The following is a 55607-nucleotide window of genomic DNA, read 5'->3' on the forward strand; positions in this document are numbered from 1 at the left end:
CGCGAGGGCGGCCGCACCGTCGGCGCCGGCGTCGTCGCCTCCATCACCGAGTAAGCGTCCAGGCGCTTCCACGAGCGGACAGGTGACGGGGCGGGCCTCGTGCCCGCCCCATCCCGTCGCGAGGTAGACATCACATGAACGGCCAGAACATCCGTATTCGCCTCAAGGCGTTCGATCATCGCATCCTGGATTCGTCGACCCGCGAGATCGTCTCGACGGCGAAGCGGACCGGGGCCCAGGTCCGCGGGCCGATCCCGCTGCCGACCCGGATCGAGCGCTTCACCGTCAACCGCTCGCCCCACATCGACAAGAAGTCGCGCGAGCAGTTCGAGATGCGCACCCACAAGCGCGTGCTCGACATCGTCGATCCGACGCCCCAGACCGTGGACGCGCTGATGAAGCTCGACCTCGCCGCTGGCGTCGACGTGGAGATCAAGCTCTGAGGACCCGCGGGTTCTTGGAGCTTCACTAGGCCGCGCGGGGGAGAACCATGCGCTCAGGAGTCATCGCACAGAAGGTCGGCATGACCCGCGTCTTCACGGACGCCGGCGAGCATGTTCCGGTCACGGTGCTCAAGGTCGATCAGTGCCAGGTGGTCGCCCACCGCACGATCGAGAAGAACGGCTACGTCGCGCTCCAGGTGGGCGTCGGCAAGGCCAAGGTCAAGAACGTCACGAAGGCCCAGCGCGGCCATTTCGCCGTCGCGAAGGTCGAGCCGAAGCGCAAGCTGGCTGAGTTCCGCGTGAGCGAGGACGCGATCATCCCGGTCGGCGCCGAGATCACCGCGGACCACTTCCTGGCCGGTCAGTTCGTCGACGTGACGGGCACGACCACCGGTAAGGGTTTCGCCGGCGGCATGAAGCGCTGGAACTTCGGCGGTCTGCGCGCCACCCACGGCGTGTCGATCTCGCACCGCTCGATCGGTTCGACCGGCGGCCGTCAGGATCCGGGCAAGACCTTCAAGAACAAGAAGATGCCGGGCCATCTCGGTGTCGAGCGGGTGACGACCCAGAACCTGCGCGTCGTGCGCACCGATGTCGAGCGCGGCCTGATCCTGGTCGAAGGCTCGGTCCCGGGCGTCGACGGCGGCTGGATCTTCGTCCGTGACGCCGTGAAGCGCAAGCTGCCGGCCGATGCCCCGATGCCGGGCAAGTTCCGCGAGCAGGCTGCTGCTCCGGCTGAGGGCCAGGTCGAGGCTCCCGCGGCTCCGGCCACCGAGGAGAACGCGTGATGAAGTTCGAGATCACCACGCTCGACGGTGCCGAGGCCGGCTCGGTCGAGCTCGACGAGGCCATCTTCGGCCTCGAGCCGCGCGCCGACCTGCTGCAGCGCTGCGTCCGCTGGCAGCTCGCCAAGCGCCAGGCCGGAACTCACCAGACCAAGCAGCGCGGCGAGATCGCCCGCACGACCAAGAAGCTGTACAAGCAGAAGGGCACCGGTAACGCCCGTCACGGCGCGGCCTCCGCTCCGCAGTTCCGTGGCGGCGCCCGTGCCCACGGCCCGGTCACCCGCTCGCACGCCCACGACCTGCCCAAGAAGGTCCGGGCGCTCGCGCTCCGCCACGCCCTCTCGGCCAAGGCCAAGAGCGCAGCCCTGATCGTCATGGACGACGCCCGCCTCGAGGAGGGCAAGACCAAGGCGCTCAAGGAGCGGTTCGGCAAGCTGTCGCTCTCGAACGCCCTGATCATCGGCGGCGCCGAACTCGACCAGAACTTCGCCCGTGCGGCCCGCAACCTGCCGCAGATCGACGTCCTGCCGGTGCAGGGCATCAACGTCTACGACATCCTGCGCCGCGAGAAGCTCGTGCTGACGCGCGCCGCCGTCGATGCGCTGGAGGCGCGATTCAAATGAGCGCTGATCCGCGCCACTACGACGTGATCGTCTCCCCGGTCATCACCGAGAAGGCGACGAACCTCTCGGAACTCAACAAGGTTGTGTTCCGGGTGGCCCCGAAGGCGACCAAGCCGCAGATCAAGGAAGCGGTCGAGAAGCTGTTCGAGGTCAAGGTGAAGAGCGTCAACACGCTCGTCACCAAGGGCAAGACCAAGATGTTCCGCGGTCAGCGCGGCCAGCGTTCGGACGTGAAGAAGGCGATCGTCACCCTCGAAGAGGGCCAGACCATCGACGTCACGACCGGGCTCTGAGGGGAACGGCGTAAGGGAACAAGCCAATGGCTTTGAAGACATTCAAGCCGGTCACGCCGAGCCTTCGCCAGCTCGTGATCGTGGACCGTTCGGAGCTCTACAAGGGCAAGCCGGTCAAGTCGCTGACGGTGGGCAAGTCGTCCACCGGCGGCCGCAACAATCTCGGCCGCATCACCGTCCGCTTCCGCGGCGGTGGCCACAAGCGGACGCTGCGCAACGTCGACTTCAAACGGCGTGAGCACGCCGGCAAGGTCGGCACCGTGGAGCGGATCGAGTATGATCCGAACCGCACGGCGTTCATCGCGCTGGTGACCTACGAGGGTGGCGCGCAGAGCTACATCCTGGCGCCGCAGCGCGTGAAGGCCGGCGACAAGGTGGTGTCGGGCGAGTCGGTCGACATCAAGCCCGGCAACGCCATGCCGCTCGGCAACATGCCGGTCGGCACGATCGTGCACAACGTCGAGCTGAAGATCGGCAAGGGCGGGGCGATCGCCCGGTCCGCGGGCAACTACGCCCAGATCGTCGGCCGCGACCAGGGCTACGTCACGCTGCGCCTGAACTCGGGCGAGCAGCGCCTGGTGCACGGCCAGTGCTACGCCACGGTGGGCGCGGTCTCGAACCCCGACCACATGAACATCTCGCTCGGCAAGGCGGGCCGCAACCGCTGGCTCGGCAAGCGTCCGCACAACCGCGGCGTCGCCATGAACCCGATCGACCACCCGCACGGCGGCGGCGAGGGTCGCACCTCGGGCGGTCGTCATCCGGTCACCCCGTGGGGTATCCCCACCAAGGGCAAGAAGACCCGCTCGAACAAGCGCACCGACACGTTCATCGTGTCGAGCCGCCACAACCGCAAGAAGTAAGGGCTTCGTCCCATGGCACGTTCAATCTGGAAGGGGCCGTTCGTCGACGGCTACCTCCTCAAGAAGGCGGACGCCGCGCGCGGCGCGAGCCGCAACGAGGTGATCAAGATCTGGAGCCGTCGCTCCACGATCCTTCCGCATTTCGTTGGTCTGACCTTCGGGGTCTACAACGGGCAGAAGCACATTCCGGTCTACGTCTCCGAGGAGATGGTCGGGCACAAGTTCGGCGAGTTCTCGCCGACCCGCACCTTCCACGGTCACGCGGCCGACAAGAAGGCGAAGAGGCGCTAAGATGGGCAAGGCAGCTGCACCCCGCGCGCTCCCCGAGAACGAGGCCAAGGCCGTGGCGCGCATGCTGCGCGTCAGCCCGCAGAAGCTGAACCTCGTGGCTCAGCTCATCCGCGGCAAGAAGGTCTCGACCGCGCTCGCCGACCTCCAGTTCTCGCGCAAGCGCATCGCCGTCGACGTGCGCAAGTGCCTCGAGAGCGCGATCGCCAACGCCGAGAACAACCACGACCTCGACGTCGACGATCTCGTCGTGAAGGAGGCCTATGTCGGCAAGGCGCTGGTTCTCAAGCGCTTCCACGCCCGCGCCCGCGGCCGTGGCGCCCGCATCCTGAAGCCGTTCGCGAACCTCACCATCGTGGTGCGGGAAGTCCCGGCCGAAGCCGCCTGAGGAGGAATCGATGGGCCAGAAAGTCAACCCGATCGGTCTCCGGCTCGGCATCAACCGGACCTGGGACTCGCGCTGGTACGCCAACAAGGGCGAGTACGCTCGCCTGATGCACGAAGACGTCGCGATCCGCAAAGCGCTGCTCAAGCAGCTCAAGCAGGCCGCCGTCTCCAAGATCGTCATCGAGCGTCCGCACAAGAAGTGCCGCGTCACCATCCACTCGGGCCGCCCGGGTGTGGTGATCGGCAAGAAGGGTGCGGACATCGAGAAGCTGCGCAAGCTGGTCAACTCGATGACCAAGGCCGACGTGACGATCAACATCGTCGAGGTGCGCAAGCCCGAGATCGACGCCACCCTGGTGGCCGACTCGATCGCGCAGCAGCTCGAGCGTCGCGTCGCCTTCCGTCGCGCCATGAAGCGGGCCGTGCAGTCGGCGATGCGTCTCGGCGCCGAGGGCATCCGCATCAACTGCTCCGGCCGCCTCGGCGGCGCCGAGATCGCCCGGCTCGAGTGGTACCGCGAGGGCCGCGTGCCCCTGCACACCCTGCGCGCCGACGTCGATTACGGCACGGCCACGGCGTTCACCACCTACGGCACCTGTGGCATCAAGGTGTGGGTGTTCAAGGGCGAGATCCTCGAGCACGACCCGATGGCGCAGGACAAGCGCGCGCACGAGGAGGGCGGCCGTTCCGGCGGGCGTCGTGACCGCGAGCGCGGCGAGCGCGGCGGACGGGACGCGGCGGCCTGAGGGCCGCCCGTCTCCCGCCCTTCAGTTTTGAGAGGCTGCCATGCTGCAACCCAAGAAGACGAAGTTCCGCAAGCAGTTCAAGGGCCGCATCCACGGCTTCGCGAAGGGCGGAACCGACCTGAACTTCGGCTCCTACGGCCTCAAGGCCATGGAGCCGGAGCGGGTCACCGCGCGTCAGATCGAGGCGGCGCGCCGCGCGATCACCCGCGAGATGAAGCGTCAGGGCCGGGTCTGGATCCGGATCTTCCCCGACGTCCCCGTGACCGCGAAGCCGACCGAGGTCCGCATGGGCTCCGGCAAGGGTGCGCCCGAGTACTGGGCGGCCCGCGTGCATCCGGGCCGCATCATGTTCGAGATCGACGGCGTGGCCGAGGACATCGCCCGCGAGGCGCTGCGCCTGGGTGCCGCCAAGCTGCCGGTCCGCACGCGCTTCATCCAGCGCATCGCCGACTGAGGAGAATATTCGAGATGAAGTCGAGCCAGAGGCTGTCTGACCTGCGCGCGCTGTCGCCGGATCAGCTCGGCGAAGAGCTCCTGAACCTGAAGAAGGAGCAGTTCAACCTGCGCTTCCAGCGGGCCACGGGTCAGCTCGAGAACGTCGCCCGGGTGCGCGAAGTGCGCCGCGACATCGCCCGCGTCCGCACCCTGCAGCGCCAGAAGACGCTGCAGGCGGCGCAGGGCTAAGGGAGTCTAGGACCATGCCGAAGCGCGTGCTGCAGGGCGTCGTCGTCAGCGACAAGCAGGACAAGACCATCGTCGTGAAGGTGGAGCGTCGCTTCACCCATCCGGTGATGAAGAAGACCATCCGCCGGTCGAAGAACTACCACGCTCACGACGAGAACAACGTGGCCAAGGTCGGCCAGCAGGTGTTCATCGAGGAGTCGCGGCCCTATTCCAAGCTCAAGACCTGGAAGCTGGTCGAGGGCGAGGCCGTCGCGACTGCAGAGGCGTAAGACGGGGGCGCTTTCCCGGCGCCCCCGGTCGCCTCTCCAAACATGGCGCCATCCGGCGCCCGTTTGGCCTTGTCAACGGGGCCGATCCGGTGTAGACGGCCGGCCTCCACCGAAACATGAAGGGCGTGTGACGCGCTCCTCATCGCGTTCGTTGACCGCGCCAGCGCGAGCAATCGCGCTGCTGCGCGGTCTTTTAATGGACGGGGACGCGAGATCCCCATCAGGCTGCCGTCCGCCGGGCAATCCTGCCCTGCGGAGACCTGCCTGAAACAAGGAAAGGGCGTTAGGCCGTGATCCAGATGCAGACGAATCTGGACGTCGCCGACAATTCCGGCGCACGTCGCGTGATGTGCATCAAGGTGCTCGGCGGTTCCAAGCGCAAGTATGCCGGTGTCGGCGACATCATCGTGGTGTCGGTGAAGGAGGCGATTCCGCGGGGCCGCGTGAAGAAGGGCGACGTCATGAAGGCGGTCGTCGTGCGCACTGCCAAGGACGTCCGTCGGGCCGACGGTTCGGTGATCCGCTTCGACCGCAACGCGGCCGTGCTGATCAACAACCAGAAGGAGCCGATCGGCACCCGTATCTTCGGGCCCGTGCCGCGCGAGCTGCGTGCTCGCAATCACATGAAGATCATCTCGCTGGCGCCGGAGGTGCTGTGATGGCTGCGAAGGTGAAGAAGGGCGACAAGGTCGTCGTCCTGACCGGCCGCGACAAGGGTCGCACCGGCGAGGTCATCCAGGTGATGCCGAAGGAAGATCGGGCCCTGGTGCGGGGGATCAACCTGGTGAAGCGCCACACGCGCCAGACCCAGACCTCCGAGGGCGGGATCATCTCCAAGGAGGCGGCGATCCACCTGTCGAACCTGGCGGTCGCCGACCCCAAAGACGGCAAGCCCACCCGGGTCGGTTTTCGCATTCTGGAAGACGGGCGCAAGGTTCGCTTCGCGAAGCGCTCGGGAGATCTGATCGATGGCTGAGGCGCTGAAGGACGGCTACACGCCGCGGCTGAAGAAGCACTACGAGGAAGTGGTGCGTCCGAAGCTGATCGAGGAGTTCGGCTATACCAACCCGATGCAGGTGCCGGCGATCGAGAAGATCGTCGTCAACATGGGCGTCGGCGAGTCGACCCAGGACTCGAAGAAGGCCACCGTGGCGGCCGAGGACCTCGGCCTGATCGTCGGTCAGAAGCCGGTGATCACCCGGGCCCGCAAGGCGATCGCGACCTTCAAGGTCCGCGAGAACATGCCGATCGGTTGCAAGGTCACGCTGCGCAAGCAGCGCATGTATGAGTTCATGGACCGCCTGATCACCATCGCGCTGCCGCGCGTGCGTGACTTCCGCGGCCTGAATCCGAAATCGTTCGACGGCCGCGGCAACTACGCCCTCGGGATCAAGGAGCACCTGGTGTTCCCCGAGATCAACTACGACAAGGCCCAGAACACCTGGGGCATGGACATCGTCGTGGCGACCACCGCCAAGACCGATGCCGAGGCCCGGGCGCTCCTGAAGCACTTCAACTTCCCGTTCCGGCAGTGAGGGCTGACCGCCCCCATACGCGGACACCGGAGAGCTTAAGACATGGCTAAGACGAGCAAGATCGAGAAGAACAAGCAGCGGCGGGAGCTGGTGAAGCGCTACGCGCCGAAGCGCGAGGCGCTGCTGGCCACCGCCAACGACGAGTCGCTGTCGATGGAGGAGCGCTTCGAGGCGCGCCTCAAGCTGGCGGAGCTGCCCCGCAACTCCAGCCCGACCCGCATCCGCAACCGCTGCGAGATGACCGGCCGTCCCCGGGCTTACTACCGCAAGCTCGGCATCTCCCGCGTCGCGCTCCGCGACCTGGGATCCCGGGGCATGATCCCGGGCCTGGTCAAGTCCAGCTGGTAAGGGGAGGGCGCCACAGATGATCAACGATCCCGTGGGCGATATGCTCACCCGCATCCGCAACGGCCAGATGCGTCGTCGCAACGTCGTGCAGACCCCCGGCTCCAAGCTGCGGGCCCGCGTCCTCGACGTGCTGAAGTCCGAGGGCTACATCCGCGACTACGCCACGACTGATTACGGCAACGGGCGCACCGAGTTCGCGATCGAGCTCAAGTACTTCGACGGCCAGCCGGTGATCCGCTCGATCGAGCGCGTCTCCAAGCCCGGCCGCCGGGTCTACTCGTCGGTCGATACCCTGCCGCGCGTCGCCGACGGCCTGGGCATCACCATCGTCTCCACCCCTCAGGGCGTCATGGCCGACCACGAGGCGCGCGAGCGCAACGTCGGCGGCGAGGTGCTCTGCAAGGTCTTCTGACCTTCGGACCCTGACAGCCGAAAAGGAGAGACGAGCATGTCCCGCGTAGGCAAGAAGCCTGTGACCGTCCCGGCCGGCGTGACCGCCACCGTCGACGGCCAGAACGTCAAGATCAAGGGCCAGAAGGGCGAGCTGCAGTTCCGCGTGCCCGACCAGGTGTCGGTGTCGCACGAGAACGGCGCGATCTCGGTCCAGCCCCGGTCGCAGACCAAGGAGGCCCGCGCGATGTGGGGCCTCTCCCGCGCCCAGGTGTCGAACCTGGTCGAGGGCGTGACCAAGGGCTACGAGAAGAAGCTGGAGATCAACGGCGTCGGTTACCGCGCCGCGGTCGCCGGCAAGGTGCTGAAGCTGTCGCTCGGCTACAGCCACGACGTCGAGTACCCGATCCCGGAGGGGATCACGATCGCCACCCCGCGGCCGGTCGAGATCATCGTCACCGGCATCGACAAGCAGCGCGTCGGCCAGGTCGCGGCGGAGATCCGCGATTATCGCGGCCCCGAGCCCTACAAGGGCAAGGGTGTGAAGTACGCCGGCGAGTTCATCTTCCGCAAGGAAGGCAAGAAGAAGTAAGGACGGCCGATGTCTCGCAAAATCGAACTGCTCGATCGGCGCCGCGCGCGCGTCCGGCGGGCGATCCGCAAGGCGGCCAACGGCCGTCCGCGGCTCTCGGTGTTCCGCTCCTCCAAGCAGATCTACGTCCAGGTCATCGACGATGCGACCGGCCACACCCTGGCCGCCGCCTCGAGCCTCGACAAGGACCTGCGCGCCCGCCTCAAGACCGGCGCCGACAAGGCCGCCGCGACCGAAGTCGGCAAGCTGGTGGCGGAGCGCGCCAAGGCTGCCGGCGTGAGCCAGGTCATCTTCGACCGCTCGGGCTACCTCTATCACGGCCGGGTCAAGGCCCTGGCCGACGCGGCCCGCGAGGGCGGCCTGGACTTCTGATCCCGCGAGAGGGGAGGGCGCGTCTCGCGCCCCTCCGCTCCCTGGATCGGCACGATGTCCCATGAGGCGAGGGGGCCTTGAGAGGCTCCCTCTCTCATTACGGCGGATGACACAGCAGCGAGCGGGACCGTCGCCCGCGTCAGTCGATGGACAACACACATGGCACGTGAGCGTGAGGGTCGTCGCCGCGACGACCGCGAGGAGCGCGACAGCGAGTTCGTGGACAAGCTCGTCCACATCAACCGCGTCGCCAAGGTGGTAAAGGGCGGCCGTCGCTTCGGCTTCGCGGCCCTCGTCGTTGTCGGCGACCAGAAAGGTCGCGTCGGTTTCGGACACGGCAAGGCCCGTGAGGTTCCCGAGGCCATCCGCAAGGCCACCGAGGCGGCCAAGCGCGGTCTCGTCCGCGTGGCGCTTCGCGAGGGCCGCACCCTGCACCACGACGTGCAGGGCCGTCACGGCGCCGGCAAGGTCATCCTGCGCGCTGCTCCGGCCGGTACCGGCATCATCGCGGGCGGCCCGATGCGCGCCGTCTTCGAGACGCTCGGCATGCAGGACGTGGTGGCGAAGTCGCTCGGCTCGTCGAACCCCTACAACCTCGTGCGCGCCACCTTCGACGCGCTCAAGAACGAGGATTCGCCCCGCTCGGTCGCGGCGCGCCGCGGTCTCAAGGTCTCGGCCCTCCAGGCCCGCCGTCGCGACGCCGACTCGGCCGCCTCGGCCGATTCCGCCGACGCGGCGTAAGGAGGCTCGGGATGACTGAGAAGACCGTCCGCGTGCAGCAGATCGGCTCGCCGATCCGCCGCGAGGCCAGCCAGCGCCAGACGCTGATCGGCCTGAAGCTGAACAAGATGCACCGCATCGCCGTCCTGCCCGACACCCCCTCGGTGCGCGGCATGATCGCGAAGGTGCATCACCTCGTGCGCGTTCTCGACGACGCGGCGTGAGGAGGGCACGATGAAGCTCAACGAAATCCGTGACAACGAAGGCGCGACCAAGAAGCGGATGCGCGTCGGCCGGGGTATCGGCTCCGGCAAGGGCAAGACCGCCGGCCGCGGTGTGAAGGGCCAGAAGGCGCGCTCCGGCGTTGCCATCAAGGGCTTCGAGGGCGGCCAGATGCCGCTCCACCGTCGCCTGCCCAAGCGCGGCTTCAACAACCCGGGCGCGACCGACCTCAACGAGGTCAATATCGGTCGCATCCAGCAGGCGGTCGATGCCGGCAAGCTCGATGCCTCGGCTCCGGTGACCCTCGAGGCGCTGATCGCCGCCGGCGTGGTCTCCAAGGCCCGCGACGGCGTGAAGATCCTCGGCGTCGGCGAGCTGACCGCCAAGCTGACCTTCCAGGTCTCCCGGGCGTCGAAGTCGGCGGTCGAGGCGATCGAGAAGGCCGGCGGCTCGGTGACCCAGTCGCTCGCCACCGCCGACGACGCGGTTGCGTCGGCCTGAGGCACACTTTAAGTCACCGATCATCGGCGGCGGCCCGTGCGACCAGCGCGAGGCCGCCGCTCGTGTTTTGGGGGATGCTCGCGCATCCCTGACCGCGCGCGCCGCGGACCCCGACCCTGAGGACACGTAACCCATGGCCTCTGCAGCCGAGCAGCTCGCCGCCAACCTCAACTTCGGCGCCATCGCCAAGGCCGAAGAGCTCAAGAAGCGGATCTGGTTCACCCTGGGCGCCCTGATCGTCTACCGGCTCGGGACCTACATCCCGCTGCCCGGCATCGATCCCGATGCGCTCCGCCAGAGCTTCGCCAACGCGCAAGGCGGCGTGCTCGGCCTGTTCAACATGTTCTCCGGCGGTGCCGTCGAGCGCATGGCGATCTTCGCGCTCAACATCATGCCGTACATCTCGGCATCGATCATCGTGCAGCTGCTCACCTCGGTTGTGCCGTCTCTCGAGGCGCTGAAGAAGGAGGGCGAGTCCGGCCGCAAGGTGCTCAACCAGTACACCCGCTACCTCACGGTGGTGCTGGCGATCTTCCAGGCCTGGGGCATCGCGGTCGGCCTGCAGAGCTCCGGCGGCATCGTGCAGGATCCCGGACCCTTCTTCCTGATCTCGACCGTGATCACGCTCACCGGCGGCACGCTGTTCCTGATGTGGATCGGCGAGCAGATCACCTCGCGCGGCATCGGCAACGGCTCCTCGCTCATCATCTTCGCGGGCATCGTCGCGCACCTGCCCTCGGCGATCGCCGGCACCCTCGAACTCGGGCGGCAGGGCGCGCTCTCGACCGTGGTGATCCTCGGCGTGGTGGTGATGGCCGCGGCCGTCGTCTACTTCATCGTGTTCATGGAGCGCGCGCAGCGCCGGCTCCTGATCAACTACCCCAAGCGCCAGGTCGGCAACCGGATGTACGAGGGCCAGACCTCGTTCCTGCCGCTCAAGCTCAACACCTCCGGCGTCATCCCGCCGATCTTCGCCTCGTCGCTGCTGCTGCTGCCGGCTACCGCCGCGAGCTTCCAGACCGACCCGAACGGCACCGGCATCATCGCCACCATGGCGACCTATCTCGGCCACGGCCGGCCGCTCTACATGCTGCTCTACGCGGCGCTGATCATCTTCTTCGCCTTCTTCTACACCGCGGTGGTGTTCAACCCGCAGGAGACGGCGGACAACCTGAAGAAGCATGGCGGCTTCATCCCGGGCATCCGTCCGGGCGAGCGCACCGCCGAGTTCATCGACAAGGTGCTGTCGCGCATCACCGTGATCGGCGCCGCGTACCTGACGGTGATCTGCCTGATCCCTGAGATCCTGGTCTCCTACGCCTCGCTGCCGTTCTACTTCGGCGGCACCTCGCTCCTGATCGTGGTCTCGGTGACCATGGACACGGTGGCGCAGGTCCACGGCCACCTGCTGGCGCACCAGTACGAGGGCCTTGTGAAGAAGGCGAAGCTGCGCGGCGCGCGCCGGCGCTGACGCTCTCGCGACGGCAAGCCGACCGGGCCGGTACAACCGGCCCGGCTCGGCACCCTTGCGCCGGGGCGGGGCCTTGGCGCATGGTCGGATTCCGCCCGGACAGGGCCTCGGGCTAGAACAAGCAGACAGGCCGTGCCCCGGGACGAAGGATCCCGTGCGGGAGCGGTGGAGGGGAGAGATAGGTTATGCGGATCATTCTGCTCGGCCCGCCCGGAGCCGGGAAAGGCACCCAATCGGCGCGGATCGTCGAGCGGTACGGAATCCCGCAGCTCTCGACCGGCGACATGCTGCGCGCCGCGGTGGCGGCCGGCACCCCGGTCGGCCTCAAGGCCAAGGCCCTGATGGAGAGCGGCGCGCTCGTCTCCGACGACATCGTGATCGGCATCGTCGCCGACCGGATCGAGGAGGCCGATGCCCGCAGCGGCTTCATCCTCGATGGCTTTCCCCGCACGGTGGCGCAGGCCGTCGCGCTCGAAAAGATGCTGGCCGAGAAGGGCCTGCGCCTCGACGGGGTGATCGAGTTCAAGGTCGACGAGGACGCGCTGGTCGGGCGCATCGCCAAGCGCGCCGCCGAGACCGAGGCCCGCGGCGAGCCGGTGCGCAAGGACGACACGCCGGAGGTGTTCAAGACCCGGCTCGAAGCCTACCGCACCCAGACCGCGCCGCTCTCGGCGCATTACGCCGGCACCGGCCTCTTGCGCCAGGTCGACGGCATGGCGCCGATCGACGAGGTGACGAAGCAGCTCGAAAAGCTGCTCGCCCCGTTTCAGACCGTGTCGGCGTGACGCGGCAGTCCGGTTGACAACAGTTCGCGCCCGCGCTAGTGGGCGCTCCTTCGTTCAGACCCGGACGGCCCGGCGTGCCTCTCTGGAAGGCCGCTCCGGGCCGATTTGCCGTCGGGACGACGCGCAGGGGCCGGGCTCCACCGGACGCGCGTGAGACCAGAAGAACAGCCGCCTGGGCAGACGTCCCGGGCGCGATGGAGAGCAGGAACACCATGGCCCGTATCGCCGGCGTCAACATCCCGACCAACAAGCGCGTCGTCATCGCGCTCCAGTACATCCACGGCATCGGTGCCAAGAAGGCCGAGGAGATCACCGAGAAGGTCGGTATCCCGGCCGAGCGCCGCGTGAACCAGCTCACCGACGCCGAGGTGCTGCAGATCCGCGAGACGATCGACCGCGACTACGTCGTCGAGGGCGACCTGCGCCGCGAAGTTGCGATGAACATCAAGCGCCTGATGGATCTCGGCTGCTACCGCGGCCTGCGTCACCGCCGCAACCTGCCGGTGCGCGGCCAGCGCACCCACACCAACGCCCGCACCCGCAAGGGCAAGGCGAAGCCGATCGCCGGCAAGAAGAAGTAAGCCGCGATCCGTTGAAAGATCGGCGGGGCCGGCGTTCCGGTCTCGCCCGACACCGGCGGCGCGCGAGCGCCGTCACCGCTACTCGTGAGAGACGTCCCGAGCGCCTGGCACCACGGGCGCGCCTGAAGGATCGAAAGACAGTATGGCCAAGGAAGCAACCCGCGTCCGTCGTCGCGAACGCAAGAACATCGTGTCGGGCGTCGCCCACGTGAACGCCTCGTTCAACAACACGATGATCACCATCACGGACGCCCAGGGCAACACGATCTCGTGGTCGTCCGCCGGCGCCATGGGCTTCAAGGGCTCCCGCAAGTCGACCCCCTACGCCGCCCAGGTCGCGGCCGAGGATGCCGGTCGCAAGGCCGCCGAGCACGGCATGCGCACCCTCGAGGTCGAGGTCTCGGGCCCCGGCTCGGGCCGCGAATCGGCCCTGCGCGCGCTCCAGGCGGCGGGCTTCACGGTGACGTCGATCCGCGACGTGACGCCGATCCCGCATAACGGCTGCCGCCCGCGCAAGCGCCGCCGCGTCTGATCATCCACTAGTCCCGGGAGGCTTCGCCAGAGGCCTCCCGGCCGACGGCCCGCGAAGAGGATTGCGTGTCGACACCCTTCACCGCCGACATCGTCCGGCCCGGCGTCCTCCCCTGGACGCTGGGCGATCGCGTTGTGGTCGCCCTCAACGACGGTCATCTCGACGTCGCGATCGGGCTGGTGCAGGGCATCCCCGGCGACGAGGCCGGCCGGCTCCAGGCGGAGGGTTTCCGCTCAGCCGAAGTGCCTCGGATCTCCGTCAACGCCTTCCTGGTCCTCGGCGGAGCCGCCCCGGTCCTGGTCGATGCCGGGATGGGCGCGGGCGGTCCTGCGAGCCTCGGGCACCTGCCAGATGCACTTCGCGCCTGCGGCGTGGCGCCGGAGGCGATCGGCACCGTGCTGGTGACCCACCTGCATTCCGACCATATCGGCGGGCTGATGGGACCGGACGGCGCCGCTCTGTATCCGAAGGCCGAGGTGGTGATCCCGGAGGCGGAGGCCGCCTACTGGCTCGCCGACGGGGCCGAGGCGCGGGCGCCGGAGGGAGCGAAGGCGGGTTTCCGACGGGCGCACGCACTCGTCGCGGCCTACGGCGAGCGGATCCGCCGGGCCGGCGAGGGCGAGGTTCTGCCCGGGATCGAGGCGATCCTGGCGCCCGGCCACACCCCCGGTCACACCGCCTACCGGGTCCAGTCGGGCGACCGCTCGCTGCTGATCTGGGGCGACGTGGTGCACCTGCCGGCGATCCAGTTCGCTCGTCCGGAGGCGTTCCTGTCCTTCGACGTGGACGGCGCGATGGCCGCCGCCACGCGCAAGCGCATCCTCGATCAGGCGGCTGCGGATCGCAGCCTGGTCGCCGGGATGCATCTCGAGTTTCCGGCCCTCGGTTCGGTCCGGCGCGACGGCGCCGGCTTCGCCTGGGTCCCGGAGCAGTGGAGCGCGGCGTCCTGACCGCCCCTGCTTCGAACGCGTGAGAGATCAGGACGGCGGTGTCTCCCGGGCGCGGGGGAGACCGCGAGGGGAGGGCCTTTCGGGCCGCCCCGGTGTAAGTTGGCGAGAGGTGCGAACGTGGTCATTCAGAAGAACTGGCAAGAGCTGATCAAGCCGAACAAGCTCGAGGTCACCCCCGGGCACGATCCGAAGCGGATCGCCACCGTGGTGGCCGAGCCGCTGGAGCGCGGCTTCGGCACCACCCTCGGCAACGCCCTGCGCCGGGTTCTCCTCTCGTCGCTCCAGGGCGCGGCCGTCACCTCGGTCCATATCGACGGCGTGCTGCACGAGTTCTCCTCGATCCCGGGCGTGCGCGAGGACGTCACCGACATCGTCCTCAACATCAAGACGATCGCGATCCGCTCGTCGAGTGACACCCCGAAGCGCATGACCCTGCGCAAGACCGGCCCGGGCCTGGTCACCGCCGGCGACATCGCCACCATCGGCGACGTGCAGATCCTCAACCCCGACCTGGTGCTCTGCACCCTGGACGACGGCGCCGAGATCCGCATGGAGTTCACCGTCTCGGCGGGCAAGGGCTACGTCCCGGCCGAGCGCAACCGGCCCGAGGACGCGCCGATCGGCCTGATCCCGGTCGACGCGCTGTTCTCGCCGGTCACCAAGGTGTCCTACCGCATCGAGAACACCCGCGAGGGCCAGGATCTCGACAAGGACAAGCTGACCATGACGGTCGAGACCAACGGCGCGGTCTCGCCCGAGGATGCGCTGGCCTATGCCGCCCGCATCATCCAGGACCAGCTCCAGATCTTCGTGAACTTCGAGGAGCCCCGCAAGGAGGAGGCCGCGCCGCTGGCGCCGCAGCTGCCCTTCAACCCGGCCCTGCTCAAGAAGGTCGACGAGCTCGAGCTGTCGGTCCGCTCGGCCAACTGCCTCAAGAACGACAACATCGTCTATATCGGCGACCTCATCCAGAAGACCGAAGCCGAGATGCTGCGCACGCCGAACTTCGGTCGCAAGTCGCTCAACGAGATCAAGGAAGTGCTGGCCGCGATGGGCCTGCATCTCGGCATGGACGTGCCCGGTTGGCCGCCGGAGAACATCGAGGACCTGGCCAAGCGCTTCGAGGAGCACTACTAGGCCGCAAGCGGCGGCGCGGGATTCGTCCTTGCGCCGCCACTCCGGATGCGCCCTCGACGGACGGCGCATCCGGAGTGGCGGGACTCCGCACTCGCACCACAAAGGACGGCCGACCCGTGGCACGGCGGCCGAGAACCAATAGGAGAGAGCCATGCGTCACGGTTTCCGGGGTCGCCGTTTCAACCGCACCGTCGAGCATCGCAAGGCGATGTTCTCGAACATGTCCGCCGCGCTGATCAAGCACGAGCAGATCATCACCACCTTGCCGAAGGCCAAGGACCTGCGTCCCGTGGTCGAGAAGCTGATCACCCTCGGCAAGCGCGGCGACCTGCATGCCCGCCGTCAGGCGATCGCGGCTCTGCGCGGCGACGAGGTGATGGTCAAGAAGCTGTTCGACGTGCTCGGCCCCCGCTACCAGGGCCGCCCGGGCGGCTATTGCCGCATCATGAAGGCGGGCTTCCGCTACGGCGACAACGCCCCAATGGCGGTGATCGAGTTCGTCGACCGCGACGTCGACGCCCGCGGCAAGGATTCCGGCCCGGTCCAGGTCTCCGACGAGACCGCCTCGGCGTAACGCCGCGGTCGATCCGCAAGGTGTCCTAACAATGCCCTTGAAGGCGGCCCGCGAGGGCCGCCTTTTTCGTTGCGCGGGAACCGCGCCGCAGGATGAGCGATCTCCCGACGGCACCTGCCGTTCAAGGGAGACGTGATCCATGACCAAGCTGAGCATCCCGGCCCTCGCCGCCATCCTCCTCGCCGGCACCGGCACGGCTGCGCTCGCCGACAAGGTCGGGGCCGACTGGATGCCGATCGGGCAGGTGATCCAGAAGGTCGAGGCCGCCGGCTACACCCAGATTTCCGAGATCGAGGCCGATGACGGTCACTGGGAAGGGGAGGGGATGAAGGACGGCAAGCCGATGAAGTTCAAGGCCGATCCGCGCACCGGTGCCATCGTGTCCGAGAAGCCCGGCAAGTAGGAAGCCCTGAAGCAAGTAGGAAACCCTTAAAAAAATCGCGCTCCGGCCGGGGGCCTTCGTCGTCGGCCGCTGGATTCCGGGGCGCGGGAGGCGCAAAGGTGGCGCGCCTTCCGTACCACCAGCGATCTTCCCATGACTGCCATTCCTGCGCTCGCCGACCTCCAGGCCCGCTACGCCGCGCTGCAGGGGCGTGGCCTCAAGCTCGACATGACCCGGGGCAAGCCCTCGCCCGAGCAGCTCGACCTGTCGGAAGGCTTGGTGACCCTGCCGGGCAACCGCGACCACCGCACCGAGACCGGCGAGGATGCCCGCAACTATGGCGGCGTGCAGGGCCTCGCCGAGGTGCGGGCCTTGTTCGCCGCCGTGCTCGGCGCCCCGCCGGAGCGGATCGTCGTCGGCAACAATTCGAGCCTCGCGCTGATGCACGACTGCATCGCCTATGCCCTTCTCAAGGGCGTGCCCGGGTCCGCGCGGCCCTGGTCGAAGGAGGAGGAGATCCGCTTCCTCTGCCCGGTGCCGGGCTACGATCGTCACTTCGCCCTGTGCGAGACCTACGGCATCGGCATGGTCCCGGTGCCGATGACTGCCGAGGGCCCGGACATGGACGTGGTGGAGCGGGAAGCCCGAGATCCCAGGGTGAGGGGGATGTGGGCGGTGCCACAATATTCCAACCCCGGCGGGGAGACCTACAGCGACGCCACCGTCTCGCGCCTCGCCCGGATGGAGACCGGCGCGCCGGACTTCCGGCTGTTCTGGGACAACGCCTACGCGCTGCACCACCTGACCGAGCGGCGGCCGGTCCTGCGGAACATCCTCGAGGCCTGCGCCGAGGCCGGAAACCCCGACCGGGCGATCGTCTTCGCCTCGACCTCCAAGGTGACGCTTGCGGGTGCGGGCCTCGCGATGCTGGCCTCCTCCGAGGCGAATGTCCGCTGGTACCTCGCCAATGCGGGCAAGCGCAGCATCGGGCCGGACAAGCTCAACCAGCTGCGCCACATCCGCTTCCTGCGCGACCAGACCGGGATCGACGCCCTGATGGACGGCCACCGCCGGCTGCTGGCGCCGAAGTTCCGGGCCGTCACCGAGACCCTGGCCCGCCATCTCGGCGGCACCGGCGTCGCGCGCTGGAGCGAGCCGGAGGGCGGCTACTTCGTCCTGCTCGAAGTGCCGGAGGGCTGCGCCACCCGCGTGGTCACGCTCGCCGCCGCCTGCGGCCTGGCGCTGACGCCTGCCGGTGCCACCCACCCCTACGGCCGCGACCCGCAGGACCGGTTGCTGCGCCTCGCCCCGTCCTATCCGAAGCTCGCCGAGGTCGAGGCCGCGGCGGAGGTGGTGGCGACCTGCGTGCTGCTGGCGGCGGAGGAGAGCCGGGAGGCCGGGGGGAGCGGGCGCGTGGCGGCGTGAGCATGCCTTGGGGATGCCGGTGGCATCCCTGACGCTCTTGTTGATGGTGTTTCTTGTCACATTCGAACCAAGGGGCGATCCCGGGGCCGTGCAACGGATTCCGGAATCACCATCGCCGCCGACGCGTCAGGCCGACCCGGGGCACGATTCGGTCGCTCCGGGCGGCGTGGCACGCAGCTTACAGCAGCCCGGCGCCAGCTCGGTCCGCCCCGGCCCCGGATAGGCCGCCGGATCGCCGGTGACGGCGACGCTCGTCGTCGGCAGTTTTCCTGGTTGCTTCAGGTCCCCCTGACGGACGCCCGGTAGTCGCGCGGTGTCATGCCGTAGGCCTGCCGGAACGCACGGCTGACGAGAGAGCTGCTGCCGAAGCCGCAGGCCTCTCCGATCTCGCTGATCGACCGTCGCTCGAGCGGATCGTCGAGGGCGGCCCGGACCGCCGCCAGGCGCTGACGCGCGACGTAGCGCGCGATCCCGCCCTCCGGCTCGAACAGGCGGTAGAGCTGCGAGCGCGACGTGCCGAGTGCCTTCGCCATCGCGTCGATCCGCAGCGGCGTGCAGAGATGGCCGCGGATGAACTGTTTCGCGCTCTTGAGCCGGGCGGCGTCGAGCGGCGTGCTCGCGCGCGCGGCCGCCTCCAGGCTCGGGCGTGCGCAGGCCGCGACCATGTGGAGCGTGGCCTGGGCGATGTGAGCCGCATCCGCCGGTGCGATCGCGTGGCTATGCGCGGCCAAACTCTGCAGGTGATCCGCGAGGAGGCGGCCCGCACCGCCGTGCAGGATCAATCCGTGCAACGCGTCCTCGTCGGACAGCACGGAGGCGACGGATGAACGCGGCAGCGCCAGGATCAGAGAGCCCGTCTCCGGTACCCGGCTGCGGCGATAGGGCTGCGACAGGTCGTTGAGGCTGATCGCGCCGGCCGGAACGTGCGTGACGCCGCGCTCGGTTTCCACGCTGTAGGCGTGCCGGCTCAGATGCAGGACGAAGCCGTCCTGGCCGTCGCGCCGGATCTGCGATCTGGACCGCGCGGGTCCCTGGGGCGCCGCGTTCATCACGCGCAGAGCCATCGAGCCGATCAGGGTCGTCTCGATGCTGCCCGAGAAGCCGGTCGGGTCAGCGTCGAGGGTGTGGGCGGAGAACAGGGTGCGCCACGCCTCGAAACGGTCGCGCTCGGGCAGGTTGTCTGTCGTGAAGAGGGACCGGGATACGACGCTCACGGCAAGTCGGCTCAATCGAGATTTCGAATGATGTTAGCTGTTGCCGCGTCGCTGGCCAGTCTCATTCGGGACACGGTCGACGAACACCCGTTGCCCGTCGTGCCCCGTCAATGCGTCGCCGCCCCCGCCGGCGCCGCAGCACCCGGATCCGCCGGCACGTGAACCGGCGCAGGGCGGCGACGGGAGAAGAGCAGGATCAGAACCGGAAGGATGATGAGGATCAGGAAGGGCGCCAGGCTCATGCCGCCGACCACCACGAGGGCGAGGGGCTTCTGCACCTGCGAGCCGACGCCGGCCGAGAAGGCGGCCGGCAGGAGGCCGACCCCGGCGACGACGCAGGTCATCACCACCGGACGCATCTGGGTGTAGCAGGTACGCAGCATCGCCTCGCCCCGCTCCTCGCCGCGGGCGATCAGCCCGTTGTAGTGGGTCAGCACGATGATGCCGTCCATGACGGCGATGCCGAGCAGCGCGATGAAGCCGATCGCCGCCGAGACCGAGAACGGCGTCTCGGTGACGGCGAGGGCCACGACGCCGCCGGCCACCGCCATCGGAATCACGCTGAGCGCCAGCAGCGTGTCGACGAGGGAGCCGAAATTGACGAACAACAGCACCGCGATGAGCAGGATCGCCAGCGGCACCGTGACGGAGAGGCGGGCGAGCGCCCCCTGCATGTTGTTGAACTCGCCGACGAGCTCCAGGCGGTAATCCGGCGGCAGCTTCACCTCCTGGGCGACGCGCTCGCGGGCCTCGATGATGGTGCTGCCGAGGTCGCGGTCGCGGACGCTGAACTTCACCGGCAGGTAGCGCTCCTGGCCCTCGCGGTAGATGTAGGCCGGGCCCGACACCACCTCGACATCGGCAACCGCGCTCAGCGGGATCTGGACCGTCACCCCGTTCTGGTTCTGCCCGGCGATGCGCAACTCGCGGATGGCACGCACGCTCTGGCGGTACTGCGAGGCGAGGCGCACGACGATCGGGTAGTGGCGCTCGCTGCCGGTATCGTAGAGCTCGCCCGCCGCGTCGCCGCCGATGGCGGTGCGCACCGTGGTGTTGATGTCGCCGGGGGTCAGGCCGTAGCGGGCGGCGCGCACCCGGTCGACGTTGATCTGCACCGTCGGCTGGCCGAGCGAGGTGAAGACGCCGAGATCGGTGACGCCGGGCACGCGCTTCAGGACCGCCTCGACCTGGCGCGCCACGTCGGTGAGCGTCTGCAGGTCGGGGCCGAACACCTTGAACGAGTTCTCGCCCTTGATGCCGGAGACCGCCTCGGCGACGTTGTCCTGCAGGTACTGCGACAGGTTGAACTCGACGCCCGGGAACTCGGTCCGCAGCCGCTCCAGCAGGGCGCCGGTCATCGCGTCCTTGGTCACGCCCTCGCGCCATTGCTCGGCGGGCTTCAGGGGCGCGAAGAACTCGCCGTTGAAGAAGCCGGCGGCGTCGGTGCCGTCGTCGGGTCGTCCGTGCTGCGAGACCACCCGCTCGACCTCCGGCACCTCGGCGATCATCCGGCGGATGCGGTTGACGTAGAGGTTGCCCTCTTCCAGCGAGATCGTCGCCGGCATGGTGGCGCGGATCCAGAGGTTGCCCTCCTCGAGCTTCGGCAGGAATTCGAGACCGAGATTGCGGCCCTCCACCGCCACGCCGAGGCCCAGCAGGGCGGCCAATCCGAGCGTCAGGGTGCGGTGGGCGAGCGCCGCGCGGATCACCGGCCGGTAGAGCCGGTCGAGAGCCCGGACCAGGATCGTCTCGACCTCGTGGATGTGCTCCGGCAGCAGGTAGGCCGAGAGGACCGGCGTCACCGTGAAGGTTGCGACGAGGCCGCCGAGCAGCGCATAGGCGTAGGTCTGGGCCATCGGCCCGAAGATGTTGCCCTCGACGCCGGACAGCGTGAACAGCGGCAGGAAGCCGGTGACGATGATCACCGCCGCGAAGACGATCGAGCGGCTGACGTCGGAGGAGGCGAGCGAGATCAGGCCGAGCTTGCGCGGCATGCCCTTTGCGCCGGCGAGACCGGGCGACAGCGGCGGGCCGTGGCCCGAGAGGCGACGGAAGATCGCCTCGACCATGATGACCGTACCGTCGACGATCAGGCCGAAATCGAGGGCGCCGACCGACAGCAGGTTGGCCGATTCGCCCCGCACCACCAGGATGATGACGGCGAAGAACAGCGCGAAGGGAATCGTCGCCACGACGATCAGCGCGCTTCTCAGGTTGCCGAGGAACAGCCACTGCACCACCAGGATCAGCAGGATCCCGACCATCATGTTGTGCAGCACGGTGTGGGTGGTGACGGCGATGAGGTCGGCGCGGTCGTAGATGCGCTCGATCCGCACGCCCGGCGGCAGGATGCCGGCCGCCTCGATCCGGGCGACCTCCGCCTTCACCGCCTCGATCGACGGGGTCGAGCGCTCGCCGCGGCGCATCAGCACGATGCCCTGGACGATGTCGTCGTCCTCGTTCATGCCGGCGATGCCGAGCCGCGGCTGGTGGCCGATGGTGATGGTGGCGACGTCCTTCACCAGCACCGGGGCACCGCCGGACTGGGCCAGCACCGTCTCGCCGATATCGTCGACGGAGCGGATCAGGCCGACGCCGCGCACCACCGCGGACTGGCTCCCCAAGGTGATGCGGTTGCCGCCGACATTGAGGTTGCTGTCGTTGAGGGTCTTGACCACGCCCGACAGGGTCAGGCCGTGGGCCATCAGCCGGTCGAGGTCGACGCCGATCTCGAAGGTCTTGGTCTTGCCGCCCCAGCCGATCACGTCGATGACGCCCGGAACGGCGCGGAAGCGCTTGCGCAGCACCCAGTCCTGAAGCGTCTTCAGGTCGAGCACGCTGTAGCCGTCCGGCGCGACGAGCTTGTAGCGGAAGATCTCGCCGATCGGGCTCACCGGCGAGATCGTGGGCTTCGCGCCGTTCGGCAGGGTATCGAGCTGGGCCAGCCGGTTGAGCACCTGCTGCTCGGCCTCGCGGTAGCTGTTGGCGAAGCCGAATTGCAGCTTCACGTCGGACAGGCCGTAGAGCGAGACGGTGCGGACCTGCTTGAGGTCGGGCAGGCCTGAGGTGATCACCTCGATCGGCACCGTGATGTAGCGCTCGATCTCCTCGCCCGAGAGGCCTGGCGCCTGGGTGATGACGTTCACCATCGGCGGCGTCGGGTCGGGATAGGCCTCGATGTTGAGGCTTTGGAACGCCGCGAGGCCGCCGACCATCAGGGCCACGAAGGCCAGGACGACGAGGGCGCGCTGGCGCAGGGCGAGGCCGACGATGCCGGTCATGGCCGTTGTTCCGGAACTGCTGAATCGGACAAGGTGAGGAGCGCGTCAGCTCTGGGTCGACATCCGGTCGATGAAGAGCGAACCGCGGGAGATCACCCGCTCGCCCTCCTTCAACCCGTCGAGGATCTCGACGGTGGAACCATCGACGATGCCGGGCCTGATCGGCCGGTTCTCGACCGAGTTGTCGGGCCGGAGCACCCAGACGCTCGCCTTGTTGCCCTCCAGGATCACGGCGGCGCGGGGCACGGCGTGGGACAGGCTCTCGCGCTCGTTGATGATGCGGACGCTGGCATACATCTCGGGCTTGAGCAGGCCTTGGCGGTTGTCGATCTCGGCCCGCACGGTGATGCGCCGGGTCGTCGGGTCGACCGAGGTACCGATGAAGTTGATCCGGCCCTCGAACGTGCGCTCCGGATGGGCCGGCACGCGGAAGGTGACCTTCTCGTCCATCTCGACCTTGCCGGCATCGGCCTCGCGCAGCTGCGCCACCAGCCAGACCTTCGACAGGTCGCCGATGATGTAGGACGGCTCGCCGCTCGAGCCGACATACTGGCCGGGGCCGATCTTGCGCTGGATGATGGTGCCGCTGAGCGGCGCGTTGATCGGGGTGTTGGGGTTGATCGCCGAGCCCTTCTGCAGGGCCGCCATCTCCTCGTCGCGCAGGCCCAGGATGCGCAGGCGGTTTCTGGCCGCCTCCAGCCCGACCTCGGCGGTGCGGTTGTCGTTGGTGGCCGTGGTGAGGTCGTTCTGGGCGACCTGGAGATCGCGCAAGGTCGTGGCGCGGGTCTCGAACAGGTCGCGCTGCCGCTTCTCGGCGGCCTGCGCGAAGGTGAGCTGCGAGCGGCTCTTGTTCAGCACGTTGAGGGCGGCCAGGTAGTCGTTCTGGGCCTGCACCATCTCGTTCGCCTGGACCGAGAACAGCGCCTCGCCGCGCTTCACCTGCTCCCCGGCGCGGGCGAAGATCGCGATGACGCGGCCGGGATAGGGCGAGAAGACCGGCGTGGCCTGGTACTCGTCGACGCCGATCTTGCCCTCCGTGGCGATCTCCTCGAAGAACTGGCGCTTGACCACCGGCTCGCTCGATACCGTGGCGAGCTGGGACGCGGTGAGGGTGAAGCCCTTGCCGGCCGGTGGCCGGGCCGGCACGTCCGCGAAGGCGGTGATCGGCTCCTGGCGGTGGCTCGGACGCAAGGTGGAGTAAGCGAAGACCGCGCCGGCGGCCACGACGGCCAGGACGACGACTTGGCTGATCGGTCTCAGCGTCCGGGGCATGTTCATCACACTCGTTGTCGGCTGGCGCGCTGTTGTGGCACGACGGGATGACCGATCGGCAACGCGCGGGCAACACTTAACGAATTTTGCTGACGCAAGCGTGAATGAATATCGAGCCCGAACAGTTCCGGGCCAGCTGTGCCGTCGGCGATACACTCGGCCGCATTAGGTCGATTGTACTAGATCGGCCGTACCGGATGACCCGCGCCAAGTGATGCCGCGGGAATTGCCGGTCGGTCCCCGACGCGCCTCACCCCTTCGGCGCGAGCAGGGACGCGACCCGGGTGGCCAGATCGGCGGAGGGGAAGGGTTTTTCCAGCACGGAGAAATCCGCCGGGATGCGGGCGGCCTCGACGTGGCCGGTGACGAGCAGGAAGGGCAGGTCGGGCCAGCGCAGCCGCACCGCCTCGGCGAGGTCGAGGCCGCTCATGCCCGGCATCGCCAGGTCGGCGACGACGAGGTCGAACCGCTCCGCCGCGAGCCGTTCGAGCGCCGCCTCGCCGCTCGGCACCTCGGCCTCGTCGTAGCCGAAGCCGTTGAGGAACGAGGCGGTGACGTGCCGGACCTGCGGGTCGTCGTCGACCACGAGGATCCGGGCCCGGCGCGGCGCCGGGGCCGGGGCGCTCGCCGCCGCCGGCGCCGCCTCGACCGCCTCGCGGGAGCGCGGCAGGTAGAGCAGCACCGTGGTGCCGCGCCCGACCGCGCTGTCGATCCGGATCGTGCCGCCGGATTGCTGGACGAGGCCGAACACCATGGCGAGGCCGAGGCCCGTTCCCTGGCCGACGCCCTTGGTGGTGAAGAACGGCTCGAACACCCGGCCGAGGATCTCCGGCGGGATGCCGGTGCCGGTGTCGCGGATCGCGATCACCGCGTAGTCGCCGTCCTTCAGGTTCGGGTCGGTGCTGTCCCGGACCGTCTCGTTGCGGGTCGAGAGGGCGACGACGCCGCCCTCCGGCATCGCGTCGCGGCCGTTGATGCAGAGGTTGAGGATCGCGAGTTCGAGCTGGTCGGGATCGACCCTGGCGGGCCACAGGTCGTCGCTCAAGGAGCGCTCGACCTGCACGAAGCCGCCGAGGCTGCGTCCGAGCAGGTCGTCCATGCCGCGGATCACCCCGTTGAGATCGACGGTGCGGGCCTGGAGGTCGCGGCGGTGGCTGAAGGTCAGGAGGCGCTTGGTCAGCGCCGCCCCACGCTGCGCCGCCTGGGCGGCGTTGTTCATCAGTCGCGACAGGCGGGCATCGCCCGCCACCTTCGGCAGGGCGAGTTCCAGGCTGCCGAGGATCGCGGTGAGCAGGTTGTTGAAGTCGTGCGCGACACCGCCCGCCAGGGTGCCCAGGGCCTGCATCTTGTCGGCCTGGCGCAGGCGCGCCTCCAGCAGGCGCTGCTCGGTGATGTCGCGCTCGATCACCGCGAGGTGGACCACCGCCCCGGCGGGGTCGCGGATCGGCACCCGGGTGACCTGGTTCCAGGTCTGGGCCGCCTCCGGCCCCGTGCCGACCACGATCTCGGCCGGTGCGCCCGATTCGATCGCGGCCCGGTCCGCGGCCTCGGCGACCTCGGCCGCCTGACCCAGGATCGCCGCCTCGGTGCGGCCGAGGCAGGCCTCGACCGAGGGGGCGCTCAGGCGCGCCGCCATGCGGGCGTTGAGGCGCAGGAAGCGCCCCTCGGTGTCCTTGAAGGCGATCGCGTCGCCCGAATGGTCGAGGAGGCCGCGTAGGAGGGCGCGCTCGGTGGCGAGCTCGCGGGCGAGGCGGTGGCGCTCGTAGGCGCTGCGCACCGCGTTGCGCAGGAGCGCAGGGTCCCACGGCTTGGTGACGTAGCCGGTGATGCCGCCGCGGTTGAGAGCCGAGACCACCGCCGAGATGTCGGCGTAGCCGGTGAGCAGGATCGCCTGCGCGTCGGAGATCTCCCGCGCCCGGGCCAGCAGGGCGTCGCCGGTCAGGCCCGGCATGCGCTGGTCGGACAGGATGACGTCGATGTCGGGCTCGGCGGCGATCAGCTCCAGGGCCTCGGCCGGCCGGCTGGTGGTGAGCACCCGGTACTCGTCCTCGAACAGATCCTCGAGGGCGACCAGGATGTCCGGCTCGTCGTCGACCGCCAGGATCGTGCCGCGCGGAATCGGATTCATCGCGTCGTCCGTCACGCCCATGGTCATGCGGCCTGCCTCGGAATGCTGATCACGAAGCAGGCCCCTCCCTCCGGCGACGATTCCACGGATAGTTGTCCGCTATGCGCCTGCACGACGCTGTACGCAATGGCGAGACCGAGCCCGGTGCCGGATCCGACGGGCTTCGTCGTGAAGAACGGCTCGAAGATCCGCTCGCGCAAGGCCTCCGGCACGCCCGGGCCGGTGTCGCAGATCCGGATCACGTCGTGGTCGTCGCGGATCGTCGTCTCGACGGTGATGGTGCCTTCGCCGGGAATCGCGTCGGCGGCGTTGCCGAGGATGTTCATCACCACTTGGTTGAGCAGGGCCGGCGAGCAGCGGATCTCGGCCGCGCCGGAAAAGTCCTTGCGCACCGCGATGCGGGTGCCGAGCTTGTGCTGGATCAGCGCCAGCACGTTCTCGATCGCGTCCGGCACGTTGACGGTCTGCATCTCGCCCTCGTCGAGGCGCGAGAACTTGCGCAGGTTGACGACGAGATCCTGGATCCGGGACAGCCCGAGGCGCATCGACCCGACCCGGTCCCGGGCCTTATCGAGGGCGCGCCGGGAGGGGGTGCCCTCCGGCACCGCGCCGGCGACCTCGCCGATCAGCCGCTCGACCGTACCCTGATGGGCGAGGATGAAGGCCAGCGGGTTGTTGATCTCGTGGGCGATGCCGGCGACCAATTCGCCGAGCGAGGCCATCTTGGCGGCCTGGACGAGCTTCGCCTGGGTGTCCTTGAGGCGGTGGTTGGCCTGTTCGAGGTCGTGGTTGGCCTGGGCGAGCGCGCCGGCGAGCGCCGCCTTCGCCTCGGCGGCGGTGGCCTCGGCCTTGGCGCGCTCGGCGGCGAGGGCGTGGCGCCGCACCTCGTCGGCCACCCGGCGATCGTCCTCCTCCAGGAGCTTGCGGCGCACCAGCGTGCGCACCCGGATCGCCAGGAGGTCGGCGTCCGCCCCTTTCGCCACCACGTCGTCGGCCCCGGCCGAGAACGCTTCGACCAGGAGGTCCTTGCTGGAGGACGCCGCGGAGCCGATGCCGACGAGGTAGAAACCGGGCGCCCCGGCCCCCGTGGCGGCGCCGCGAAAGCCGTCGATCCGGCGGCAGAGCGCGATGGCGTCGAAGCCGGTGCCCAGGAGGTCGACCGTGACGCAGTCGAAACCCTCGCCCGCGAAACCTTGGCCCGATGCCTCCAGGGCCGCCATCGCCTGGTCGGGCCCGTCGGCGGTGACCACCTCGTGGCCTTCCTGCGCCAGCAGGGCCGCGAGATAGGCCCGGAAGGTGGCGCTGCCGTCGACGACGAGGATGCGGGCGCGGCGGAAGCTCGCGGGCTGGCCCGGCTCGTCCGCCGGCACGGCGGCGCGCTCGCGCAGGAGCGCGCGGATGCGCAGGAGCAGGAGGTCGCGGTCGGCGGATTTCGGCACGTAGGCGTCGGCGCCGCTCTCGAGGCCCTGGCGCTCGATGTCGCGGCCGCTCGCCTCGGTCAGCATCAGCACCGGCGTCGCCCGGGTGCGCATCGCGAGCCGCATCTGCCGGGTCAGCTCGTCGCCGTTCATGCCCGGCAGGTGGTAGTCGGCCACCACCAGGTCGGGCAGGCCGTGGTTCATCGCCTCCAGCGCCGCCTCGGCGGTGGCGTGGCGCGTGACCGCGAAGCCGTTGCGCTCCAGGAAGAGCCGCAGCTGCAGCGCCTGGGTCTCGGAATCCTCGACCAGCAGGATGCGGGGCGGGTTCGCGGGGGCCGCCGTCACGCCGAGAGGCCCGTCTGCACCGCCCGTAGGATCCGCGGCGCGATCAGGTCGAGGGGGAGCACGCTGCCGGCGGCCTTGAGGCGCACCGCCGCTGCCGGCATGCCGTAGACGACGGCCGAGCTCTCGTGCTCGGCGATGGTGGCGGCGCCGGCGAGGTGCATGTCGAGGAGGCCGGCGGCGCCGTCCTCGCCCATGCCGGTGAGTAGCACGCCGAAGCCCCGCGGCCCGGCATGGCGGGCGATGGAGCGGAACAGCACGGTGGCCGAGGGGCGCTGGCCGCCGACCGGCGCCTCGTCGAGGAGCGTCAGGAGCCCGCTGGGCCCGAGCGCCAGATGCCGGTCGCCCGGCGCGACGTAGACGTGGCCGGGCTGGGGCCGCACGCCCTCGCCGGCGACGACGACGGTGAGCGGCACGACGCCGTTCAGCCAGTCGGCGAAGCCCTCCATGAAGGCCGCGCCCATGTGCTGGACGAGGAGCACGGGAAGCGAAAAATCCGCCGGCAGGGCGCCGAGCAGCTTGGCGAAGGCCGGCGGCCCGCCGGTCGAGGCGGCCACCGCCAGCACGCTCGGCGACTGGGTTGCGGGAAGCGTCCCGCGGACCTCCTCCCGCGGCGCATCGGTGCGGGAGAGGCGCTCGGCGCCGATCGGCCGGCGCCGGATCACCGGCACCTGACTCATGATGCGCAGCTGGGTGCAGATCTGGTCGGCGATCGCCTCGTAGGCGCGGTGCCCGGTGCCGACCGGCTTCTCGACCACGCTGAGCGCGCCGGCCCGCAGGGCGTTCATCGAGATCTTGAGCGAGGAATCCTCGACCGCGTCGGCCACGACCACGATCGGGGTCGGGCGCTCGGCCATGATCCGCCGCGTGGTCTCCAGCCCGTCGATGCCCGGCAGGCGGATATCCATCGAGATCACGTCGGGCTGGACCCGGTGGATCTCCCGCAGGGCCTCCTCGCCGGAATCGACCGCGGCGACGAGGGCCAGGCGCGGATCGCGGCTGACGATGTGGGCGAGGAGCTGGCGCACCACCAGCGAATCCTCCACCAGCATGACGCGGACGGGGGGGCTCACAGCAGCTGACCGATCGTGTCGAGAAGCTCGCGCTGGTCGAACTTCTGCTTGGTGATGTAGGCGTCGGCCCCGAGATCGAGGCCCCGGCGGATGTCGGCGGGATCGCCGCGGGAGGTCATCAGGATCACCGGCAGCCGCGTCAACCCCGGATCGGCCTTCACCGCCTGGAGCAGGCCGAACCCGTCGAGGCGCGGCATCTCGACGTCGGCGACCACGAGATCGACGTCGGCGCCGTCCCGGCGCAGACGGTCGAGGGCATCCTGACCGTCGACGCAGACGAAGACCCGGTAGCCATGCGCCTCCAGGATGCTCTTCTCGAGGGTCCGGGTGGTGATCGAATCGTCGACGACCAGGACGGTGGGCACGCGCTTCGCCCGGCGCTCGGGCGCGCTCGCGGGCGCGGCCGCCACCAGCCCGCCGATCCTGGCGCGGGCGCCCAGGCCCTCGGGGTCGAGCACGAGCGCCGGGGTCTCGTCGGCGAGCATGACGGTGCCGGACATCAGCTGAGGGTCCCCGCCGAAGGGCGGGGCCGGGCCGACGAGGAGCACCCGCACGTCGAGCAGCCGATCGACGGCGACGGCGCACGGGTAAGCGCCGCAGCGCAGGAGGACGGCGCGGACCAGGCCGTCACGGAGGGGAAGGGGGGCGACACCGGATCCGAGGAGCGACGCGAGGGGAACGAGCGGCACGACAACGTCCCGTCCCCCCTGCTTGATCCGTACCGCCGGCTCGCCCGCCACTGACGTAAGGTCGCGCTCGGTGAGGCGCAGGAGTTGAGCCACGGCGCCGCTCGGCAGGCCGAAGGTCTGCGGCCCCTCTCCCGGCCTCAGGACCGCCTCGACGAGCAGCACCGGCTGTCGCGCGGCGGAGAGCGGCACGGTGATGGTCACCTCCGCGCCGTAGGGCTCCGCCGGCCGCAAGGAGGCCCGGCCGCGCAGGGACCGCGCGGCTTCCGCCACCACCGACAGGCCCATGCCGCGCCCCGCGATCCTGTCGACGGAGGCAGCCGTGGAGAAGCCCGGCGCGAAGACGAGGTCGAGGATCTCGTGCCGCCCGGGCTCGGCCCCCGCCGGCACCAGCCCCTGGCGCCGTCCGGTCTCGAGGATGCGGGCGAGGTCCGGGCCGCGGCCGTCGTCGCGGATCGTCACCACGAGCTGGCTGCCCTTCGAGGCGACCGACAGGGTGACGGACAGAGCCTCCGGCTTGGCCGCCGCCCGGCGCGCCTCCGGAGTTTCGGCACCGTGGCTGATCGTGTTGCGCAGGGCGTGCAGCACCGGGTCCTTGAGGGCCTGGAGCAGGCCGCGATCGACCTGGAGGTCGAGGCCGTGGAGCCGCACCTCGACGGCCAGGCCCGCCTCGCGGGCGATCTCCCGCACCATCCGGCCGTAGCCGCCGAACACCGTCTCGGCCGGGACCAGCAGCAGGCGGTCGGCATCGTCGCGCAGGCGCCGGAGCGCGGTGTCGACCGCGCCGGTGCTGCGGCTCTGCACCCGGGCGAGGCCCGAGATGCCGCGGATCACGGCCCTGAGGTCGCCGTCGAGGCGGCGCACCCGGTCGACGAAGCCGTCGAGGGCGAGGCCCGCCGGATCGCCGGCCTCGCGCAGGCGGCGGGCCAGAGCCACCATCTCGCCGGTGCGCCCCTGCACCGTGTCGACGCTGCGGCGCAAGCCCCGCGCCCCGGACTCTAGACCTGCCACCGCGCCGCCGATCGCCTCCTGGCCCTGGAGCACGGCCGTCAGGTCGTGCACGGCCTTCGACAGGCTCTCGACCTGGTCGCTGGCAATGCGGAGATAGGCGACGGTGTGGTCCTGCTGCGGCGGTGCGGGCTCGGGTGCCGGCTCGGGCCTGGCGTCCGGTTCGGGTCCCCGCTTGGCTTCCGGTCTGGCCTCCGGGATCGGCGCCTCGGACAGGCAGGCGTCGAGGGCCGCGATGGCGTCCGCGGGCGCGGCCGGCTCGGGCGTCTCGGGCAGGCCCGCGACCAGCCCCTCGATCCGGTCGAGGGCGAGGTCGACCACGCCGGCGGTGGCCCGGTCGAGGCCGGCGCGGCCCTGCACCACCCGGTCGAACAGGGCCTCCAGCCGGTGCGCCACCTCCTCCACCGCCGGCAGGTCGACGGCCCGGGCCGCCCCCTTCAGGCTGTGGGCGCGGCGGAAGACGTCGTTCCAGTCCGCGGGCCGGCCCGCCTCGGCCTCGGCGAGGGCCGCCCGGATCGCCGCGAGGTGCTCGCGGTGCTCGGCATCGAAGGCGGCGAGGAGGAGCTGGCGGATATCGTCCATCGGGGCTGGGCGCGCCTCGCGTCCGTCAGAGCCGGTAGCGCTCGGCGAGCGCCAGGAGGGCGCCGGCGAGCTCGCTCAGGTTGGCGGCGGCGGCCTCGACCTGGCGGGTGCCGGCCGCGGTCTGCTGGCTCGCCTGGCGGATGTTCTGGAGCGCGCCCATCACCTGCTCGATGCCGAGCTGCTGCTGGTTGGTCGAGGCGACGATCTGCTGGAAGGTCTGGACGCTCTCCTGCACCCGGGCGGTGATCTCCTCGATCGTCGCATGGGTAGTGTCGGTGCGCTCCTTGCCGACGGCGACGCGCTTGACCGCCTCCTCCGTCAGCATCACCGAGGCGTTGATGCCGCGCTGGATGTCGCCGAGGATCGCGCGGACCTGGGTGGTCGCCTCCTTGGCCTGGTCGGCCAGCGCCTTCATCTCCGAGGCCACCACCGCGAAGCTGCGTCCGCTCTCGCCCGCCGCCGCCGCCTCGATGGCGGCGTTGAGCGCGAGGAGATGCGTGCGCTCCGAGACGTCGTTCACCGTGGCGATGATCTCGCCGATGGCTTGCGTCTTCTCGCTGAGCGCCACGATGTTCTCCGCCACCGCCTCGCTCTGCTCGCGGATCGCGTCCATGGCCCGCGCGGTCTCGTCGACGGCGCGAAGCCCCGCGCTCGAGGTCTGGGCGGTGGCCTGGGCCGTCGCGATGACCTCCTGCGCGCGCTTGCCGATCTGGGCGCCCGCATGGGTGATCTCGTCGACGGTCGCGGCGGTCTCCTGCACGGCAGCGAACTGCTCCTCGACGCTCGCGGCCTGCTCCTGGGCCGAGGCGCGGATCTCGGCCGCCGCCGCGTTGAGGTTCGAGGTCGAGGCGCGATTCTGGCTCGCGAGCTGGCGCAGGCCCTCGACCATCTGGTTGAGGACGGCCCCGAGGCGCCCGAGCTCGTCGCGGCTCGTCTCGGCGATACGCCCGGTGAGGTCGCCGCTGCCGACCTTGCCGACGAAGGCCATCACCGCGTCGAGGGGCTGCACCACCGAGCGGCGGATCAGCACCGTGATGACGAGCGCCATCACGACGCAGACCACGAGCGCCGCGATGGTCGATAGCCGGCTCTCCTCGTAGATCGCCCCGACCCGGCGCTGGCCGGCCGCGATGGCCCCGTCGAGGGCGTCCCGCGCCGAGCCCATGGTGCGCACGAAGTTGTCGCCGGACTGGTCGAGGGCGGTCTCGGCCGCCTGGATGCCGGGCACGTCGTTGGCGGTGATCGCCTCGAACTGGCGCTCGGTGGCGGTGCGGGTGGTGCGCAGCTCGGCGCCCGCCGCGACCAGCAGCTCGGCGATGCGCTGCCAGGCGGCGGCGCGGTCGGGCGAGAGCGACTGCGCCCGGTAGTCGTTGGCGGTGGTGATCGCGCCGGCGAGCGCGGTCTCGGCGGCGGCGGCGTTGCGCCGCCAGGTCACCGTCGGCTCCTCCTTGGCCCCGGGCTCGCGGCCGAGCGCGCGCAGGTAGTAGCGGGTGGTCGCCTCGTCGCGCAGGTCGCTCATCCGGCGCTGCGCCTCGCGGATGTTCTCCAGCTGGTGCATCACCGTCAGGTCTCGGGTGACGATGATATCGGTGGCGTTGCGCACCTCGCCGATCTGCCCGACCGCGTAGACGCCGAGCGCCACGATCACCAGGACGACGGCGGAGAAGCCGAGGAGGATGCGGTTCCCGATCGAGAGCGACACGCGTGGGGTTCTCTTTGGCTGGAGGGCGAGGTCAGGCCGGCCCGGGACGGCCGGCCGCGAGGAGCGGCGCCAGGAGAGCGGCCGCATCGATCACCGCGAAGCCGGATCCGGACTCGTCCGCTTCCCGGCGGGAGCCCGGCGATGCGGCGTGGGCATAGCCTGCCACCGCCCGCCTGCCCAGGCCCCCCGTCTCGGCCAAGGTCTCGGCCAAGGTCTCGGCCAAAGGCTCGACCGCGGCCTCGGCCACGGACAGGACGCGCTCGACCCTGAGGCCGATCCGCGGCCCGTCGCGCCGCAGGGTCACGACATGGCCGGCGGCTCCCTCCGGGGGCACCGGCGCGGTGCCCAGGGCTACCGCGAGATCGACCACGCTGACGAGGATTCCGCCCCGCCCGGTGAGGCCGATGAGCGAAGCGGGCGCCCCCGGCACCGGCGTGCAGGGCCGGAACGGAAAGACCTCGGCGACGCTCTCGAGGGGCAGGCCGACCACCTCGGTGCCGGCGCGGCAGACGAGCAGGGATCGGGTCGGCCGCGCCTCCTGTGCCGCCCCACGGGCCGCGAGGCTCCGCGTGCGGGCCTCCAGGATCTCCTCGATGCGGGCGGCGCTCAACGAGGCTTCGCCGGGCAGCTGCGGCCCGGCGGCGAGGACGGATTGCGGCATCAGGCGGCCTCGTCACCGAGGAACGGCCGGGCCGCGCCGCGAAGCTCGGCCGCCGTGAGCCCGTCGCCCTCCGGCAGCTCCGCCTCGGCTGGCAGGGCTGCTGCGAGCCGCAGGGCATTGGCCACGGCGCGCCGCCCGGCCTCGGCGCGGCCGGCGGCGATCAGGGTCAACCCGAGATGGTAATGGGCCATGATGAACCCCTTATCGAGGTAGAGCGCGCCGCGAAAGGCGCGTTCCGCCTCGTCCGGCCTTGCCCGGGCCCGGGCGAGCAGGCCTTCGTAGTAGCGCAGGCGCGGATCGGCCGGATCCTGCCCGAGGGCGGCCCGGCAGGCCCGCCAGCTCGCCTCGAGGTCGCCCGCATCGGCGAGCGCCCGGACGGTCGCGAGCGGGCCGTCCGTCGCGACCGGGGCGGGTTCGGGTTTCGCCGGGACGAGCCGGGGAGGCGGCGTCTCCGGGGCCGGCAGCGCCGGGGGCAGAAGCGGCACCCAGTCCGTGAGCGGCTCCGGGGGCGATGGGGGTGGGGTGAAGTCCGGCACCTCGCCCTCGTCCGGCCGGCGATAGGCGGCGGTGCCCGGCAGGGAGACGGCCTGAAGGAACTCCGCGAAGGCCGGGTTCGGCTCGGCGTGGCCGAGCAGCAGCCAGCCCCCGGGTCGCAGACGCTGCGCCAGCGCCCGCACCAGGGCCTGCACCACGTCCGGGTGGAAATAGATCAGGACGTTGCGGCACAGGATAAGGTCGTAATCGGTCAGCGCCAGGGACGCGGTGCCGTCGAGCAGGCTCATCAGGTTCTGCGGCTCGAACCGGGCGAGGCCGCGGAACTCGGGACGCAGGGCGAAGGTGCCTTCCCGCGGCCCCGGCCGGAAGTAGCGCCCGCGCTCCTCCGCCCCGAGGGTGCGCAGGGCCCAGGTGCCGTAGACCGCGCGCCGCGCCACCGCCAGCACGTCGCGGTTGATGTCGGTGCCGGTGAGCCCGATCCGCCACTCGGGCAGGCGCTCCCCGAGGAGTTCGTGCAGCACGATTCCGACAGAGTAGGTTTCCGGGCCAGTGGAGCAGCCGGCGCTCCAGATCCGCAGGCGCCGCTCCTCGCCCCGGGCCGCGATGCGCTCCGGCAGGATCGTGCCGCGCAGGGCCGCGAACTGCTCGGCGTAGCGGAAGAAGAACGTCTCCCCGATGGTGATCTCGGATTCGAGTGCCGCCCACTCGCCCTCCGATTCTTCCAGCAGCGCCAGGTAGCCTGCGGGATCGGGCACGCCCCGGGCGCGCATGCGCCGGCCGACCCGCTCCCACAGGAGGTCGTCCTTGTCGGCGTAGTAATGGTGGCCGGTGCGGGCGACGAGGCGCGCCTTCAGCGCCGCGAAAGCCGGATCGCCGGTGGGGGCCGTGCCCCGCAGGGTCCGCATGTCCGGCTCAGGCCGCCCACTCGGCGAGCCGCGCCTGCGCGTCCCGGGTCCGCGCCGCGAGCCGGTCGCGCTCCTCGGCCAGCAGGATGCGGTCGATGGCGAGCCCGTGCACCAGCCGCTCGCCCAGGCGGATCGCGGCGGACACGCAGCCGTTCAGGGTGGCCTCGTCGGCGACCGGCCGAATGTGAGCCTGGTCGACCCGCACGAAATCCGCGACCCGGTCGACGAGCAGGGCTAGCGGCTCTTCGCCGTGAAGCAAAACGAGGTGGCGGTAGAGCGCCGCCTGAGCCGAAACCGGGCGGCCGAGGCCGAACAGGACCGCGAGGTCGAGGACCGGCACGGCGGATCCCGCGAGGTTGAGGAAGCCCGCGAGCGCCCCCGGCGCCCCGGGCGGGCGCCACAGGCGGGGCAGGGGCAGGATCTCCCGCACCGCCCGGCGCGGCAGGGCGCACTCCGTCCCGGCGATAGCGACCAAGAGGTAAGCCGTCCCGGTCGTCATCCTGCGCACCCCCGCGGACCCATCCGCCCGCGCCACAGATAGGGGAGGCGGGGGAAGTTTCCAAACCGCCCGGGTGTCCGAAACGTCTCAACTTGCGCCCTGTCGGCCTGCGCCGGAGGTGCTATGAGGCGCCGCCCGGCGCGAGAGGAGCGGTTGCGTCATGATCGAGATCAGGCATGTCGGCCATGCCTTCGGGGAGCGCGTGGTGCTGCGCGACCTCAGCCTCGACCTGACGGAGCGGCGCATCGCGGTGGTGGGCGGCAACGGCAGCGGCAAGAGCACCTTCGCGCGCCTGCTGAACGGCCTGCTGCTGCCCACGCAGGGAACGGTGCGGGTCGACGGGCTCGACACCCGCCGCGACGGCAAGGCGGTGCGCCGCAAGGTCGGCTTCGTGTTCCAGAACCCCGACAACCAGATCGTGCTGCCGGTGGTCGCCGAGGACCTCGCCTTCGGGCTCAGGAACCTCGGCCTACGCAGGGACGAGATCGCCCGGCGGACGGACGAGGCCTTGCGCCGCTACGACCTCTTCGACCTGCGCGACCACCCGGCCCACCTCCTGAGCGGCGGCCAGAAGCAGCTCCTCGCCATCGCCGGCGTGCTCGCGATGGCGCCAGACGTGATCGTGTTCGACGAGCCGACGACGCTGCTCGACCTGCGCAACAAGCGCCGGATCGCGCAGGCCATCGACGGCCTGGCGCAGCGCGCCGTCGTGGTCTCGCACGACCTCGCCTTTCTCGAACACTTCGACCGGGTGCTGGTGTTCGAGGACGGCCGCGTCGTGATCGACGATCGCCCCTCGGTCGCCCTGCCGGCCTACGTGGCGATGATGTCGTGACGCCCTACGTTCCGGGCGAGAGCCCGGTCCATCGTTGTCCGCCGGGGGCGAAGATCCTCGCGCTGATCGCCACCGGGACGGCCCTGTTCGCGCTGCCGCGGCTCGACATGGCCGTCGTCCTGGCGCTCGCGGCGCTCGCCGTCACGGGCCTCCTCTACTGGATCGCCCGCATCCCGGCCCGCCTCGTGCTGGCGCAACTGCGGCCCCTCGCCTGGATCCTCGCCGTGCTGGTCCTGGTCCAGCTCGCTCTCGACGGCTGGCTCGCCGGCCTGCTGGTCGCGGCCCGCCTGTCGGCCCTGGTGCTGCTCGCCGGCCTCGTGACGCTCACGACCCGCAGCGCCGACCTGATCGAGGCGCTGCAACGCGGCCTCGCCTGGCTCAAGCCTCTGGGGGTCAATCCCGCCAAGGCCGGCCTCGCCATCGCGCTCACCCTGCGCTTCATACCCGTGCTCGCCGCCATCGCCGCCGAGGTGCGCGAGGCACAGCGGGCCCGGGGCCTGGAAAGCAGCCTGGTGGCGCTGACGGTGCCGGTCGTGGTGCGGATGCTGAAGATGAGCGACGACATCGCGGCGGCGATCGACGCGCGCTCCTACGATCCGGACCGGGCGGGCCACTGACACACTCTTCTCTCACGTCAAAGGACTCCCATGTCGACCCGGGACATCGTCTTCGTCGCGCTCTTCGCCGCCCTGACCGCCGCCCTCGGCCTGTTCCCGCCCGTGACCCTGCCGGTGGTCGGCGTGCCGATCACCGCGCAGTCGATGGGGGCGATGCTCGCCGGGGCGATCGCGGGGGCGACGCGCGGCGGCGCGGCCCTGGCCCTGTTCGTCCTCCTCGTCTGTGCCGGGCTGCCGCTCATGGCCGGCGGGCGCGGCGGGCTCGGCATCGTCATGGGTCCGGGGGGCGGCTTCGTGCTGATGTGGCCGGTCGCCGCCTTCGTGATCGGGTTCCTGTACGAGCGCAGCCTGAAGACCCTCACCGTCTGGAAGGAGGCGCTGATCCTCGTCCTCGGCGGCATCGTGCTCACCTACGCGGTCGGCATCCCGTGGATCGCCGTGGTGGCGCGGGTCGACCTCGCGAAGGCGGCGATCGGCTCGGCCTGGTTCCTGCCCGGCGACGCCGCGAAGGTGGTCCTCGTCGTGCTGATCGCCCGCGCCGTGCGGCGGGCCTATCCGACGCTCCAGCCGCGCTGAGTCGCATCGTTAACGCGCGGCCCGAAACCGGTTGACCCTGCCGGGCGACGCGCGTAGGGTCCGCGCCACTCTCTAAAGGGCAGGCTTTCGACGGCATGCGTACGGTCCTTATTGTAGCGGAGGCGCCACCGACGGGGCGAGCTTAACAGGCTCGGTATCCCAAGGGTGGCGCGTGCAGGGTCCTTCGGGGCCCTTTTTTGTTGCGTAAAACGGACCCGAGAGCGCGGACGAGACCAAGGAACGGAGCGCGGCGATGAGTGCGGGCGAGGTCATGACGGGCGCCGAGATGGTGATCCGGGCGTTTCAGGATCAGGGTGTCGACACCCTGTTCGGCTATCCGGGCGGCGCGGTGCTGCCGATCTACGACGCGCTCTTCCACCAGGACACGGTGAAGCACATCCTGGTCCGGCACGAGCAGGGCGCGGTGCACGCGGCCGAGGGCTATGCCCGCTCGTCGGGCAAGGTCGGCTGCGTGCTCGTCACCTCGGGGCCGGGCGCCACCAACATCGTCACCGGACTCACCGACGCGCTGCTCGATTCGATCCCGCTCGTCTGCATCACCGGCCAGGTGCCGACGCACCTCATCGGCTCCGACGCGTTCCAGGAATGCGACACGGTCGGCATCACCCGCAGCTGCACCAAGCACAATTACCTGGTCAAATCGATCGAGGACCTGCCGCGGATCCTGCACGAGGCGTTCTACGTCGCCTCGCACGGCCGGCCCGGCCCGGTGGTCATCGACCTGCCGAAGGACATCCAGTTCGCCAGCGGCCTCTACCGCCGCCCGGTCGACAACAGCCACAAGACCTACAACCCGCAGACTCAAGGCGACCCGGAGAAGATCCGCGCCGCCGTGGCGCTGATGGCGGGCGCGCGCCGGCCGGTCTTCTATACCGGTGGCGGCGTCATCAACTCCGGCCCCGAGGCCTCGCAACTGCTGCGGGATCTCGCTCGCGCCACCGGCTTCCCGGTCACCTCGACGCTGATGGGCCTCGGGGCCTTTCCGGGCTCGGACCCGCAGTTCCTCGGCATGCTCGGCATGCACGGGACCTACGAGGCGAACCTGGCGATGCACGAATGCGACGTGATGGTCTGCATCGGCGCGCGCTTCGACGACCGCATCACCGGCCGGCTCGACGCCTTCTCGCCCTTCTCCAAGAAGATCCACGTCGACATCGACGCCTCCTCGATCAACAAGACCGTCAAGGCGGATATCGGCATCGTCGGCGATTGCGGCTCGGTGCTCGCCGACATGCTGCGCGAATGGCGCGCGGTGACGCCGGAGCCCGACAAGGGCCGCCTGACCGAGTGGCTGTCGAAGATCCGCGGCTGGAAGGCGCGGGAATGCCTCGGCTACTGGCCGTCCGGCACCACCATCAAGCCGCAATACGCGGTCCAGCGCCTCTACGAGGCGACCAAGGGGCGCGAGACCTACGTCACCACGGAGGTCGGCCAGCACCAGATGTGGGCGGCGCAGTACTACAAGTTCGACGAGCCGAACCGCTGGATGACCTCGGGCGGCCTCGGCACGATGGGTTACGGCCTGCCGGCGGCGATCGGCGCCCAGCTCGCCCATCGCGGCGCCCTGGTGATCGACATCGCCGGCGAGGCCTCGATCCAGATGAACATTCAGGAGATGTCGACCGCCGTGCAGTACCGCCTGCCGGTCAAGATCTTCATCCTGAACAACGAGTACATGGGCATGGTGCGCCAGTGGCAGCAGCTGCTGCACGGCTCGCGCTACTCCGAGAGCTATTCGGAGAGCCTGCCCGACTTCGTGAAGCTGGCCGAGGCCTACGGCGCCAAGGGCATCCGCTGCCAGGATCCCGGCAGCCTCGACGCGGCGATCGCCGAGATGCTGGATTATGACGGCCCGGTGATCTTCGACTGCATCGTCGACAAGACCGAGAACTGCTTCCCGATGATCCCGTCGGGCAAGGCGCATAACGAGATGCTGCTCTCGGACTACCTCGGCGAGACCGGGGCGGATCTGGGGGACGTCATCTCCGACGAAGGCAAGATGCTGGTCTGACCGGGCGAGGGTTTGAGGACGATGAACGCCATGAACACCCACTACCCCGATCCGGTCCGCGTCGAGCCGGTGAACCGCCACACGCTCGCGGTCATCGTCGACAACGAGCCCGGCGTGCTCGCCCGCATCGCCGGCCTGTTCTCCGGCCGCGGCTACAACATCGAGAGCCTGACCGTGTCGGAGACCGAGCACGCCCGGCACATCTCCCGCATCACCATCGTGACCGCGGGCACCAACGCGGTGATCGACCAGATCAAGGCGCAGCTCGACCGCCTGGTGCCGGTGCACCGGGTGGTGGATCTCACGCTCCAGGGCGATTCGCTCGAGCGGGAGCTGGCGCTGGTGAAGGTGGCCGGCAAGGGCGAGCACCGGGTCGAGGCGATGCGGCTCGCCGCTGCCTTCGGTGCCCGCACCGTCGATGCGACGCTGACCTCGTTCGTGTTCGAACTCACCGGCACGACCGACGAGATCGACCGCTTCGTCAAGCTGATGGCGTCGGTGGGGCTGGTCGAGGTCTCGCGCACCGGCGTCGCTGCGATGGGGCGCGGGCCGGAGGCGATGTAGGGCTTCAGCTACTCGGCGGGGGGGCGCCGGTCTGCCCCGCCTTGCCGTACTTCCGCTCGAAGCGGTAGACGGCGAAACTCAAGATGGCAGGAATCGTCACCGAGATGAACAGGGCGAAGCCGAGCATCGCGAGGGTGGCGTCCCAGGGCATAGTCACTCCCCCTGGCGTAGAAGTCGGATCACCGCATGACCGACAGAATGTAAGGCGAGAGAGGCCGCGAACCAAGAGAGGTTTGTCCGGCCCAAGGTCGCATTCGGATTGCTGACCAAGCGTACGATGATGGCCGCCCCGGCGACCGCGATCGCCGTGGCATTCACATAGGCTGCCGCCAGCTTGACATGCTCGTTCAGGCGCTTCGCCACGTGCTTGCGACGCGCAGCGGTCTCCGTCGCATCGGGGGCTGCCACGGTCACGGGGGGATCCTCACCGCCTCATGACCCAGGGTAAGAGAACGACCCTCCGTCGTCGATATCTCTTTCCCACGAATGAAAGCGCCTCCCCCGATGACGGGAGAGGCGAACTATGCTGCCGTTCCTCAGCGTGAGCAGAACAGCGGTGGAATTCGGAGCCGGGGCCCGCTCGACCGCGAGCCCCAGCTCTCGAACCCCCGCCTCAGCGCGCGCCCTTGCCGTCACCGTCGCGCATCGCGCCGGTCGGCTCCTGCACGTGGGCCTCAAGGAACCACAGCTGCTTGTCGACCGCGCGGGAGACCTCGGTGAACAGGTCGGCGGTGTCCGGGTCGCCGGCCTCGTCGGTCTGGTCGATGTTCTCGCGCACGGCGTTGGCGTAGGCCGCGTAGCGGTCGATCAGGGCCGAGAGGTGGTCGGCGATGGCGTAGATGTCGGTCGGGTAGGGCGACAGCTTCGAGGAGGCGGACACCACCGTGGCGGTGCCGAGCGCCGTGCCGCCGAGCTGCACCGCACGTTCCGCGACCTTGTCGTTGAGGTCGTCGATCTCGGTGCGGAAGCCGTCGAGCATCTCGTGGATGCCGATGAATTGCGGACCCTTCAGGTTCCAGTGCGCCTGCTTGATGTTGAGCGCGAGGTCGATGCCATCGGCCAGCCGTGCATTCAGGGTCTCGATCGAGACGCGCTTGGCGTTCGAGTCGGTGTTGTTGCGGGTGCGGTGCTGGCGCGGGGACCCGGCCTTGCCCTGGGAATCCGTCATGTCGGTCACTCCGTGGATTTCTCGCAACAACGGGGCCGGAGGGCGGCCGTTCCGATGCAGCGGGAGGGTTTCGATAGCCATCCCCGACCGTCAGGGCCGGGGCGGCGGGACGGTCCCGCACCGGGCCCGTCCGATGACGAGAGAGCTAGGGCGGGCTACCCGGACGGACACCCCGCAGGCCGAAACCCTGCCCTTCCGTCAGAGCATCGGCTGGCCGCCGGTCACCGGCACCAGCGCACCGGTCATGTAGCTGCCCTCCCGCGAGGCGAGCAGCACGTAGGCCGGGGCCAGCTCCGCCGGCTGCCCGGCGCGGCCGAGCGGGGTGTCGGCGCCCAGCGTCTCGATCTGCTCCGGCGACTTCACGATCGGCTGGATCGGCGTCCAGACCGGGCCGGGGGCGACGCAGTTCACCCGGATGCCCTTCGGCGCCAGCAGGTTCGACAGCCCGACGGTCAGGGTGCTGATCGCCCCCTTGGTGGCGGCGTAGACCAGCATGCTGGCATCCGCGACCTTGGCCTGCTGGCTCGTCGAGTTCACGATCGCAGAGCCCGGCCGCATATGCGGCACGGCGGCTTGTGCCAGGTAGATCATCGCGAAGACGTTGGCGCGGAACGAGCCCTCGACGTCGTGGGCGGTGACGTCGTCGAGGCCCTCGTTGACCACCTGCGCGGCGGCGTTGTTGACCAGCACGTCGATGCGGCCGAACTCCGCCACGGTCCTGGCCACCACCGCCCGGCAATGCGCCTCGTCGCGCAGGTCGCCGGGGATGAGGAGGCAGCGCCGGCCCGCCTTCTCGACCCAGGCCTTCGTGGCTTGCGCGTCCACCTCCTCGGATTCGAGGTAGGAGATCGCGAGGTCGGCCCCCTCGCGGGCATAGGCGATGGCGACCGCCCGGCCGATGCCGGAATCGCCCCCGGTGACGAGGGCGACCTTGTCCGTCAGCAGGCCCTTGCCGACGTAAGAGTCCTCGCCGTGGTCGGGGGCTGGGTCCATCGGGCCGGTGAGGCCGGGGCGCGGCTGCTGCTGCGCGCCCGGAAACGGCGGCCGGGGGCCGGCCTCGCGGGGATCGTCGCTCATGGATGGCCTTTCATGGGGAGATGGCCTTTCATGGGGAGCCCTTCAGGAACGCGCCGGCGGTGCGCAGGGACAACGCCATGATGGTCAGTGCCGGGTTCGCCGCGAGCGAACTCGGGAAGACCGAGCCGTCGCAGATCCACAGGTTCTCGACCTCGTGGCTGCGCCCGAAGGAATCGACCACGGATGCGTCGGGGTTCCGCCCCATCCGGCAGGTACCCAGCGTGTGGGCGACCCGCTCCAGCACCCAGATGTCGCGGGCGCCCGCCGCCTCCCAGATCTCGCGCATCACCTTCGTGGCGTGGACGTTGAGCCTGTCCTCGTTCGAGCCGTAGCCGAAGCTGATATGCGCCTTTCGCATCCCGAGCGCGTCGGTCTCGTCCGCCAGGGTCAGGATGTTCGCGTCGCAGGGCAGCGTCTCCCCGTTGATGCCGATGCCGGCGACGCGGTTGTACTGCTTGAGGTAGTCGGTCAGGGCCCTGCCCCACAGGCCGCGGCCGCGGGCGACGGAGTTCGCCCAGGTCAGCGGCTCGACGCCGAGGCTCTGCACCAGGTAGCCGCCGGCGAAATCGGCGTTCGTCGGCCGGGTGTAGTCCTCGGTGATGAGCGAGGACGGGTAGCCGCGGTTCATCGCGACCTCGTCCGCGAAGGTTCCCCAAACCTGCGTCGCGACATGGCCGATATAGTTGCGGCCGACCTGACCGCTGCCGGTGGCGAGATCGAGGTGGAGGAGCAGCCGCGGCGTCTCGACGGCGCCAGCGCACAGGATCAGGTTGGCGCAACGCTGGCGGTGGTCGCGCCCGCCGCTGCGGTAGATCACGCCCGTGATCCGCCCGGCCCTGTCGCGCTCGACCCCGTGCATCCGGGCCTCCGCCCGGATCTCGGCCCCCTGCGCCACCGCCAGCGGCAGGTAGGTCACGTCCATGCTGGCCTTGGCGCGGGTGCGGCAGCCCTGGTGGCAATAGCCGCAATGGATGCAGGCCTTGCGCTCCGGCACCGCTGCATCGGGGGTGAAGTCGCGCGAGACCACCGCCGCGGGCGCGTCGGTCGCGGTGATGCCGAGCCGGTCGCAGGCCGCCGCCATCAGCTGCGCCGGGCCGTTGCGCAGGACCGGCGGCAGCGGGAAGCGGCGGGCCTCGTCCCACGGATAGGGCGTCGGGCCGGACGTGCCGATGAAGGCCTCGACGCGGTCGTAGAACGGCACCAGCTCGGCGTGGTCGATCGGCCAGTCGCAGCCTTCGCCGCTCTCGGTCCGGAGGCGGAAGTCGCGCGGATCGGCCCGGGGCACGAAGGCGCCCCAATGCAGGGTCGAGCCGCCGATCCCGGTCCCGCTGTTGTTGGCCCCGAACGCCTCCGGGGTCGAGCCCCCGCTCAGGCGCTCCTCGGTCCAGTAGATCTCGTCGGCGAGCGTCTCGTCGAAGCCGTATCCGGCGGGCTCGAAGTTCGGCCCGGCCTCGAGCGCCACGACCTTGAGGCCCGACGCGGCGAGTTCCGCGAGAAGCGGGGCGCCCCCCGCCCCCGTCCCGACCACCACGACGTCGACGACCTCGTCGGTGCCGTAGCGGCGTTGTCCCGCGAGGTTCATCGGACGTCTCCCGTGGTGATCGGGGCTTCGCGGATGCCGGCTTCCCAGGCCTCGCGCTCGTTCAGGCCGGTCAGTCGGTAGCCCGGCAGCGCGTCGGCGTCGTCGCCCCCCGCGCCGATCCCGGTGAAGCCGACCGCCGCGAGGCTGGCGGGGTGGGCGAGCCAGGTCCGCACTGCCTCGCCGCGCAGTTCCTCGAACCAGCAGGTCATCTGCTCGGGGGCGATGCCGTCCCGAATCGTGGGCAGCCGGCCTGAGGCGGCGCGGCCGAGGAGCGCGTCCTGGCCGGGCCCGTCGAGTTCCGCGAAGGACCGGCCTTGCGTCTCGCGGGCGGCGGCATCGAGGGTCCGCAGGGCGCGGGAATAGGCGTCCGCGTCAGGCGGCAAGGCGGCGTAGCGCCAGCCGTCGCCGGTGCCGCTCGCCAGCCGCGCGTCGATGCGGCGGGCAAGGTCGATCTTGCCGGGACCGTCCTGCGGCAATACCCGGTCGAGGCAGGCTGCGAGCGTCGCGCGCTCCTCCGGCTCGAGGCAGAACGGCCCCTCCGGCTCGCGCATCCGTGCGCGGAGCGCCGCGCGCAGGCGGGAATTGACCCGGTCCGACCCCATCAGCGCCGCGAAGGCCGGCGGCAGGGCCGGCGCCTCTGCGGTCTCCGGCGGCGCCGCGACGACGTCGCGGATCAGCGCCGCCAGGGCGTCCGGCCGCTCCAGCGGCAGCAGGTGGCCGGCCCCGAGCAGGACCTCGTGGCGGTGACGGGCGAGGTGCGGCAGGGTGAGGGCGGCCTGCGCCTCCGGCCCGAGATCGCCGTCCTCCGCCCCGCTCACCACCAGCGCCGGGGTCGCGAGCGTGCCGATGCGCCCGCGCCAATCCTCGTTGGCGCCGCCAGCGAGCCAGGCCTTCCACGCGTCGGGGTTCGCCCGCAGCACGTCCTCGACCGTCCGGGCGTGGTCGTCGGGGGAGAGCGGCGCCCCGATATTGGCCGCCACGAAGGCCTCCGCCTCGCGCTGGCGGGTCTCCGGATCGGCGTCGATCCAGGCGATCATCGCCCGCCGGCGCTCCTCCGCCATCGGCTCCGGCGCCGGCGGCGAGCCCGCCAGCAGCACGAGCCCGGCGAGGCCGGCGAGCGCGGGATCCCCGTCCTCGCTGCGTCGCGCCAGCGCCAGGGCGACCTTCGCCCCCATGCTGTTGCCGGCGACGAACCAGGGCCCGCGCGGGACCTCGGCTTCGATGCGGGCCGCGACATGGTCGGCCATGGCGGCGACGTCGCCGCCCGGCCGGTGCGCTTCGTCGCCGAAGCCCGGCAGGTCGATGGCGACGCATCGCATGGTGGGCCCGAGATGCTCGGCGAGCGGGCGCCACTCGCGGGCGCTGCCCCCGAGGAAGTGCAGGCAGAAGAGGACGGGATCGTCAGTCATGCCGGCGAGATCGCGCGGCCCTGCCCTGCGTCAACGGCGGGCGGCCCGCGGCGCCTTGCAGCACCCCGGGAGGATCTGTCGAGTTGTTGACGGATCGGGCGGCTCCGCGGACGGTCCTGATACGGTCACGACCGCGGCGAAGGCTCGCCTCGACGCTCGATCGTCATTCCTCGACGATGGTAATATTTGATCTGGTCATCCCGCTCGGCGGACGGCGCCGACAGCATTCGCGGCGCCGACGGCAAATTTTACCTATGTTAAATCTTTCTATTGATGACGTCCGCACCACGGCCTGATCCTGAGTGGCAAGCGGGAAGAGCCTCGCAGGGAGCGTTAGATCTCTTCCCGGCCGCTAAAGGCATCTCTGGATCTGCATCGATCCGCCGAATCCATTCGGCGCCGTGACATCTCCCGAGAACGCGGAACGCCGCGCGGAAGCATTTTCCGCGCGGCGTTCCCCCGAGGAGCCGCGGCCCGCCCGAGGGGGCCGCGGCGCTGAAACTTTAGTTCTTGGCCTTGTCGACCAGGGCCTTCTCCTTGATCCACGGCATCATGCCGCGGAGTCGCTCGCCGACCTCCTCGATCGGGTGGGCGGCGTTGCGGGCGCGGGTGGCCTTGAACGAGGTCTGGTTGACCTTGTTCTCGAGCATCCAGTTGCGGGTGAAGGTGCCGTTCTGGATGTCGGTCAGGACGCGCTTCATCTCGGCCTTGGTCTCGGGCGTGATGATGCGCGGGCCGGTGACGTACTCGCCGTACTCGGCGGTGTTCGAGATCGAGTAGTTCATGTTGGCGATGCCGCCCTCGTAGATGAGGTCGACGATCAGCTTCACCTCGTGGAGGCACTCGAAATAGGCCATCTCGGGGGCGTAGCCGCCCTCGACCAGGGTCTCGAAGCCGGCCTTGATCAGCTCGACGAGGCCGCCGCAGAGCACGACCTGCTCGCCGAACAGGTCGGTCTCGCACTCTTCCTTGAAGGTGGTCTCGATGATGCCGGCGCGGCCGCCGCCATTGGCCGAGGCGTAGGACAGGCCGAGGTCGTGGGCATTGCCCGAGGCGTCCTGAGCGATGGCGATCAGGGTCGGCACGCCGCCGCCGCGCAGGTACTCCGAGCGCACGGTGTGGCCGGGGCCCTTCGGGGCGACCATCAGCACGTCGAGGTCGGCGCGCGGCTCGATCAGGTTGAAGTGGACGTTCAGGCCGTGGGCGAACAGCAGGGCGGCGCCTTGCTTCATGTTGGCCTGGAGCGAGTCGCGGTAGATCTCGCCCTGCAACTCGTCGGGGGTCAGCATCATGACGACGTCCGCCTGCTTGGCGGCGTCGGCGACCTCCATGACCTTGAAGCCCTCGGCCTCGGCCTTCTTGGCGCTGGCCGAGCCCTTGCGGAGCGCGATCACCACGTCCTTCACGCCCGAATCGCGCAGGTTCAGCGCGTGGGCGTGGCCCTGGCTGCCGTAGCCGACGATGACGACCTTCTTGCCCTTGATCAGATTGATGTCGGCGTCACGATCGTAATAGACCCGCATGGCGGCTCCCCCTTGTGCAGATGGCGAGAATTGCGAACGCTCCGGGCGCTGGAGCGGCCGTGCGACGGCCGGCTTGTAGCGGCGTGATTCGCGTCAGGGAATAGGGGATGCGCGCGGACGCGCACATGCCTGCTAGGTTCCGGGCGCCGGCAGCGCCGATTCGCATCGACAGGGGAGGGGCATGACGCAACGGGCGACGCCCGCCGAACTGGTCGCGTTCTGGCGCAAGGCCGGGTTCGACCGCTGGTTCACCGCCGATCCGGCCTTCGACGCCGCCTGCCAGGCTTATCGGCCGCTGCACGAGGCGGCGGCGCGGGGCGAGCTTCGCGCATGGGAGGAGACGCCGGAGGGTGCGCTCGCCCTGGTGCTCCTCCTCGACCAGTTCCCGCGCAACCTGTTTCGCGGCACGCCTCGCGCCTGGGCAACCGATGCTCTGGCGCTGGCGGCGGCCGAGCGCGCGCTCGGCCGCCGCCACGACCGGGCGATCGAGCCGGCCTTGCGCATCTTCCTCTACCTGCCGCTGACGCATGCCGAGAACTTGAGCTTGCAGGAGCGCAGCGTCGCGCTGTTCGCCGAACTCGGCCTCCCCGTGCATCTCGCGGCCGCGATCGAGCACCGCGACCTGATCCGCCGCTTCGGCCGCTTTCCCCACCGCAACGCAGTGCTCGGCCGCCCCGAGACGGCGGCCGAGCGGGACTACCTGGCGCGCGAGGATGCGTTCCGGGGTTGAGACGTGCGCCGAGGCTGAATCACGCCGGAAGCGGCAGCCCCTCGCGGGCGAAGGCGCGCTGCACCGCCGGGCGCTCGGCCATGCGGCGGGCGTGGTCGGTCCAGGAGGGGAACTGGCGGGCCATGTCGTAGCCGAGCACCTGGCCGCGGCCCCAGTGCCAGAACACCAGCAGGTAGGGATCGGCGACGCTGTAATGCTCGCCCGCCGCCCAGCCGCCGCGCGACAGGCCGACCTCGATCATCGTCCACAGGTCGGCACAGGTCTCGTGGCCCTTGGCCTTCACGCTCTCGATCGCCGCCTCGTCGGTGGCGTAGCGCTCGGCCCGGCGGATATGGGCGTAGGCCGGGTGGATGGTGGAGGAGATCCAGGCCAGCCACTCGGCGCAGCGCGCCTCCTCCCGCGGATCCTCCGGCCACAAACCGGCCTCAGGATGCCGCCTGGCGATGTAGCGCAGGATCGCCGGATTCTCGGTCAGCACCCACTCGCCCTCGGCGAGCGCCGGCACCCGGCCCTTCTGGTTGATGGCGAGGTAGCGGCCGCCGCGCTGCTCGGCAGTGGCGAAATCCACCTTCACCGCCTCGAAGGCTGCGCCGGTCTCCTCCAGGGCGATGTGGGGCGCGAGCGAGCACGCGCCCGGCGAGTAGTAGAGCGTGAGGGTGTCGGACAAGGGGGCCTCCCGGCGCGGTCGCCGCCGCCCCGGCCGTGCAGGGTGGCGCCCTCATCCCTTAGCGCGAACCGGGTTCCGGGTGGTACCGCTTCGCGCGCCGTTCCTCAGGCCGAGACTTGCGGGCGCGCCGCCGCCCCCGCGCCGGAGCGCGAGCGCTGCATCGCCAGCCAGGCAAGGGCGCAGAGCACGATCGCGCCCTGCACGCCCAGGGCCTCCCAGCTGCCGTTGAAGCCGAGCGCGGTGACGAGATCCGGCACGCCGTCATTGTGCACCGGCACGATCACCTGCTCCTGCAATTCCTGGATCGCCGCGCCGACGAGGCGCAGGCCCATCACGAACAGGAAGGCCGAGGTGAGCAGGAAGACCGGCCGCAGCGGCAGCCGCAGGGCGAGCCACTGCATCGCCACGAACACCACCGCGAGTGCGACGGCCGCGACCGCGAGCCCGCCGAGGAGCGACGCGTCGAAGCCGCCGGCGCTGCGGGCGAGAGCGTGCAGGAACAGCACCGTCTCGGCGCCCTCCCGGAACACCGCCAGGAAGGCGATGCCGGCGAGCGACAGAAGCGTGCCGGCGCCCATCGCCCGCTCGGCCATGCGGTTGATCTCGGCCTTCCAGGCCGCCGGGTCCTGGCGCAGGAACAGCCAGCCGCTCATCGTGAACATCAGGCCGGCGGCGACCACGATGACGCCGGCCTCGATCAGGTCGTTGTGGTTGCCGTCGAAGAAGGCCTCGAACACCCAGGCCATGCCGAAGCTCGCCAGCACCGCGAGGCAGGCCCCGGCATAGACCGGGCGGATGCGCTCGGCGGCCCCGGCTCGGCGCAGGAACGCCGCGAGCGCCGCCACCACCAGCAGCGCCTCCAATCCCTCGCGGAACAGGATGGTGAAGGCCTGCACGAAGGTGGATCCGTCGGCCATGGGGGGCTCCTCGCTTGGCATCGTCCGATCGGGCGCCGTCGCACCCCGTCCGCCGCCCTCTTAGGCGAGGACGCGCCGAGGTTCAAACGCCCAATCTTTGTTTTTCATAATTCTAATCTTATTCAGTCGCGGCGATGCTGTTGTATTGACGCATCGCCGGTCTGCAAAACGTTTCATTCTTTCGAGGGAGTCTAAACAAAACAGAATGGAAACTTACCGCGTCACCCGACGTGACGTAAGTTCTTGCACCTTCCCCACCCGTGTTGCGTCAGGCATGAGCAAGCTTCCCCAATCCCCCCCGTCCGTCGCGCCGGCCCATGGCGCGGTCCCTGGTCCTGTCCGGTCTGGCGACCGGGCTCGCCGCCGCACCGGCGCTCGCCCAGCAGCCGGAGACGATCAAGCTCGACGAGATCTCGGTGAGCGCGCCGCAGGCGCCGCGGGGCGTCGGCGCCCCGGCCGATGGCTCGGCCACCAGCGGCGGCGGCGGGGGCCCGAGCGGGGTGCAGGGCTACACCGCCCGGGTATCGCCCACCGCCACCAAGACCAACACGCCGCTGATCGAGACGCCGCAATCGGTCTCGGTCGTCACCCGCGAGCAGCTCAACGACCGCAACGTCCAGACGCTCAACGAGGCGATCAACTACACGCCCGGCGTCGCCTCGAACGTGTTCGGCTACGACCCGCGCTTCGACGCGTTCTACATCCGCGGCTTCAGCGTCACCAACATCGGCATCTACCGCGACGGCCTGCGCCAGCCCTCCTCGCCGTTCGGCATCCCGCGGGTCGAGCCCTACGGCCTCGAGGCGATCACCATCCTGCGCGGGCCGGCGGGCGGGCTCTACGGTCTCGGCTCGCCCGGCGGCATCGTCGACCTGACCTCGAAGCGCCCGACTGCGGTGCCGTTCGGCGAGGTCTGGCTGCAGGGCGGCAACTATGACCGCGCCCAGGGCAATTTCGATCTCGGCGGTCCCGTGGAGGGCAGCGACGGCCAGTTGTTCTACCGCCTGACCGGCCTCGTGCGGCAGAGCAGCACCTTCCTGCCCGGCAGCATCGACGACCGGGCCTTCATCGCCCCGGCGCTGACCTGGCGGCCCTCGGCGGATACCAGCTTCACGCTGTTGACCGAGTACCTGAACAACACGGTGCCGGGAAACAGCTCGTTCTACTCCAACTACGCCGATCCGCGCTTCCAGAAGACCAAGCTATTCTCCGGTGATCCGGCGTTCCAGAACTTCAACACCGAGCAGTACCGGATCGGCTACGCCTTCGAGCACAAGCTCACGCCCGACATCGTCTTCCGACAGAATTTCCGCTACTACCACGTCGACGCGGACCTGCGGTACACGCAGATCGATGCTCTGAGCGCCGATCTCGTCCGCGCGTCACGCAGCACCGGGCGCATCACCAACGTCCTCGACACGATCTCGCTCGACAACCAGCTCGAGATCCGCGGCGCCACCGGCCCGGTGCAGCACGATTTCATCGCCGGTCTCGACTATACGTATTCCACCTACGGCCAGCGCATGGGCTTCGGCGCGGCGCCGGACCTGCAGATCGGCGGCCTGGTGCGACCGAACTACGGGGCGCAATTCATCACCGCGCCGACCCTCGGCACGGCCTCGCGGCTGACGCAATCGCAGCTCGGCACCTACGTGCAGGACCAGGCGAGGTTCGGCCGCTTCATCCTCACGCTCACCGGCCGGCACGACAGCGTCGCGACCGTGAACGAGAGTGCGGGCGACCCGACGAGCCGGACCGCGAGTTCCGACCGGGCGTTCAGCGGCCGCGTCGGCCTCAACTACCTGCTCACCGACGAGCTGGTGCCGTATGTGAGCTACGCCACCACCTTCGCGCCGCAGCTCGGCCTCGACCGGCTCGGTCAGGCGTTCCAGCCGACCAAGGGCAACCAGCTCGAGGGCGGCGTGAAGTTCAACGTGCCGGGAACCAGCGTCTTCCTCAACATGGCGGTGTTCGACATCGCCCAGACCAACGTCCTGGTGCCCGACCCGGTCAACCCGATCCTCTACACGGCGGCGGTCGGCGAGGTGAACTCACGTGGCGCCGAGCTCGAGGCGACCGCCAATCTGGGCCCCGGCATCAACGTGACGGCCGCCTACAGCCACGTCGACATCCGTACGACGAAGAATCCAGGCAGCCCGGAGACAGTCGGCCTCGCGCTCTCGGGCATTCCCGGCAACACCTTCCGGCTGTTTGCCACCTACGCGTTCCCGACCGCGTCGCCCTTGAGCGGCTTCAGCTTCGGCGGCGGCGTGCGCTACGCCGGGACCAGCCCGGCCAACGACGTGATCGGCAGCTACCGCAACTCCACCGTGACCCTGTTCGACGCGGTGGCGGCCTACGACTTCGCGCGCGTCGATCCGCGGCTGAAGGGCATGCGGCTCCAGGTCAACGTCTCGAACCTGCTCGACCGCAACTACTTCAACTGCCAAGCCGGCGCCTGCTACCGCGGCCAGCCGCGGCAGATCCTGGGGAGCCTGATCTACCGGTGGTGAGAACCGCCCTCACCACCCCGCATGCGCCTTCAATCCGCGCACCCGCGCCACCGCCGCCTCCAGCCCCGCCCAGGCCGGCGCATCGGGCGCGTAGCGGGCGCGGGTATAGGCCACGACCTCCGCGACCTGCCGATCGGTGAGGGTGTCGCGGAAGGCCGGCATCGCGGCGGGCGGCGCCGAGGGGTCGGGGTTCGGAAAGCGCTCCGCGGCGGCCGCGACGCCGTTGAGCACGGCCTGGATCATGTTGTCCGGGTGCGCGCTGTGCACGGCGGTGACGAGGCCGAGCGGCACCAGCTCCCCGCCGGCCCCGCCCTCGTGGCAGGAGGCGCAGGCGCCCTGGAACAGGGCGGCGGATCCGGGCGGAGCCGCAACTGCCGCGGCGCTGGCCGGCCGGGGGGCCGGCGCCTCGCGGGCGAGGCTCGCGAGGTAGACCGCCATGGCGCGGATATCGGCATCCGGCAGCGGCCCCAAGGAGGCGACCACGTCTGCCATGGGGCCGGCGGCGCTGCCGTGGCGGGGCGATCGCCCGCTGCGCAGGTAGGCGAAGAGGTCGTCCTCGGTCCAGGGCAGAGGAGAGCGGGACAGGCCCGCGAGCGCCGGCGCCTCCCAGCCGTCGGCGAAGCCGCCGGCGAGGCGGGCCTCGCCCCGGCGCTCGGCGCCCAGCGCGTTGCGCGGGGTATGGCAGGCGCCGCAATGGCCGAGTGCCTCGACGAGGTAGGCGCCGCGGTTCCAGTCCGGGCCGCGGTCCGGATCGGCGAAGGCCGTCGGGCGGTGGAAGAGGGCGTTCCAGCCCGCCATCAGCGGCCGGACGTTGAACGGAGCGCGCAGGCCGGTCTCCGGGACCGGGTTCGCCACCGGCGCTTGCGTCATCAGGTAGGCGTAGAGCGCCTGCAGGTCGCGCTCCGAGACGCCGGCGAAGCTCGTATAGGGATGGGCGGGGTAGAGATGGTGCCCGTCCCGCGACACGCCCTCGCGCATCGCCCGGGCGAAGGCGGGGTAGGACCAGGCGCCGATGCCGGCGCCCGCCTCCGGCGTGATGTTCGAGGCGTAGACGGTGCCGAACGGCGTCGCGAGCCCGCGCCCGCCGGCGAAGGACCGGCCGTCCGGTCCCACGTGGCAGACGAGGCAGGCCCCGGCCGCCGCGACGAGGCGCCCCTGCGCGATCGTGGCGGCCGAATAGGCTGCAGGGTCCGGCCGCTCGATCGACGGGTAGGCCGGGCGCCAGGGCAGGAGGGTGGTGGCGAGCGCCAGCGCCCCGGCGCCGGCGCCGAACAAACCGGCGAGGAAGCCGCGGCGCCGCCGCGGCGTCTCGTCGGGCCCGGCGATCCGCGGCGGGTTGAGGGCGGCGCGCACGGCCTCGGCGGTGAGCGGGAGTTCGCGGAAGCGGATGCCGGTGGCGTCGAACAGCGCGTTGGTGATCGCCGCCGCGCTCGGCACCGAGGCCGATTCGCCGGCCCCCAGCGGCGGCTGGTCCTGGCGCGGCAGCATCAGCACGTCGATCTCGGGGATCTGCGGGAAGGCGAGGATCGGGTAGCTGCCCCATTCGCGGCTCGTCACCCCGGTGGCGTCGAAGCCGACCGATTCCCTCAAGACCCGGCTCGTCGACTGGATGACGTTGCCGTGGATCTGGTGGCGCACCCCGTCCGGGTTGATCGTCAGGCCGGAATCCTGGCCCACCACCACCCGGGTGACCGCGACCTCGCCGGTGACCCGGTTGACCGCCACGTCCGCCACCCAGGCGGCCCAGGCGGCGGCCTTGCCCGGAAACGGGCCGTGGACATAGACCGCATAGGCGAAGCCGCGCCCGTACAGGACGTCGCCGGAACGGCCATGGGTGCCGGGCCCGGTGTGCGGCACCCAGGCGGCCCGCTCCGCCACCGCCCGGACGAGGTCGGCGGCGCGGGGATCGGGCAGGTAGCGCAGGCGGTACGCGATCGGGTCGACGCCGGCCGCGGTGGCGAGCTCGTCGATGTAGGATTCGTGCGCGAAGGTGTTGGGCAGAGCCGAGACGCCGCGCAGCCAGGAGGCGCGGGCGATCGGCGGCATGTCGTGCACCGTCACCCGGGCGTGGCCGAAGGCGTAGGGCGGGACCGCCGTACGGTCGCCCATCGGGTACACGGCGGGCGTCGCCGCCACCTTGCCGGTTAGGATCAGCGCCAGGGTCGGGGCGCCGTTCGAGGGGTAGCGGGTCTCGAAATCGTAGGCCGCGGGTCCCCCCTCGGAATCGAGGCCGCCGCGCACGTCCATGACCTGCGCCGCCCCCTTCGGCTCCCAGGCATGCTCCTGCTCGCGGGTGAGCTGCACCCGCACCGGCCGGCCGACCGCCCGGGCGAGCAGGGCGGCATCGGCCGCGACGTCGTCGGCGCAGTTGCGGCCGTAGCAGCCGGCCGCCTCGTGGCGTTCGACCGCGATCCTGTCCTCGGGCAGGTCGAGGAGGAGCGCGAGGTCGCTCCGCAGGACGTGCGGGTTCTGGGTGCCGGACCACACCACCACGTCGCCGTCGCGGAACTCGGCCACGGCGCAGGACGGCCCGATCGAGCCGTGCATCTGGTAGGGCCAGACGTAGGTGCGGTCGAGCCGCGCCTCGGCGTGGCCGAGTGCCCGGTCGACGTCGCCGCGGTCGAGGAGGCGGCGCGCGGTCGCGGGGTTGTCGCGGAGCGCCGCCTCGGGCCGGTTGAGGTCGGGCAGCTCCTGCCCGGGCCGCCACGTCACGGACAGGCACCGCGCCGCCTCGGCGGCGTTCTCCTCGCGCTCGGCGACCACGCCGACGAAGTCGCCGACGACCACCACCGCGACGAGGCCGGGGATGTGGGCGACCGAGGCCTCGTCCACCGCCACGAGGGCGTTGCCGAGGGCGGACTCGACGCCGGGATACGGCGGCCGGACCACGCGGCCATGCACCATGCCGGGCACCCGCACGTCGTGGATGTAGGTCCAGGCGCCGACGGTCTTGGCCGGAATGTCGACCCGCGGCACCGGCCGGCCGACCAGCGTGTAATCCGCAACTGGCTTCAACGATGCGTCGGGATCGAGGGTCAGCTCGGTGCGGCTTCCCCGCACCAGCTCGCCATAGGCCAGCTCCAATTCCGGCTCCGCCGCGACCCGGACGGTGCCGGCTTCGACGACCAGCTCCGCGGTGCCGCGGTTGAGCCGCAGCGAGGCCGCCTCGACCAGGTGGCGGCGGGCGGTGGCGGCAGCCTGGCGCAAGGGAATGGCCGCGATCTGGATCGTCTCGCTCGCGATGGTGCCGCCCTGGTCGGGGGCGGTCGCGGTGCTGCCGAGTTCCATCGCGACGTGGGCCAGCGGCACGTCCAGCTCCTCGGCGACGATCTGGGCGAGCGCCGTGCGGATGCCGGTGCCGAGGTCGACATGGCCGTTGAAGGCGGTGACCCGGCCCTCGCCGTCGACCGCGAGGTAGAGCGCGCGCTGCGGCCCCGTCGCCAGGGCGGCGCCCGGCGCATCGCCGAGGCGCGGCGGGCGGCCCATCGTCTCGCGGTAGACGAGCAGCAGGTCGCCCGCCTTCTGCCAGTGCCGGCGGTGCGCGGCCGGATCCCGGGTCATGCCTCGCCTCCGAAGGACCCGGCACCGGCATCGGTGCGCATCCGCGCCGCGGCGGCCCGCACGGCGCGCAGGATCTCGACATGGGTGCCGCACCGGCACAGGTTGGCCTGAAGGCCGGCCCGGATCTCGGCCTCGCTCGGGTCCGGGTTGGCCGCGAGCAGCGCCACCGTGGTCATGATCATGCCGTTCAGGCAGTAGCCGCATTGCGCGGCGTTCTCGGCGATGAAGGCCTCCTGCACCGGGTGCAGCCGCCCGCCCTCGGCCAAGCCCTCCAGGGTGGTGATCCGGCGCCCGACCGCGGCGCGCAAGGGAATCGCGCAGGAGCGCAGGGCCCGGCCGTCGACCAGCACCGTGCAGCTGCCGCACTGGCCGAGTCCGCAGCCGTATTTCGGGCCATTCAACGCCAGGTCGTTGCGCAGAACGTAGAGGAGGCGGGTGCCGGGCGCGGCCTCCACCGCCACGCTCCGGCCGTTGACCGTGAGCACGTGGCGGAGAGCCGCCAGCCGCACGTCGTTGGCGATCGGCCGCCGATCGTCCTGCATGTGGTCCCTGTCCCGCCCCGGCCCCGGCTGTTCCGCCGGCTGCCGCTAGTTCTCACAGATTTCGGCGGGGACCGGAACCCCGCCGCGATTGTCGTGGCTTGCAAGAGCTTGGCCAGCAAGAGCTTGGCGA

59 protein-coding genes are annotated in these 55607 nt (G+C 70.4%); 37 read left to right on the forward strand and 22 right to left on the reverse strand.

Annotation, left to right across the window (positions count from 1 at the left end; genetic code table 11):
- Nucleotides 1-134 precede the first annotated feature (134 nt).
- The 30 genes from rpsJ (at nt 135) to MFF64_RS15975 (ending at nt 17898) form a co-directional block, all read left to right on the forward strand.
- Entirely contained in the window at nt 135-443 is a 309-nt protein-coding gene (gene rpsJ / locus MFF64_RS15830; protein WP_012330343.1) for a 30S ribosomal protein S10, read from the forward strand.
- 47 nt (nt 444-490) lie between these two features.
- Nucleotides 491-1231, forward strand: a complete 741-nt coding sequence (gene rplC, locus MFF64_RS15835) for a 50S ribosomal protein L3 (RefSeq protein ID WP_099905689.1) — start codon at nt 491-493, stop codon at nt 1229-1231.
- Nucleotides 1231-1851 (forward strand): 50S ribosomal protein L4, encoded by a 621-nt coding sequence (gene rplD / locus MFF64_RS15840; RefSeq protein WP_048425814.1) that lies wholly within the window; start codon nt 1231-1233, stop codon nt 1849-1851. Before rplC ends, rplD begins: the two co-directional genes overlap by 1 nt.
- On the forward strand, nt 1848-2144 hold the full coding sequence (locus MFF64_RS15845) for a 50S ribosomal protein L23 (protein ID WP_099905692.1): 297 nt from the start codon (nt 1848-1850) through the stop codon (nt 2142-2144). Before rplD ends, MFF64_RS15845 begins: the two co-directional genes overlap by 4 nt.
- 26 nt (nt 2145-2170) lie before the next feature.
- Nucleotides 2171-3007 carry a 50S ribosomal protein L2 gene (gene rplB, locus MFF64_RS15850; RefSeq protein WP_099905695.1) on the forward strand — a complete coding sequence of 279 codons (837 nt, stop codon included), beginning with the start codon at nt 2171-2173 and terminating at the stop codon, nt 3005-3007.
- Nucleotides 3008-3019: 12 nt separating this feature from the next.
- Nucleotides 3020-3298, forward strand: a complete 279-nt coding sequence (gene rpsS / locus MFF64_RS15855) for a 30S ribosomal protein S19 (protein WP_048444829.1) — start codon at nt 3020-3022, stop codon at nt 3296-3298.
- 1 nt (nt 3299) lies between these two features.
- The gene (gene rplV, locus MFF64_RS15860; RefSeq protein ID WP_048431916.1) at nt 3300-3683 is read left to right on the forward strand and encodes a 50S ribosomal protein L22; all 384 of its coding nucleotides are present in this window, start codon (nt 3300-3302) and stop codon (nt 3681-3683) included.
- A gap of 10 nt (nt 3684-3693) precedes the next feature.
- Nucleotides 3694-4428, forward strand: a complete 735-nt coding sequence (gene rpsC, locus MFF64_RS15865) for a 30S ribosomal protein S3 (protein ID WP_048450464.1) — start codon at nt 3694-3696, stop codon at nt 4426-4428.
- Nucleotides 4429-4468: 40 nt separating this feature from the next.
- Nucleotides 4469-4882, forward strand: coding sequence for a 50S ribosomal protein L16 (gene rplP / locus MFF64_RS15870; RefSeq protein WP_093569149.1), 414 nt, complete (start codon nt 4469-4471; stop codon nt 4880-4882).
- A 14-nt stretch (nt 4883-4896) separates the two neighbouring features.
- The gene (rpmC, locus tag MFF64_RS15875; RefSeq protein ID WP_048444832.1) at nt 4897-5112 is read left to right on the forward strand and encodes a 50S ribosomal protein L29; all 216 of its coding nucleotides are present in this window, start codon (nt 4897-4899) and stop codon (nt 5110-5112) included.
- Nucleotides 5113-5126: 14 nt separating this feature from the next.
- Nucleotides 5127-5381 carry a 30S ribosomal protein S17 gene (gene rpsQ, locus MFF64_RS15880; RefSeq protein WP_099905698.1) on the forward strand — a complete coding sequence of 85 codons (255 nt, stop codon included), beginning with the start codon at nt 5127-5129 and terminating at the stop codon, nt 5379-5381.
- Between the two features lie 290 nt (nt 5382-5671).
- Entirely contained in the window at nt 5672-6040 is a 369-nt protein-coding gene (gene rplN, locus MFF64_RS15885; protein WP_048425823.1) for a 50S ribosomal protein L14, read from the forward strand.
- Entirely contained in the window at nt 6040-6357 is a 318-nt protein-coding gene (gene rplX / locus MFF64_RS15890) for a 50S ribosomal protein L24 (RefSeq protein ID WP_048425824.1), read from the forward strand. Before rplN ends, rplX begins: the two co-directional genes overlap by 1 nt.
- The gene (gene rplE, locus MFF64_RS15895; RefSeq protein WP_109960470.1) at nt 6350-6916 is read left to right on the forward strand and encodes a 50S ribosomal protein L5; all 567 of its coding nucleotides are present in this window, start codon (nt 6350-6352) and stop codon (nt 6914-6916) included. Before rplX ends, rplE begins: the two co-directional genes overlap by 8 nt.
- A 42-nt stretch (nt 6917-6958) precedes the next feature.
- On the forward strand, nt 6959-7264 hold the full coding sequence (gene rpsN, locus MFF64_RS15900; RefSeq protein WP_238191498.1) for a 30S ribosomal protein S14: 306 nt from the start codon (nt 6959-6961) through the stop codon (nt 7262-7264).
- Between the two features lie 16 nt (nt 7265-7280).
- Nucleotides 7281-7676, forward strand: a complete 396-nt coding sequence (gene rpsH / locus MFF64_RS15905) for a 30S ribosomal protein S8 (protein WP_048425827.1) — start codon at nt 7281-7283, stop codon at nt 7674-7676.
- Nucleotides 7677-7712: 36 nt separating this feature from the next.
- Complete coding sequence (gene rplF, locus MFF64_RS15910) at nt 7713-8246, forward strand: 50S ribosomal protein L6 (RefSeq protein ID WP_099901753.1); 534 nt, start codon at nt 7713-7715, stop codon at nt 8244-8246.
- Between the two features lie 9 nt (nt 8247-8255).
- Entirely contained in the window at nt 8256-8618 is a 363-nt protein-coding gene (gene rplR / locus MFF64_RS15915) for a 50S ribosomal protein L18 (protein WP_048450468.1), read from the forward strand.
- A gap of 159 nt (nt 8619-8777) precedes the next feature.
- The gene (rpsE, locus tag MFF64_RS15920) at nt 8778-9359 is read left to right on the forward strand and encodes a 30S ribosomal protein S5 (protein WP_048425830.1); all 582 of its coding nucleotides are present in this window, start codon (nt 8778-8780) and stop codon (nt 9357-9359) included.
- A gap of 11 nt (nt 9360-9370) precedes the next feature.
- Nucleotides 9371-9562 carry a 50S ribosomal protein L30 gene (gene rpmD, locus MFF64_RS15925; protein ID WP_099902236.1) on the forward strand — a complete coding sequence of 64 codons (192 nt, stop codon included), beginning with the start codon at nt 9371-9373 and terminating at the stop codon, nt 9560-9562.
- Nucleotides 9563-9572: 10 nt separating this feature from the next.
- The gene (gene rplO, locus MFF64_RS15930; protein ID WP_048450469.1) at nt 9573-10061 is read left to right on the forward strand and encodes a 50S ribosomal protein L15; all 489 of its coding nucleotides are present in this window, start codon (nt 9573-9575) and stop codon (nt 10059-10061) included.
- Between the two features lie 133 nt (nt 10062-10194).
- Nucleotides 10195-11532: a preprotein translocase subunit SecY gene (gene secY / locus MFF64_RS15935; RefSeq protein WP_048465603.1), complete on the forward strand. Its 1338-nt coding sequence runs from the start codon at nt 10195-10197 to the stop codon at nt 11530-11532.
- A 185-nt stretch (nt 11533-11717) separates the two neighbouring features.
- Nucleotides 11718-12317, forward strand: a complete 600-nt coding sequence (locus MFF64_RS15940) for an adenylate kinase (protein WP_099902762.1) — start codon at nt 11718-11720, stop codon at nt 12315-12317.
- 212 nt (nt 12318-12529) lie between these two features.
- Nucleotides 12530-12898 (forward strand): 30S ribosomal protein S13, encoded by a 369-nt coding sequence (gene rpsM / locus MFF64_RS15945; RefSeq protein WP_048450473.1) that lies wholly within the window; start codon nt 12530-12532, stop codon nt 12896-12898.
- A gap of 142 nt (nt 12899-13040) precedes the next feature.
- On the forward strand, nt 13041-13430 hold the full coding sequence (rpsK, locus tag MFF64_RS15950; RefSeq protein ID WP_015928609.1) for a 30S ribosomal protein S11: 390 nt from the start codon (nt 13041-13043) through the stop codon (nt 13428-13430).
- Between the two features lie 65 nt (nt 13431-13495).
- Nucleotides 13496-14380: an MBL fold metallo-hydrolase gene (locus tag MFF64_RS15955; protein ID WP_238191500.1), complete on the forward strand. Its 885-nt coding sequence runs from the start codon at nt 13496-13498 to the stop codon at nt 14378-14380.
- Nucleotides 14381-14479: 99 nt separating this feature from the next.
- Nucleotides 14480-15517: a DNA-directed RNA polymerase subunit alpha gene (locus tag MFF64_RS15960; protein WP_414468138.1), complete on the forward strand. Its 1038-nt coding sequence runs from the start codon at nt 14480-14482 to the stop codon at nt 15515-15517.
- Nucleotides 15518-15668: 151 nt separating this feature from the next.
- Complete coding sequence (gene rplQ / locus MFF64_RS15965) at nt 15669-16091, forward strand: 50S ribosomal protein L17 (RefSeq protein WP_238191502.1); 423 nt, start codon at nt 15669-15671, stop codon at nt 16089-16091.
- 139 nt (nt 16092-16230) lie between these two features.
- On the forward strand, nt 16231-16494 hold the full coding sequence (locus tag MFF64_RS15970; RefSeq protein WP_099901889.1) for a PepSY domain-containing protein: 264 nt from the start codon (nt 16231-16233) through the stop codon (nt 16492-16494).
- Between the two features lie 132 nt (nt 16495-16626).
- Nucleotides 16627-17898 (forward strand): aspartate aminotransferase type Ic, encoded by a 1272-nt coding sequence (locus MFF64_RS15975; protein WP_238191504.1) that lies wholly within the window; start codon nt 16627-16629, stop codon nt 17896-17898.
- Between the two features lie 278 nt (nt 17899-18176).
- Here the strand turns inward: MFF64_RS15975 and MFF64_RS15980 are convergent, their stop codons facing one another.
- The 11 genes from MFF64_RS15980 to MFF64_RS16030 all read right to left on the reverse strand — a co-directional run bounded on the left by MFF64_RS15980 (nt 18177) and on the right by MFF64_RS16030 (nt 35140).
- The gene (locus MFF64_RS15980) at nt 18177-19112 is read right to left on the reverse strand and encodes an AraC family transcriptional regulator (RefSeq protein ID WP_099906091.1); all 936 of its coding nucleotides are present in this window, start codon (nt 19110-19112) and stop codon (nt 18177-18179) included.
- Nucleotides 19113-19219: 107 nt separating this feature from the next.
- Nucleotides 19220-22393, reverse strand: a complete 3174-nt coding sequence (locus MFF64_RS15985) for an efflux RND transporter permease subunit (protein ID WP_099906093.1) — start codon at nt 22391-22393, stop codon at nt 19220-19222.
- A gap of 45 nt (nt 22394-22438) precedes the next feature.
- On the reverse strand, nt 22439-23665 hold the full coding sequence (locus MFF64_RS15990) for an efflux RND transporter periplasmic adaptor subunit (protein WP_238191506.1): 1227 nt from the start codon (nt 23663-23665) through the stop codon (nt 22439-22441).
- 250 nt (nt 23666-23915) lie between these two features.
- On the reverse strand, nt 23916-25820 hold the full coding sequence (locus tag MFF64_RS15995) for a response regulator (protein WP_238191509.1): 1905 nt from the start codon (nt 25818-25820) through the stop codon (nt 23916-23918).
- On the reverse strand, nt 25817-27556 hold the full coding sequence (locus tag MFF64_RS16000; RefSeq protein ID WP_238191510.1) for a response regulator: 1740 nt from the start codon (nt 27554-27556) through the stop codon (nt 25817-25819). The genes MFF64_RS15995 and MFF64_RS16000 overlap by 4 nt, the downstream gene beginning before the upstream one ends.
- Nucleotides 27553-28605, reverse strand: coding sequence for a chemotaxis-specific protein-glutamate methyltransferase CheB (gene cheB / locus MFF64_RS16005; RefSeq protein ID WP_165795819.1), 1053 nt, complete (start codon nt 28603-28605; stop codon nt 27553-27555). The genes MFF64_RS16000 and cheB overlap by 4 nt, the downstream gene beginning before the upstream one ends.
- A 17-nt stretch (nt 28606-28622) precedes the next feature.
- Nucleotides 28623-30902 carry a hybrid sensor histidine kinase/response regulator gene (locus MFF64_RS16010; protein ID WP_099906077.1) on the reverse strand — a complete coding sequence of 760 codons (2280 nt, stop codon included), beginning with the start codon at nt 30900-30902 and terminating at the stop codon, nt 28623-28625.
- 25 nt (nt 30903-30927) lie between these two features.
- Nucleotides 30928-32604 carry a methyl-accepting chemotaxis protein gene (locus MFF64_RS16015; RefSeq protein ID WP_238191511.1) on the reverse strand — a complete coding sequence of 559 codons (1677 nt, stop codon included), beginning with the start codon at nt 32602-32604 and terminating at the stop codon, nt 30928-30930.
- A 31-nt stretch (nt 32605-32635) separates the two neighbouring features.
- On the reverse strand, nt 32636-33265 hold the full coding sequence (locus MFF64_RS16020) for a chemotaxis protein CheW (protein ID WP_099906081.1): 630 nt from the start codon (nt 33263-33265) through the stop codon (nt 32636-32638).
- Entirely contained in the window at nt 33265-34665 is a 1401-nt protein-coding gene (locus MFF64_RS16025; protein WP_238191513.1) for a CheR family methyltransferase, read from the reverse strand. Before MFF64_RS16025 ends, MFF64_RS16020 begins: the two co-directional genes overlap by 1 nt.
- Nucleotides 34666-34672: 7 nt before the next feature.
- Nucleotides 34673-35140, reverse strand: coding sequence for a chemotaxis protein CheW (locus tag MFF64_RS16030; protein ID WP_309296453.1), 468 nt, complete (start codon nt 35138-35140; stop codon nt 34673-34675).
- 184 nt (nt 35141-35324) lie between these two features.
- Between MFF64_RS16030 and MFF64_RS16035 the strand changes: the two genes are divergently transcribed.
- The 5 genes from MFF64_RS16035 to ilvN all read left to right on the forward strand — a co-directional run bounded on the left by MFF64_RS16035 (nt 35325) and on the right by ilvN (nt 39788).
- Nucleotides 35325-35999: an energy-coupling factor ABC transporter ATP-binding protein gene (locus MFF64_RS16035; protein WP_099908522.1), complete on the forward strand. Its 675-nt coding sequence runs from the start codon at nt 35325-35327 to the stop codon at nt 35997-35999.
- Nucleotides 35996-36616, forward strand: a complete 621-nt coding sequence (locus MFF64_RS16040; RefSeq protein WP_099908520.1) for an energy-coupling factor transporter transmembrane component T family protein — start codon at nt 35996-35998, stop codon at nt 36614-36616. Before MFF64_RS16035 ends, MFF64_RS16040 begins: the two co-directional genes overlap by 4 nt.
- 30 nt (nt 36617-36646) lie before the next feature.
- Nucleotides 36647-37192, forward strand: coding sequence for a biotin transporter BioY (locus tag MFF64_RS16045; protein WP_099908519.1), 546 nt, complete (start codon nt 36647-36649; stop codon nt 37190-37192).
- A 253-nt stretch (nt 37193-37445) separates the two neighbouring features.
- Complete coding sequence (locus MFF64_RS16050; RefSeq protein ID WP_099908517.1) at nt 37446-39224, forward strand: acetolactate synthase 3 large subunit; 1779 nt, start codon at nt 37446-37448, stop codon at nt 39222-39224.
- A 21-nt stretch (nt 39225-39245) separates the two neighbouring features.
- On the forward strand, nt 39246-39788 hold the full coding sequence (gene ilvN / locus MFF64_RS16055; protein WP_099908515.1) for an acetolactate synthase small subunit: 543 nt from the start codon (nt 39246-39248) through the stop codon (nt 39786-39788).
- Between the two features lie 4 nt (nt 39789-39792).
- On the opposite strand, the gene MFF64_RS16060 is transcribed toward ilvN, so the two are convergent.
- From MFF64_RS16060 to ilvC, 7 genes are all read right to left on the reverse strand, one after another.
- On the reverse strand, nt 39793-39939 hold the full coding sequence (locus MFF64_RS16060; protein ID WP_165795890.1) for a hypothetical protein: 147 nt from the start codon (nt 39937-39939) through the stop codon (nt 39793-39795).
- Between the two features lie 2 nt (nt 39940-39941).
- Nucleotides 39942-40202 (reverse strand): hypothetical protein, encoded by a 261-nt coding sequence (locus tag MFF64_RS16065; protein ID WP_099908513.1) that lies wholly within the window; start codon nt 40200-40202, stop codon nt 39942-39944.
- A gap of 199 nt (nt 40203-40401) precedes the next feature.
- Nucleotides 40402-40956 (reverse strand): DNA starvation/stationary phase protection protein Dps, encoded by a 555-nt coding sequence (gene dps, locus MFF64_RS16070; protein WP_099908526.1) that lies wholly within the window; start codon nt 40954-40956, stop codon nt 40402-40404.
- Between the two features lie 198 nt (nt 40957-41154).
- The gene (locus MFF64_RS16075; RefSeq protein ID WP_099908511.1) at nt 41155-42033 is read right to left on the reverse strand and encodes an SDR family oxidoreductase; all 879 of its coding nucleotides are present in this window, start codon (nt 42031-42033) and stop codon (nt 41155-41157) included.
- Between the two features lie 28 nt (nt 42034-42061).
- Nucleotides 42062-43615, reverse strand: a complete 1554-nt coding sequence (locus tag MFF64_RS16080) for a GMC family oxidoreductase (RefSeq protein WP_099908510.1) — start codon at nt 43613-43615, stop codon at nt 42062-42064.
- Nucleotides 43612-45024 carry an alpha/beta hydrolase gene (locus MFF64_RS16085; protein ID WP_099908508.1) on the reverse strand — a complete coding sequence of 471 codons (1413 nt, stop codon included), beginning with the start codon at nt 45022-45024 and terminating at the stop codon, nt 43612-43614. The genes MFF64_RS16080 and MFF64_RS16085 overlap by 4 nt, the downstream gene beginning before the upstream one ends.
- A 503-nt stretch (nt 45025-45527) precedes the next feature.
- The gene (gene ilvC / locus MFF64_RS16090) at nt 45528-46547 is read right to left on the reverse strand and encodes a ketol-acid reductoisomerase (protein WP_048451919.1); all 1020 of its coding nucleotides are present in this window, start codon (nt 46545-46547) and stop codon (nt 45528-45530) included.
- A gap of 181 nt (nt 46548-46728) precedes the next feature.
- Between ilvC and MFF64_RS16095 the strand changes: the two genes are divergently transcribed.
- Nucleotides 46729-47277 carry a DUF924 family protein gene (locus tag MFF64_RS16095; RefSeq protein WP_099908506.1) on the forward strand — a complete coding sequence of 183 codons (549 nt, stop codon included), beginning with the start codon at nt 46729-46731 and terminating at the stop codon, nt 47275-47277.
- 19 nt (nt 47278-47296) lie between these two features.
- On the opposite strand, the gene MFF64_RS16100 is transcribed toward MFF64_RS16095, so the two are convergent.
- Together MFF64_RS16100 and MFF64_RS16105 are read right to left on the reverse strand one after the other, a co-directional pair.
- Nucleotides 47297-47944 (reverse strand): glutathione S-transferase family protein, encoded by a 648-nt coding sequence (locus tag MFF64_RS16100; protein WP_099908504.1) that lies wholly within the window; start codon nt 47942-47944, stop codon nt 47297-47299.
- A gap of 104 nt (nt 47945-48048) precedes the next feature.
- Nucleotides 48049-48861, reverse strand: coding sequence for an FTR1 family iron permease (locus MFF64_RS16105; protein WP_099908501.1), 813 nt, complete (start codon nt 48859-48861; stop codon nt 48049-48051).
- 317 nt (nt 48862-49178) lie between these two features.
- On the opposite strand from MFF64_RS16105, the gene MFF64_RS16110 reads away from it, so the two are divergent.
- Nucleotides 49179-51374 carry a TonB-dependent siderophore receptor gene (locus MFF64_RS16110; protein WP_238191515.1) on the forward strand — a complete coding sequence of 732 codons (2196 nt, stop codon included), beginning with the start codon at nt 49179-49181 and terminating at the stop codon, nt 51372-51374.
- Nucleotides 51375-51383: 9 nt separating this feature from the next.
- On the opposite strand, the gene MFF64_RS16115 is transcribed toward MFF64_RS16110, so the two are convergent.
- Together MFF64_RS16115 and MFF64_RS16120 are read right to left on the reverse strand one after the other, a co-directional pair.
- Nucleotides 51384-54935, reverse strand: coding sequence for a molybdopterin cofactor-binding domain-containing protein (locus MFF64_RS16115; RefSeq protein ID WP_238191518.1), 3552 nt, complete (start codon nt 54933-54935; stop codon nt 51384-51386).
- On the reverse strand, nt 54932-55477 hold the full coding sequence (locus MFF64_RS16120) for a (2Fe-2S)-binding protein (protein ID WP_099898784.1): 546 nt from the start codon (nt 55475-55477) through the stop codon (nt 54932-54934). The genes MFF64_RS16115 and MFF64_RS16120 overlap by 4 nt, the downstream gene beginning before the upstream one ends.
- Nucleotides 55478-55607: the final 130 nt, after the last annotated feature.

Origin of the sequence: Methylobacterium frigidaeris (assembly GCF_022179185.1) — a bacterium.
Classification (GTDB): Bacteria; Pseudomonadota; Alphaproteobacteria; order Rhizobiales; family Beijerinckiaceae; genus Methylobacterium; species Methylobacterium frigidaeris.

Coding starts and splice junctions, on each gene's coding strand:
- rpsJ (WP_012330343.1), top strand. CDS start 135: ATGAACGGCCAGAACATCCGTATTCGCCTCAAGGCGTTCGATCATCGC.
- rplC (WP_099905689.1), top strand. CDS start 491: ATGCGCTCAGGAGTCATCGCACAGAAGGTCGGCATGACCCGCGTCTTC.
- rplD (WP_048425814.1), top strand. CDS start 1,231: ATGAAGTTCGAGATCACCACGCTCGACGGTGCCGAGGCCGGCTCGGTC.
- MFF64_RS15845 (WP_099905692.1), top strand. CDS start 1,848: ATGAGCGCTGATCCGCGCCACTACGACGTGATCGTCTCCCCGGTCATC.
- rplB (WP_099905695.1), top strand. CDS start 2,171: ATGGCTTTGAAGACATTCAAGCCGGTCACGCCGAGCCTTCGCCAGCTC.
- rpsS (WP_048444829.1), top strand. CDS start 3,020: ATGGCACGTTCAATCTGGAAGGGGCCGTTCGTCGACGGCTACCTCCTC.
- rplV (WP_048431916.1), top strand. CDS start 3,300: ATGGGCAAGGCAGCTGCACCCCGCGCGCTCCCCGAGAACGAGGCCAAG.
- rpsC (WP_048450464.1), top strand. CDS start 3,694: ATGGGCCAGAAAGTCAACCCGATCGGTCTCCGGCTCGGCATCAACCGG.
- rplP (WP_093569149.1), top strand. CDS start 4,469: ATGCTGCAACCCAAGAAGACGAAGTTCCGCAAGCAGTTCAAGGGCCGC.
- rpmC (WP_048444832.1), top strand. CDS start 4,897: ATGAAGTCGAGCCAGAGGCTGTCTGACCTGCGCGCGCTGTCGCCGGAT.
- rpsQ (WP_099905698.1), top strand. CDS start 5,127: ATGCCGAAGCGCGTGCTGCAGGGCGTCGTCGTCAGCGACAAGCAGGAC.
- rplX (WP_048425824.1), top strand. CDS start 6,040: ATGGCTGCGAAGGTGAAGAAGGGCGACAAGGTCGTCGTCCTGACCGGC.
- rplE (WP_109960470.1), top strand. CDS start 6,350: ATGGCTGAGGCGCTGAAGGACGGCTACACGCCGCGGCTGAAGAAGCAC.
- rpsN (WP_238191498.1), top strand. CDS start 6,959: ATGGCTAAGACGAGCAAGATCGAGAAGAACAAGCAGCGGCGGGAGCTG.
- rpsH (WP_048425827.1), top strand. CDS start 7,281: ATGATCAACGATCCCGTGGGCGATATGCTCACCCGCATCCGCAACGGC.
- rplF (WP_099901753.1), top strand. CDS start 7,713: ATGTCCCGCGTAGGCAAGAAGCCTGTGACCGTCCCGGCCGGCGTGACC.
- rplR (WP_048450468.1), top strand. CDS start 8,256: ATGTCTCGCAAAATCGAACTGCTCGATCGGCGCCGCGCGCGCGTCCGG.
- rpsE (WP_048425830.1), top strand. CDS start 8,778: ATGGCACGTGAGCGTGAGGGTCGTCGCCGCGACGACCGCGAGGAGCGC.
- rpmD (WP_099902236.1), top strand. CDS start 9,371: ATGACTGAGAAGACCGTCCGCGTGCAGCAGATCGGCTCGCCGATCCGC.
- rplO (WP_048450469.1), top strand. CDS start 9,573: ATGAAGCTCAACGAAATCCGTGACAACGAAGGCGCGACCAAGAAGCGG.
- secY (WP_048465603.1), top strand. CDS start 10,195: ATGGCCTCTGCAGCCGAGCAGCTCGCCGCCAACCTCAACTTCGGCGCC.
- MFF64_RS15940 (WP_099902762.1), top strand. CDS start 11,718: ATGCGGATCATTCTGCTCGGCCCGCCCGGAGCCGGGAAAGGCACCCAA.
- rpsM (WP_048450473.1), top strand. CDS start 12,530: ATGGCCCGTATCGCCGGCGTCAACATCCCGACCAACAAGCGCGTCGTC.
- rpsK (WP_015928609.1), top strand. CDS start 13,041: ATGGCCAAGGAAGCAACCCGCGTCCGTCGTCGCGAACGCAAGAACATC.
- rplQ (WP_238191502.1), top strand. CDS start 15,669: ATGCGTCACGGTTTCCGGGGTCGCCGTTTCAACCGCACCGTCGAGCAT.
- MFF64_RS15970 (WP_099901889.1), top strand. CDS start 16,231: ATGACCAAGCTGAGCATCCCGGCCCTCGCCGCCATCCTCCTCGCCGGC.
- MFF64_RS15975 (WP_238191504.1), top strand. CDS start 16,627: ATGACTGCCATTCCTGCGCTCGCCGACCTCCAGGCCCGCTACGCCGCG.
- MFF64_RS15985 (WP_099906093.1), bottom strand. CDS start 22,393: ATGACCGGCATCGTCGGCCTCGCCCTGCGCCAGCGCGCCCTCGTCGTC.
- MFF64_RS15990 (WP_238191506.1), bottom strand. CDS start 23,665: ATGCCCCGGACGCTGAGACCGATCAGCCAAGTCGTCGTCCTGGCCGTC.
- MFF64_RS15995 (WP_238191509.1), bottom strand. CDS start 25,820: ATGACCATGGGCGTGACGGACGACGCGATGAATCCGATTCCGCGCGGC.
- cheB (WP_165795819.1), bottom strand. CDS start 28,605: ATGCTGGTGGAGGATTCGCTGGTGGTGCGCCAGCTCCTCGCCCACATC.
- MFF64_RS16010 (WP_099906077.1), bottom strand. CDS start 30,902: ATGGACGATATCCGCCAGCTCCTCCTCGCCGCCTTCGATGCCGAGCAC.
- MFF64_RS16020 (WP_099906081.1), bottom strand. CDS start 33,265: ATGCCGCAATCCGTCCTCGCCGCCGGGCCGCAGCTGCCCGGCGAAGCC.
- MFF64_RS16025 (WP_238191513.1), bottom strand. CDS start 34,665: ATGCGGACCCTGCGGGGCACGGCCCCCACCGGCGATCCGGCTTTCGCG.
- MFF64_RS16035 (WP_099908522.1), top strand. CDS start 35,325: ATGATCGAGATCAGGCATGTCGGCCATGCCTTCGGGGAGCGCGTGGTG.
- MFF64_RS16045 (WP_099908519.1), top strand. CDS start 36,647: ATGTCGACCCGGGACATCGTCTTCGTCGCGCTCTTCGCCGCCCTGACC.
- MFF64_RS16050 (WP_099908517.1), top strand. CDS start 37,446: ATGAGTGCGGGCGAGGTCATGACGGGCGCCGAGATGGTGATCCGGGCG.
- ilvN (WP_099908515.1), top strand. CDS start 39,246: ATGAACGCCATGAACACCCACTACCCCGATCCGGTCCGCGTCGAGCCG.
- MFF64_RS16060 (WP_165795890.1), bottom strand. CDS start 39,939: ATGCCCTGGGACGCCACCCTCGCGATGCTCGGCTTCGCCCTGTTCATC.
- dps (WP_099908526.1), bottom strand. CDS start 40,956: ATGACGGATTCCCAGGGCAAGGCCGGGTCCCCGCGCCAGCACCGCACC.
- MFF64_RS16075 (WP_099908511.1), bottom strand. CDS start 42,033: ATGAGCGACGATCCCCGCGAGGCCGGCCCCCGGCCGCCGTTTCCGGGC.
- MFF64_RS16080 (WP_099908510.1), bottom strand. CDS start 43,615: ATGAACCTCGCGGGACAACGCCGCTACGGCACCGACGAGGTCGTCGAC.
- MFF64_RS16085 (WP_099908508.1), bottom strand. CDS start 45,024: ATGACTGACGATCCCGTCCTCTTCTGCCTGCACTTCCTCGGGGGCAGC.
- ilvC (WP_048451919.1), bottom strand. CDS start 46,547: ATGCGGGTCTATTACGATCGTGACGCCGACATCAATCTGATCAAGGGC.
- MFF64_RS16095 (WP_099908506.1), top strand. CDS start 46,729: ATGACGCAACGGGCGACGCCCGCCGAACTGGTCGCGTTCTGGCGCAAG.
- MFF64_RS16105 (WP_099908501.1), bottom strand. CDS start 48,861: ATGGCCGACGGATCCACCTTCGTGCAGGCCTTCACCATCCTGTTCCGC.
- MFF64_RS16110 (WP_238191515.1), top strand. CDS start 49,179: ATGGCGCGGTCCCTGGTCCTGTCCGGTCTGGCGACCGGGCTCGCCGCC.
- MFF64_RS16115 (WP_238191518.1), bottom strand. CDS start 54,935: ATGACCCGGGATCCGGCCGCGCACCGCCGGCACTGGCAGAAGGCGGGC.
- MFF64_RS16120 (WP_099898784.1), bottom strand. CDS start 55,477: ATGCAGGACGATCGGCGGCCGATCGCCAACGACGTGCGGCTGGCGGCT.